The 54216-nt window shown below is 61.5% G+C and carries 60 protein-coding genes (2 of these 60 running past the window's edge); 36 read left to right on the top strand and 24 right to left on the bottom strand.

Annotated features, from left to right (window positions below; genetic code table 11):
* The 7 genes from dnaN to ACVTFQ_RS19535 form a co-directional block, all read left to right on the top strand.
* On the top strand, positions 1–414 hold the 3' portion of the coding sequence (gene dnaN / locus ACVTFQ_RS19565; protein ID WP_026283155.1) for a DNA polymerase III subunit beta. The gene continues 705 nt to the left of window position 1, outside the view; 414 of the gene's 1119 nt are visible here — the last part of the coding sequence; its start codon lies off the left edge, out of view; it ends in the stop codon at positions 412–414.
* 109 nt (positions 415–523) lie between these two features.
* Positions 524–1120, top strand: coding sequence for a phospholipid N-methyltransferase PmtA (pmtA, locus tag ACVTFQ_RS19560; protein ID WP_018899329.1), 597 nt, complete (start codon positions 524–526; stop codon positions 1118–1120).
* 1 nt (position 1121) lies between these two features.
* Positions 1122–1709: a histidine phosphatase family protein gene (locus tag ACVTFQ_RS19555; protein WP_111563200.1), complete on the top strand. Its 588-nt coding sequence runs from the start codon at positions 1122–1124 to the stop codon at positions 1707–1709.
* Between the two features lies 1 nt (position 1710).
* Positions 1711–2418 (top strand): orotidine-5'-phosphate decarboxylase, encoded by a 708-nt coding sequence (gene pyrF, locus ACVTFQ_RS19550; protein WP_111563199.1) that lies wholly within the window; start codon positions 1711–1713, stop codon positions 2416–2418.
* A 30-nt stretch (positions 2419–2448) separates the two neighbouring features.
* On the top strand, positions 2449–2736 hold the full coding sequence (locus tag ACVTFQ_RS19545) for a DUF1330 domain-containing protein (protein WP_012482361.1): 288 nt from the start codon (positions 2449–2451) through the stop codon (positions 2734–2736).
* A 109-nt stretch (positions 2737–2845) separates the two neighbouring features.
* Positions 2846–3826 (top strand): complex I NDUFA9 subunit family protein, encoded by a 981-nt coding sequence (locus tag ACVTFQ_RS19540; RefSeq protein WP_111563198.1) that lies wholly within the window; start codon positions 2846–2848, stop codon positions 3824–3826.
* Positions 3827–4110: 284 nt separating this feature from the next.
* Positions 4111–4260 carry a hypothetical protein gene (locus tag ACVTFQ_RS19535; RefSeq protein WP_018899325.1) on the top strand — a complete coding sequence of 50 codons (150 nt, stop codon included), beginning with the start codon at positions 4111–4113 and terminating at the stop codon, positions 4258–4260.
* 61 nt (positions 4261–4321) lie between these two features.
* Here the strand turns inward: ACVTFQ_RS19535 and ACVTFQ_RS19530 are convergent, their stop codons facing one another.
* Positions 4322–5119: an undecaprenyl-diphosphate phosphatase gene (locus ACVTFQ_RS19530; RefSeq protein ID WP_047506892.1), complete on the bottom strand. Its 798-nt coding sequence runs from the start codon at positions 5117–5119 to the stop codon at positions 4322–4324.
* A 282-nt stretch (positions 5120–5401) separates the two neighbouring features.
* Between ACVTFQ_RS19530 and ACVTFQ_RS19525 the strand changes: the two genes are divergently transcribed.
* The 5 genes from ACVTFQ_RS19525 to ACVTFQ_RS19505 all read left to right on the top strand — a co-directional run bounded on the left by ACVTFQ_RS19525 (position 5402) and on the right by ACVTFQ_RS19505 (position 10359).
* Positions 5402–6094, top strand: a complete 693-nt coding sequence (locus ACVTFQ_RS19525) for a glutathione S-transferase family protein (RefSeq protein WP_018899323.1) — start codon at positions 5402–5404, stop codon at positions 6092–6094.
* A gap of 11 nt (positions 6095–6105) precedes the next feature.
* Positions 6106–7266 carry a tRNA epoxyqueuosine(34) reductase QueG gene (gene queG / locus ACVTFQ_RS19520; RefSeq protein WP_111563197.1) on the top strand — a complete coding sequence of 387 codons (1161 nt, stop codon included), beginning with the start codon at positions 6106–6108 and terminating at the stop codon, positions 7264–7266.
* Positions 7266–8138 carry an SDR family oxidoreductase gene (locus tag ACVTFQ_RS19515; RefSeq protein ID WP_111563196.1) on the top strand — a complete coding sequence of 291 codons (873 nt, stop codon included), beginning with the start codon at positions 7266–7268 and terminating at the stop codon, positions 8136–8138. Before queG ends, ACVTFQ_RS19515 begins: the two co-directional genes overlap by 1 nt.
* Before the next feature lie 406 nt (positions 8139–8544).
* Complete coding sequence (locus ACVTFQ_RS19510) at positions 8545–8907, top strand: septal ring lytic transglycosylase RlpA family protein (protein ID WP_026283154.1); 363 nt, start codon at positions 8545–8547, stop codon at positions 8905–8907.
* 162 nt (positions 8908–9069) lie between these two features.
* Positions 9070–10359: an RsmB/NOP family class I SAM-dependent RNA methyltransferase gene (locus ACVTFQ_RS19505; RefSeq protein WP_111563195.1), complete on the top strand. Its 1290-nt coding sequence runs from the start codon at positions 9070–9072 to the stop codon at positions 10357–10359.
* Between the two features lie 24 nt (positions 10360–10383).
* Here ACVTFQ_RS19505 and ACVTFQ_RS19500 read toward each other — a convergent pair whose 3' ends face one another.
* A complete protein-coding gene (locus tag ACVTFQ_RS19500; RefSeq protein ID WP_111563194.1) occupies positions 10384–10890 on the bottom strand; it encodes an HPP family protein in 507 nt (168 codons plus the stop codon).
* Positions 10891–11103: 213 nt separating this feature from the next.
* On the opposite strand from ACVTFQ_RS19500, the gene ACVTFQ_RS19495 reads away from it, so the two are divergent.
* From ACVTFQ_RS19495 to ACVTFQ_RS19480, 4 genes are read left to right on the top strand one after another with little or no spacing between them, the layout of a single operon-like run.
* Positions 11104–12384, top strand: coding sequence for an imelysin family protein (locus ACVTFQ_RS19495; protein WP_018899317.1), 1281 nt, complete (start codon positions 11104–11106; stop codon positions 12382–12384).
* Between the two features lie 46 nt (positions 12385–12430).
* The gene (locus ACVTFQ_RS19490; protein ID WP_111563193.1) at positions 12431–13966 is read left to right on the top strand and encodes a di-heme oxidoreductase family protein; all 1536 of its coding nucleotides are present in this window, start codon (positions 12431–12433) and stop codon (positions 13964–13966) included.
* Positions 13966–15081: an imelysin family protein gene (locus ACVTFQ_RS19485; RefSeq protein WP_111563192.1), complete on the top strand. Its 1116-nt coding sequence runs from the start codon at positions 13966–13968 to the stop codon at positions 15079–15081. The genes ACVTFQ_RS19490 and ACVTFQ_RS19485 overlap by 1 nt, the downstream gene beginning before the upstream one ends.
* Positions 15082–15085: 4 nt before the next feature.
* Positions 15086–16183 (top strand): DUF1513 domain-containing protein, encoded by a 1098-nt coding sequence (locus tag ACVTFQ_RS19480; protein ID WP_111563191.1) that lies wholly within the window; start codon positions 15086–15088, stop codon positions 16181–16183.
* Here the strand turns inward: ACVTFQ_RS19480 and ACVTFQ_RS19475 are convergent.
* Positions 16169–17245 (bottom strand): DUF2252 family protein, encoded by a 1077-nt coding sequence (locus tag ACVTFQ_RS19475; protein ID WP_111563190.1) that lies wholly within the window; start codon positions 17243–17245, stop codon positions 16169–16171. The genes ACVTFQ_RS19480 and ACVTFQ_RS19475 overlap by 15 nt on opposite strands.
* A 137-nt stretch (positions 17246–17382) precedes the next feature.
* Between ACVTFQ_RS19475 and ACVTFQ_RS19470 the strand changes: the two genes are divergently transcribed.
* The gene (locus ACVTFQ_RS19470; RefSeq protein WP_047507513.1) at positions 17383–17835 is read left to right on the top strand and encodes a TspO/MBR family protein; all 453 of its coding nucleotides are present in this window, start codon (positions 17383–17385) and stop codon (positions 17833–17835) included.
* A gap of 11 nt (positions 17836–17846) precedes the next feature.
* Positions 17847–18479 carry a nucleotidyltransferase domain-containing protein gene (locus ACVTFQ_RS19465; RefSeq protein WP_111563189.1) on the top strand — a complete coding sequence of 211 codons (633 nt, stop codon included), beginning with the start codon at positions 17847–17849 and terminating at the stop codon, positions 18477–18479.
* Here ACVTFQ_RS19465 and ACVTFQ_RS19460 read toward each other — a convergent pair.
* Positions 18476–18937, bottom strand: a complete 462-nt coding sequence (locus tag ACVTFQ_RS19460; protein WP_111563188.1) for a GNAT family N-acetyltransferase — start codon at positions 18935–18937, stop codon at positions 18476–18478. The two genes, ACVTFQ_RS19465 and ACVTFQ_RS19460, sit on opposite strands and share 4 nt — an antisense overlap.
* Positions 18938–19085: 148 nt before the next feature.
* Between ACVTFQ_RS19460 and ACVTFQ_RS19455 the strand changes: the two genes are divergently transcribed.
* From ACVTFQ_RS19455 to ACVTFQ_RS19420, 8 genes are all read left to right on the top strand, one after another.
* Positions 19086–19535, top strand: coding sequence for a PaaI family thioesterase (locus tag ACVTFQ_RS19455; protein ID WP_026283151.1), 450 nt, complete (start codon positions 19086–19088; stop codon positions 19533–19535).
* Positions 19532–20170, top strand: coding sequence for a 5'-methylthioadenosine/S-adenosylhomocysteine nucleosidase (locus tag ACVTFQ_RS19450; RefSeq protein WP_111563187.1), 639 nt, complete (start codon positions 19532–19534; stop codon positions 20168–20170). Before ACVTFQ_RS19455 ends, ACVTFQ_RS19450 begins: the two co-directional genes overlap by 4 nt.
* A gap of 122 nt (positions 20171–20292) precedes the next feature.
* The gene (gene guaA, locus ACVTFQ_RS19445; RefSeq protein ID WP_037188201.1) at positions 20293–21855 is read left to right on the top strand and encodes a glutamine-hydrolyzing GMP synthase; all 1563 of its coding nucleotides are present in this window, start codon (positions 20293–20295) and stop codon (positions 21853–21855) included.
* Positions 21856–22172: 317 nt separating this feature from the next.
* A complete protein-coding gene (locus ACVTFQ_RS19440) occupies positions 22173–23429 on the top strand; it encodes a tyrosine-type recombinase/integrase (protein ID WP_354556027.1) in 1257 nt (418 codons plus the stop codon).
* 98 nt (positions 23430–23527) lie between these two features.
* Positions 23528–23905, top strand: coding sequence for a helix-turn-helix domain-containing protein (locus ACVTFQ_RS19435; protein WP_354556028.1), 378 nt, complete (start codon positions 23528–23530; stop codon positions 23903–23905).
* Between the two features lie 202 nt (positions 23906–24107).
* Positions 24108–25361 (top strand): ImmA/IrrE family metallo-endopeptidase, encoded by a 1254-nt coding sequence (locus ACVTFQ_RS19430; protein WP_354556029.1) that lies wholly within the window; start codon positions 24108–24110, stop codon positions 25359–25361.
* On the top strand, positions 25358–25849 hold the full coding sequence (locus tag ACVTFQ_RS19425) for a DUF4411 family protein (RefSeq protein WP_470423966.1): 492 nt from the start codon (positions 25358–25360) through the stop codon (positions 25847–25849). Before ACVTFQ_RS19430 ends, ACVTFQ_RS19425 begins: the two co-directional genes overlap by 4 nt.
* Positions 25850–26114: 265 nt before the next feature.
* Positions 26115–26732: a type IV toxin-antitoxin system AbiEi family antitoxin domain-containing protein gene (locus tag ACVTFQ_RS19420; protein ID WP_354556031.1), complete on the top strand. Its 618-nt coding sequence runs from the start codon at positions 26115–26117 to the stop codon at positions 26730–26732.
* Between the two features lie 26 nt (positions 26733–26758).
* On the opposite strand, the gene ACVTFQ_RS19415 is transcribed toward ACVTFQ_RS19420, so the two are convergent.
* Complete coding sequence (locus tag ACVTFQ_RS19415; protein WP_435532395.1) at positions 26759–27037, bottom strand: helix-turn-helix transcriptional regulator; 279 nt, start codon at positions 27035–27037, stop codon at positions 26759–26761.
* A 235-nt stretch (positions 27038–27272) separates the two neighbouring features.
* Here ACVTFQ_RS19415 and ACVTFQ_RS19410 point away from each other — a divergent pair, with 235 nt between their 5' ends.
* A complete protein-coding gene (locus ACVTFQ_RS19410) occupies positions 27273–28193 on the top strand; it encodes a LysR family transcriptional regulator (RefSeq protein ID WP_354556032.1) in 921 nt (306 codons plus the stop codon).
* On the opposite strand, the gene ACVTFQ_RS19405 is transcribed toward ACVTFQ_RS19410, so the two are convergent.
* The 11 genes from ACVTFQ_RS19405 to trbB all read right to left on the bottom strand — a co-directional run bounded on the left by ACVTFQ_RS19405 (position 28177) and on the right by trbB (position 37928).
* Complete coding sequence (locus tag ACVTFQ_RS19405) at positions 28177–28416, bottom strand: DUF2274 domain-containing protein (RefSeq protein WP_470423965.1); 240 nt, start codon at positions 28414–28416, stop codon at positions 28177–28179. The two genes, ACVTFQ_RS19410 and ACVTFQ_RS19405, sit on opposite strands and share 17 nt — an antisense overlap.
* Position 28417: 1 nt before the next feature.
* On the bottom strand, positions 28418–29671 hold the full coding sequence (locus ACVTFQ_RS19400) for a TraB/TrbI/VirB10 family type IV secretion system protein (protein ID WP_470423964.1): 1254 nt from the start codon (positions 29669–29671) through the stop codon (positions 28418–28420).
* Positions 29668–30723: a P-type conjugative transfer protein TrbG gene (gene trbG / locus ACVTFQ_RS19395; RefSeq protein WP_470423963.1), complete on the bottom strand. Its 1056-nt coding sequence runs from the start codon at positions 30721–30723 to the stop codon at positions 29668–29670. The genes ACVTFQ_RS19400 and trbG overlap by 4 nt, the downstream gene beginning before the upstream one ends.
* Complete coding sequence (gene trbF / locus ACVTFQ_RS19390; RefSeq protein WP_470423962.1) at positions 30720–31403, bottom strand: conjugal transfer protein TrbF; 684 nt, start codon at positions 31401–31403, stop codon at positions 30720–30722. The genes trbG and trbF overlap by 4 nt, the downstream gene beginning before the upstream one ends.
* 2 nt (positions 31404–31405) lie before the next feature.
* A complete protein-coding gene (gene trbL, locus ACVTFQ_RS19385; RefSeq protein WP_470423961.1) occupies positions 31406–32761 on the bottom strand; it encodes a P-type conjugative transfer protein TrbL in 1356 nt (451 codons plus the stop codon).
* Between the two features lie 2 nt (positions 32762–32763).
* Positions 32764–33069, bottom strand: a complete 306-nt coding sequence (gene trbK-alt / locus ACVTFQ_RS19380) for a putative entry exclusion protein TrbK-alt (RefSeq protein ID WP_149746892.1) — start codon at positions 33067–33069, stop codon at positions 32764–32766.
* 10 nt (positions 33070–33079) lie between these two features.
* Positions 33080–33847 carry a P-type conjugative transfer protein TrbJ gene (gene trbJ, locus ACVTFQ_RS19375; RefSeq protein ID WP_470423960.1) on the bottom strand — a complete coding sequence of 256 codons (768 nt, stop codon included), beginning with the start codon at positions 33845–33847 and terminating at the stop codon, positions 33080–33082.
* A complete protein-coding gene (trbE, locus tag ACVTFQ_RS19370; RefSeq protein WP_470423959.1) occupies positions 33844–36297 on the bottom strand; it encodes a conjugal transfer protein TrbE in 2454 nt (817 codons plus the stop codon). The genes trbJ and trbE overlap by 4 nt, the downstream gene beginning before the upstream one ends.
* Before the next feature lie 13 nt (positions 36298–36310).
* Positions 36311–36583 carry a VirB3 family type IV secretion system protein gene (locus tag ACVTFQ_RS19365; RefSeq protein WP_470423958.1) on the bottom strand — a complete coding sequence of 91 codons (273 nt, stop codon included), beginning with the start codon at positions 36581–36583 and terminating at the stop codon, positions 36311–36313.
* Positions 36583–36876, bottom strand: coding sequence for a TrbC/VirB2 family type IV secretion system protein (locus tag ACVTFQ_RS19360; protein WP_112796505.1), 294 nt, complete (start codon positions 36874–36876; stop codon positions 36583–36585). The genes ACVTFQ_RS19365 and ACVTFQ_RS19360 overlap by 1 nt, the downstream gene beginning before the upstream one ends.
* 62 nt (positions 36877–36938) lie before the next feature.
* Positions 36939–37928 (bottom strand): P-type conjugative transfer ATPase TrbB, encoded by a 990-nt coding sequence (gene trbB, locus ACVTFQ_RS19355; RefSeq protein WP_470423957.1) that lies wholly within the window; start codon positions 37926–37928, stop codon positions 36939–36941.
* 434 nt (positions 37929–38362) lie between these two features.
* On the opposite strand from trbB, the gene ACVTFQ_RS19350 reads away from it, so the two are divergent.
* Together ACVTFQ_RS19350 and ACVTFQ_RS19345 are read left to right on the top strand one after the other, a co-directional pair.
* The gene (locus ACVTFQ_RS19350; protein WP_470423956.1) at positions 38363–38644 is read left to right on the top strand and encodes a helix-turn-helix transcriptional regulator; all 282 of its coding nucleotides are present in this window, start codon (positions 38363–38365) and stop codon (positions 38642–38644) included.
* A complete protein-coding gene (locus ACVTFQ_RS19345) occupies positions 38634–39923 on the top strand; it encodes a type II toxin-antitoxin system HipA family toxin (protein WP_470423955.1) in 1290 nt (429 codons plus the stop codon). Before ACVTFQ_RS19350 ends, ACVTFQ_RS19345 begins: the two co-directional genes overlap by 11 nt.
* Before the next feature lie 125 nt (positions 39924–40048).
* Here ACVTFQ_RS19345 and ACVTFQ_RS19340 read toward each other — a convergent pair whose 3' ends face one another.
* Positions 40049–40540, bottom strand: a complete 492-nt coding sequence (locus tag ACVTFQ_RS19340; protein ID WP_470423954.1) for a PIN domain-containing protein — start codon at positions 40538–40540, stop codon at positions 40049–40051.
* A gap of 3 nt (positions 40541–40543) precedes the next feature.
* Positions 40544–41608 carry a helix-turn-helix domain-containing protein gene (locus tag ACVTFQ_RS19335; RefSeq protein ID WP_470423952.1) on the bottom strand — a complete coding sequence of 355 codons (1065 nt, stop codon included), beginning with the start codon at positions 41606–41608 and terminating at the stop codon, positions 40544–40546.
* 201 nt (positions 41609–41809) lie between these two features.
* Here ACVTFQ_RS19335 and ACVTFQ_RS19330 point away from each other — a divergent pair, with 201 nt between their 5' ends.
* The 7 genes from ACVTFQ_RS19330 to ACVTFQ_RS19300 are packed head-to-tail and all read left to right on the top strand — an operon-like array spanning position 41810 to position 48047.
* On the top strand, positions 41810–42754 hold the full coding sequence (locus tag ACVTFQ_RS19330) for a CBASS oligonucleotide cyclase (RefSeq protein WP_470423951.1): 945 nt from the start codon (positions 41810–41812) through the stop codon (positions 42752–42754).
* Between the two features lies 1 nt (position 42755).
* Positions 42756–43250: an HORMA-1 domain-containing protein gene (locus ACVTFQ_RS19325; RefSeq protein ID WP_470423950.1), complete on the top strand. Its 495-nt coding sequence runs from the start codon at positions 42756–42758 to the stop codon at positions 43248–43250.
* Positions 43247–44143, top strand: a complete 897-nt coding sequence (locus ACVTFQ_RS19320; protein ID WP_187786113.1) for an AAA family ATPase — start codon at positions 43247–43249, stop codon at positions 44141–44143. Before ACVTFQ_RS19325 ends, ACVTFQ_RS19320 begins: the two co-directional genes overlap by 4 nt.
* Positions 44143–45309, top strand: a complete 1167-nt coding sequence (locus tag ACVTFQ_RS19315; RefSeq protein ID WP_470423949.1) for a hypothetical protein — start codon at positions 44143–44145, stop codon at positions 45307–45309. Before ACVTFQ_RS19320 ends, ACVTFQ_RS19315 begins: the two co-directional genes overlap by 1 nt.
* Positions 45306–45860: a 3'-5' exonuclease gene (locus ACVTFQ_RS19310; RefSeq protein WP_470423948.1), complete on the top strand. Its 555-nt coding sequence runs from the start codon at positions 45306–45308 to the stop codon at positions 45858–45860. Before ACVTFQ_RS19315 ends, ACVTFQ_RS19310 begins: the two co-directional genes overlap by 4 nt.
* Positions 45861–45891: 31 nt before the next feature.
* Positions 45892–46068 (top strand): hypothetical protein, encoded by a 177-nt coding sequence (locus ACVTFQ_RS19305; RefSeq protein WP_470423947.1) that lies wholly within the window; start codon positions 45892–45894, stop codon positions 46066–46068.
* Positions 46069–46070: 2 nt separating this feature from the next.
* Positions 46071–48047 (top strand): tetratricopeptide repeat protein, encoded by a 1977-nt coding sequence (locus ACVTFQ_RS19300; RefSeq protein WP_470423946.1) that lies wholly within the window; start codon positions 46071–46073, stop codon positions 48045–48047.
* Between the two features lie 108 nt (positions 48048–48155).
* Here ACVTFQ_RS19300 and ACVTFQ_RS19295 read toward each other — a convergent pair whose 3' ends face one another.
* The 6 genes from ACVTFQ_RS19295 to ACVTFQ_RS19270 form a co-directional block, all read right to left on the bottom strand.
* Positions 48156–48587, bottom strand: a complete 432-nt coding sequence (locus ACVTFQ_RS19295) for a CopG family transcriptional regulator (protein WP_470423945.1) — start codon at positions 48585–48587, stop codon at positions 48156–48158.
* 7 nt (positions 48588–48594) lie between these two features.
* Positions 48595–50583: a conjugal transfer protein TraG gene (locus ACVTFQ_RS19290; protein ID WP_470423944.1), complete on the bottom strand. Its 1989-nt coding sequence runs from the start codon at positions 50581–50583 to the stop codon at positions 48595–48597.
* Positions 50584–50606: 23 nt separating this feature from the next.
* Positions 50607–52346 carry a relaxase/mobilization nuclease domain-containing protein gene (locus tag ACVTFQ_RS19285; protein ID WP_470423943.1) on the bottom strand — a complete coding sequence of 580 codons (1740 nt, stop codon included), beginning with the start codon at positions 52344–52346 and terminating at the stop codon, positions 50607–50609.
* A 244-nt stretch (positions 52347–52590) separates the two neighbouring features.
* A complete protein-coding gene (locus ACVTFQ_RS19280) occupies positions 52591–53304 on the bottom strand; it encodes a lytic transglycosylase domain-containing protein (RefSeq protein ID WP_470423942.1) in 714 nt (237 codons plus the stop codon).
* 4 nt (positions 53305–53308) lie between these two features.
* Positions 53309–53644 (bottom strand): DUF736 domain-containing protein, encoded by a 336-nt coding sequence (locus ACVTFQ_RS19275; RefSeq protein WP_470423941.1) that lies wholly within the window; start codon positions 53642–53644, stop codon positions 53309–53311.
* A 44-nt stretch (positions 53645–53688) separates the two neighbouring features.
* A protein-coding gene (locus ACVTFQ_RS19270) for a S26 family signal peptidase (protein ID WP_470423939.1) crosses the window boundary here: on the bottom strand, positions 53689–54216 show its 3' portion. It continues 18 nt past the right edge of the window; only the last 528 of its 546 coding nucleotides appear in the window; the start codon falls outside the window, past its right edge; the stop codon is at positions 53689–53691.

Below are 54216 nucleotides of genomic sequence, written 5' to 3'. Positions count from 1 at the left end.
ATCGTCATGACCTCGAAGCTGATCGACGGCACCTTCCCCGATTATCAGCGCGTCATCCCGACCGGCAACGACAAGGAAATGCGCGTCGATTGCACGAGTTTCGCCCAGGCCGTCGACCGCGTCTCGACCATTTCTTCGGAACGCGGCCGCGCCGTGAAGCTGGCGCTTTCGGACGGACAGCTGCTGCTCACCGTCAACAACCCGGATTCGGGCAGCGCCACGGAAGAAGTGGCCGTCGGCTACGACACCGACGCCATGGAAATCGGCTTCAACGCCAAGTACCTGCTCGATATCACCGCGCAGCTCTCCGGCGACCAGGCCATCTTCCTGCTGGCCGATGCCGGTTCTCCGACGCTCATTCGCGACACGGCCGGCGACGATGCCCTTTACGTGCTGATGCCGATGCGCGTGTAGCGCGTCGCATTTGCCGTTCAAACTTTGTCAATTGCGACGCTTGGCCTTGTTTTAGCGCCGTATTGCCTGCACATAAGCATGCAGCATGTGCTGCACGAAGGAGAACGGCATGGGTGGCTTGCGCCTCAAGGAACGGCTGGGCAAGAAATTCGACGAGGAGATCCGGTTTTTCAAGGGGATGATGCAGGGGCCGAAGACCGTCGGCTCGATCGTGCCGACGTCGTCGATCACGGCGCGCAAGATGGCAAGCGTCATCAACCCGAACTCCGGCCTTCCGGTTCTTGAGCTCGGCCCCGGCACGGGCGCCATCACCAAGGCCATCCTGCAGCGTGGCGTAAAGCCTGAAAACCTAGTCGCCATCGAATATTCGACCGACTTCTACGAACATCTGGTGCGGCTCTATCCCGGCGTGAACGTCATCAATGGCGACGCCTTCAATCTCGACAAGACGCTGGCCCACATGGATGGGCAGAAATTCGACAGCGTCGTTTCCGCCGTGCCGCTTTTGAACTTCCCGATGCAGGCGCGCATCGCCATGCTGGAAAGCGTGCTGGACCGCCTGCCGGCAGGTCGCCCCTTCGTGCAGATTTCCTACGGCCCGGTTTCGCCGATCATCGCCCGGCCCGAGCGCTACCACATCCAGCACTTCGACTTCATCGTCCGCAACATTCCGCCGGCGCAGCTCTGGATCTACCGCCGAGGCTGACGTGTTCGGTCTCTATATCACCCACCCGCAAGTGAAGATCGACGCCGCCGTTCCGGTGCCCAAATGGGGCTTGTCGGATGTCGGCGCCGCACGCGCGCGGCTGGCGGCGGACAATCCCTGGGCGTCGCAATTGCGACGTATCGTCAGCAGCGACGAGACCAAGGCGATCGAGACCGCCGCGATCCTGGCCGCGCCCTCGGGCGTTTCCGTCGAGATCGTCGAGGACATGCACGAGAACGACCGCTCCGCGACCGGCTTCCTGCCTCCATCAGAATTCGAGAAGGCGGCGGACTGGTTCTTCGCCAATCCCGAGCAGAGCTTCAACGGATGGGAGCGAGCGATCGATGCGCAGCGGCGGATCGTCGCTAACGTCGAGCGCATTCTCGCCACGCATGATAACAGCCTGCCGATCGCATTCGTCGGCCATGGCGGCGTGGGCACGCTTCTGAAATGTCACCTTGAGGGCCGGCCGATCGGGCGGGACCGCGACCAGCCCGGTGGCGGCGGCAATCTCTATTGTTTCCGTCTTGCGGATCGGCGCCTATCATGCGACTGGACGCCTATCGAAGACTGGCACGGATGGATGTGAGATGGACGCGCGCGAACGGTTGATCGTCGGACTGGATGTTCCAACACTCGGTGAAGCCGAGAAGATGGTCGCGACGCTCGGCGACACCGTCTCCTTCTACAAGATCGGCTACCAGCTGGTGTTTGCCGGCGGCCTGGAATTCGCCCGCGACCTTGCCAAGGACGGCAAGAAAGTCTTCCTCGACATGAAGCTGCTCGACATCGACAACACGGTCGCCTCGGGCGTCGAAAACATCGCCAAGATGGGCATGTCGATGCTGACGCTGCACGCCTATCCGAAGGCGATGCGCGCCGCCGTCGAGGCCGCCAAGGGCTCGGGCCTCTGCCTGCTCGGCGTCACCGTGCTGACCTCGATGGACGAAGCCGACCTCACCGAGGCCGGCTATAGCGGCGATCCGCGTTCGCTGGTGCTGCGCCGCGCCGAACAGGCGCGCGAAGCCGGTATGGGCGGCATCGTCTGCTCGGCCGAGGAATCGTCTGTTGTGCGCGAGGTCGTCGGCCCCGACATGGCGATCGTTACCCCCGGCATTCGCCCGAGCGGCAGCGAGCGCGGCGACCAGAAGCGGGTGATGACGCCCTATGACGCACTGCGTGCCGGCTCGACGCACCTCGTCGTCGGCCGCCCTATCGTCAAGGCGCCGGAACCTGAGCAGGCGGCCAAGGCCATTCTCGACGAGATGGTGCTTGCGCTCTGGCCGGCGAACCGCTGATTTTTACGACATAACCCAGGAGGAGACACCATGGCCAAGGGATACTGGATCGCTCGCGTGGATGTGCGCGATGCCGAGCGCTACAAGGATTATGTCGCCGCCGCCAAGCCGGCCTTCGAGAAATACGGCGCCAATTTCCTCGCCCGCGGTGGTGCACTGACCGAGCTCGAGGGCAAGGCGCGGGCGCGCAATGTCGTCATCGAGTTCCCCTCGATGCAGCACGCGGTGGATTGCTACAACTCGCCGGAATACCAGATCGCCGCCAAGATCCGCCAGGAAGTGGCCGACGCGGAAATGGTTGTCGTCGAAGGCGTTTGAGGCAGATCAAAGTCGTCGCAAGCGTGGTGCGATAGGTCTTTTCGTCGCACCCCGATTGGGCTAAGACGAGATCACCCGCCAATCACATCAGCCTTCCGAGGAACCTGCCATGACCCTTGCCAACCTGCCACCACTCGTCACCGTGTTCGGAGGCTCCGGCTTCGTTGGCAGGCACGTCGTACGCGCGCTGGCCAAGCGCGGCTACCGCATCCGGGTTGCCGTGCGCCGCCCGGATCTCGCCGGCTTCCTGCAGCCGCTCGGCAATGTCGGCCAGATCTCCTTCGTTCAAGCCAACCTGCGTTACCGCCAGTCGGTCGACCGTGCCGTCGAAGGTGCGTCCTACGTCGTCAACTGCGTCGGCATCCTGTTTGAAAGCGGCCGCAACTCGTTTGAGGCCGTCCAGGAATTCGGCGGTCGCGCCGTGGCGGAAGCCGCGCGCGGCGCCGGCGCCAAGCTCGTCCACATCTCGGCGATCGGCGCCAACGCCAACTCCGATTCCTCCTACGCCCGCACCAAGGGCCGCGCCGAAGCCGCGATCCACTCGGTCGCGCCTGATGCCATCATCTACCGTCCGTCGATCGTGTTCGGTCCGGAAGACGGCTTCTTCAACAAGTTCGCCGGCATGGCGCGCTCGGCGCCGTTTCTGCCGCTGATCGGTGGCGGCAAGACGAAGCTGCAGCCGGTCTATGTCATGGATGTCGCCGAGGCTGTGGCCAAGGCTGTCGAAGGCAAGGTTGCCGGCGGCAAGATCTATGAACTCGGCGGCCCCGAAGTGCTGACCTTCCGCCAGTGTCTCGAAGCGGTGCTGAAGTCGACGGCGCGCACCAACCCGCTGGTCTCGCTTCCCTTCGGCGTTGCCTCGCTGATCGGCAGCGTCGCCTCCATGATCCCGCTGATCGCCCCGCCGATCACCGCCGACCAGGTAAAGCTCCTGAAGAAGGACAACGTGGTTTCCAAGGAAGCGGAGACCGAGGGACGGACGCTGCGGGACCTCGGCATTGCGCCGACGATGGTAAGCTCCGTCATCGACAGCTACCTCGTGCAGTTCCGCCCGCAGGGCCAGTATACGAATAGCGGCAAGGCCGCCTGATCCACGCCGATTTTCTTAACGACAACGCCGCTCGCGGACCCCGCGGGCGGCGTTGCGCGTTTTGAGGCAGGGGTTAAAAAACAGGCTGAATGCCCGGCTTTCGCGGGGTTGTGCACCGCCGGGCGTTGCATAAAAGTCGCATGAAAAGTTTAGCGGAATTAACAGGAAATTTAGCAGGAACATTTATTGCTATTTCCCATTCCTCTGACTACACACCCCGCGCGTCTGTGCTTGGACTCAGCGCCTCAAACAGGCGCGCTCAAACGACTTGAAAGGTTACTTCGATGGGTAGGTCAATTGCGCTGCTTTTTGCTTCCGCGGCGCTGGTGATTCTGGCTGGTTCTTTCGTGGCGCCCGGTTCGGTCGCTGCCGTGAAGGGCGAATGCTCGCCGGCCTACGGCGTCGATCCCTGCGAAACCGCAGCTCTCAGGTAAAAGAAAAACCGGCGCCCCAAGACGCCGGTTTCTTTTTTTGGTTGGGGAGTTTGCTTCCCGATCAGGCGATCATACCGACCGATGCCATGCCCAGAAGGATGGCGCCGAGAATGATGCGGTAGATCGCGAAGGCCGTGAACTTGTTGCTCTGGATATAGGAGAGCAGCCACTTGACGGCGACGAAGGCAACGATCGTCGACACGACGAAGGCGATGCCGAGAGCGGTCCAGTCTTCATTGGCCGCGCCACCATCCTTGAACGTCTTCAGCAATTCATAGGCGCTTGCCGCATACATCGTCGGGATACCGACCAGGAACGCGAATTCCGTGGCGGCCGCGCGGTTGCCGGTGCCGGCGAGCATGGCGACGAAGATCGTCGACGCCGACCGCGAGGTGCCCGGAAACACGCCGGCAACGACCTGCGCGATACCGACAAGGATGGCGACCAACCAGGTGATCTCCTTGTGCGGCGGACGGCGGGCGGCCAGCCATTCTGCAACCATCATCCAGATACCGCCGATGATCAGCGCCCAGGCGATCGGGGTGGCGGTGCTCGGGAGCTCGAAGCCGAGCTTCTTGACGATCAGGCCGAGGACGGCGGTGATCAGGAAGGCAAGGATGAGCTTGAAGAGATAGGAGCGGTTCTCGGGATCCTGCCAGCCAAGCAGAAGCGTCATGATACGGCGCCAGTAGATGATGGTGACGGCGAGGATGGCGCCCGCCTGAATGACGATGTTGAAAAGATCAGACCGGTGGCCGAGCCATTGCTCCGCAATGATGAGGTGGCCGGTGCTTGAAATCGGTAGAAACTCGGTAATGCCTTCGACTATGCCTAGGATTATCGCGTTTATGTAATCCATCAATTGTCTCCGTTTCGGGGTTCGGTCAGACGGGAATTGTGCTGTGTCGCTGGGGGAACGACACCAATTTTCACCAGACGAGGATGCGACGAGAACCTCTGATCGGTTGTCGGCGATTTTTGGGCGAGGTCGATTTCCTTCGTCAGGGTTTCGGGCGGCCCGACTCGCTTGTGTTGGAGGGGCCAAACTTCTATAGCTTCAACGAATGAGTCATGACTAGGGCGCTATAATCATCGCGTCCATGCGACGTGCACCCCCAGCCATCCAAAAATCCGAGTCTCGATGCCCACGCTCTATCATCACCCCATGTCATCCGCATCACGCTTCGTCCGGTTGATCCTGACGGAGTACGGCTATCAGGCAGACCTGATCGAAGAGCAGACCTGGGAGAAGCGCCGGGATTTCCTGGCGCTCAACCCGGCCGGCACCCTGCCCGTCTATGTCGACGACAGCATGCGCGCGCTCTGTGGGGCCACCGTGATCTCCGAATATCTCGACGAGACCCACGGCGTGCTGAAGCGCGACCGCCGACTGCTCGCCGAGGACCCCTTCCAGCGCGCCGAGATCCGGCGGCTGACGGAGTGGTTCATGGTCAAGATGGAAACCGACGTCACCCGGCCGCTCGCCCGCGAGCGCGTCTACAAGCTGCAGATGACGGCGGACCAGGGCGGCGGCGCACCGGATTCGAAGATCCTGCGCACGGCGCGCGCCAATATTCGCCAGCACATGAAGTATCTGACCTGGCTCTCCGGCTCGCGCCAGTGGCTGGCCGGCGACCGGATGAGCTATGCCGATCTGGCGGCCGCATCTTCCGTCTCCATTCTCGACTATCTCGGCGAGATCGACTGGACGGAATCGCCGCTCGTCAAGGAATGGTACCAGCGCATCAAGTCGCGCCCGTCCTTCCGCCCGCTGCTCACCGAGCGCGTGCGCGGCCTGACCCCCGTTTCGCACTACGCCGACCTGGATTTCTGACGGGGCCTCTCATGCCCGAACGATCCGCACTGACCAAGGAAGACAAACGCCTGCAGACGCTGACCGCCTTCGTCAAGGCGGAAGCGCAGGCGCTCGGCTTCGACCTCTGTCGGATCACACGGCCGGACAGCATTCCCGAAGCGAAGGAACGCCTCGGCCAGTTCATCGATGCCGGCAGGCACGGGACGATGGAGTGGATGGCCGAGACGCGCGAGCGGCGCGGCGATCCACGCACGCTGTGGAGCGACGTGAAATCGGTCGTCGTCTTCGCGATGAATTACGGGCCCGAGGAAGACCCGCGCGGCATTCTTGAAAAACCGGACAAGGCGGCGATCTCGGTCTATGCGCGCAACCGCGATTATCACGACATCATCAAGGGCCGGTTGAAGGAGATCGCCACGCGGTTCGCCGCGCGCGCCGGCGAAGACGTGAAGGTGTTCGTCGATACCGCCCCCGTCATGGAAAAGCCGCTGGCGGCCGCGGCCGGGCTCGGCTGGCAGGGCAAGCACACCAATCTCGTCAGCCGCGCGCATGGCTCCTGGCTATTTCTCGGCTCGATGTTCACCACGGCCGACCTCTTGATCGACGCGCCCGAGATCGATCATTGCGGCTCGTGCCGGGCCTGTCTCGACGCCTGCCCGACGGCAGCCTTTCCTGATCCCTACCAGATCGACGCGCGGCGCTGCATTTCCTATCTGACGATCGAGCACAAGGGGCCGATCGATCCCGCCATCCGGCCGCTGATCGGCAACCGCATCTATGGCTGCGACGACTGTCTCGCCGCCTGTCCGTGGAACAAGTTCGCAAGTGCTGCTTCCGAAATCAAGCTGAAGGCGCGCGAGGATCTGCAGGAGCCGGATATTTCCGCGCTACTTGCGCTCGACGATCCCAGTTTCCGCAGCTTCTTCAGCGGCTCCCCGGTCAAGCGCATCGGCCGCGACCGTTTCGTGCGCAATGTGCTGATCGCGGCCGGCAACTCCGGCGACCGCCAGTTCCTCGATGCCTGTCTTTCGCTGTCCGCCGATGCCTCGCCTGTCGTGCGGGCCATGGCGATATGGGCGCTCTCGCGGCTGATGGAGGCTGGCGAATTCCAGCGCTTTGCGGCACAAAGGCCTCAGGATGAGTCGGACAGCGATGTGCTGAACGAATGGAGACTGGCGGGAGCGGCGTGATGCATCTTGTGATTTTCGGTTGCGGCTTCTCCGGCACGGCCATTGCCAAGGCGTTCATGGCCGAGGGTTTTCGCGTTTCCGGCACGACGCGCTCGGAAGAGAAGGCAGCCGCGCTGAGAGCCGAGGGTATCGAGGCCTTCGTCTTCGATGGCGAGACGCTCGATGATGCCCTGCTCGGTGCCATCAACTCGGCCACGCATCTGGTGCAATCGATCGCGCCGCGCGAGGCGGGCGATCCGCTGCTGAAGCTTGCGGGCGAGCGCATCGAAACGCTCATGCCCGAACTCTCCTGGATTGGCTATCTCTCGACGGTCGGCGTCTACGGCGACCACAAGGGCAATTGGGTGAGCGAGGAGACGCCGTGCGTTCCGGTTTCGGGACGCTCCAAGGAGCGCTTGGAGGCGGAGGTGGCGTGGATTGCGATCGGCGAGCGGATCGGCATTCCCGCGGCGGTGCTGCGCCTATCGGGCATCTACGGGCCGGGCCGCAATGCCTTCGTCAATCTGGCGCGCGGCACGGCGAGAAGGCTGATCAAGAAGGATCAGGTGTTCAACCGCATCCGCGTCGAGGATATCGGCACCAGCGCGCGGTTCCTCTCGGATCGCAAACTTGGTGGCATCTATAATGTCACTGACGACCGCCCCGGCCCGCCGCAGGATGTCATAGTAGAAGCCGCCCGCCTCATGGGCGTCGAGCCGCCGCCGGAACAGGCCTTCGAGACCGCCGAACTGACGCCGATGGCGCGCTCCTTTTATGGCGAGAACAAGCGCGTTTCGAACGCCAAGCTGAAGGCCGCCGGCTTCACCTTCGCCTTCCCCACCTACCCGCAATCACTCGCGCAGTTGTTGCAAAACGAGCGCTGGCGCGGCTGACTTAAACGCCGCTGATATCGCCATATCGCACCATATGAATTGGTAGGAAATTCCTACTCCAGGCATATTTCGTTAAAATTTGGCGCAAAATTTGGGCGTAAGCCTTGGAAATTGCCCAAATGGGGCGGGAATTATGACGCCCGCGCAAAATTATTTTCGTGATTTTTGTGATCGCGGGAGTCGTGAAGGGCTTTCGGCAAAAAAAGTTCTAATTTTACTTGATTCAATTGCGCTTTTTTCATTCGAAACCGCTTGACGACGGTTCGAATCATTTTGCCGGCTCATCACATATATTTCAATATGTAACATTCCGTGATCACTCGGGGCACTTTTCTGCCACTTTTCGACCGGTTTAAGCCCCCGCCGCCCACAAGGCGTAGGTTTAACAGTTGAGGGACACCCCGTTTTGAAGAAAATTTGTCGTTCTATTATCGCCGTCACAACTATAGCAGCCTGTTCTACGATCCTTCCGATGGAAGGTTTTGCTGCAAATGGTTGCGGTGGCGCGTCGTGGTACGCACTTCACTCCAAAACCGCTTCCGGCGAACGCATGAACCCGACCATCAATACTGCCGCGCACCGCTCGCTCGCCTTCGGCACCAAGGTCAAGGTCACCAACCGCAACAACGGCCGCAGCGTCGTCGTCCGCATCAACGATCGTGGTCCTTTCATCCGCGGCCGCGTTCTCGATCTTTCCCGTGCAGCCGCCAGCAACATCGGCATGGTCAGCACCGGCACCGCCAAGGTCTGCTACGAAGTCATCGGCTAACGCCTGATATAAGGCACCGCTTGCTCTTGCCGCCAATCGCGGATACCACGCGGTTGAGACTTGTGTACCATCCGCTGCGTCTGTCGCGCTTCCTGCGGATCGTTCACAAGCCGCCGGTCCTTGAAGGGTCCGGCATTGATCCAGGCAATAGGAGCGTTGTGAATGCGATTGGGCGGTAGGCTCGAAGGGGCGATTTCGGTTCTTGAAGACATCGATGCCCGCAGACGGCCTGTCGCCGATGCCCTCAAGGATTGGGGGCTCGCGCATCGCTTCGCCGGCTCCGGCGACCGCGCTGCAATCGGCAACATCGTCTACGACGCGCTTCGCATGCGCCTCTCGCACGCCTGGCTGATGGATGACGACAGCGCATCGGCGATTGCCCATGCCGTCATGTTCCGCCAGTGGGGCTTTACGCCCGAGACGCTTGCCGCCGAGCTTGCAGATGACAAGTTCGCGCCGGCAGCCCTTTCCGAGCCAGCGCTTTCGGCCTTTCACTCCCGTGATCTCAAGGATGCTCCTTCCCATATCCAGGGCGATATCCCGGAATGGATACAGCCCACCTTCGAAAAATCCTTCGGCGACACCTGGCTGAGAGAAGCACAGGCGCTCGCCGAGCGGCCGACGCTCGATCTGCGTGCGAACATCCTGAAGGCCACCCGCGAAAAGGCCGTCAAGGCGCTCGAAAGATCAGGCGCGCAGGAGGCCAGCATCGCGCGTTACGGCATCCGGATTGCCGCGGGCGAAGGAGCCTCCCGTCTTCCCAACGTGACAGCGGAGCTTTCGTTCCAAAAAGGCTGGTTCGAGGTTCAGGACGAGGGATCGCAGATCGTCGCCGATCTCGTGCTGCCGCAGGACGGCGAGCAGGTGCTCGACTATTGCGCCGGCGGCGGCGGCAAGACGCTCGCCATGTCGGCCGCGATGCACAACAAGGGCCAGGTTCACGCCTATGACGCCGACCGCAAGCGGCTGGCGCCGATCATCGAGCGGCTGAAGCGCGCAGGCACCCGGAACGTTCAGGTGCACGACAATCCGAAGGCGCTGAAGAACCTTGAGGATCGTTGCGACAAGGTGCTGGTCGACGCGCCCTGCACCGGAACCGGCACATGGCGCCGACGCCCGGATACGAAATGGCGCCTGACGCCCAAGAACCTCGACGAGCGCACCGCGCAGCAGCAGGACGCGCTGAGCCAAGCGAGCGCCTATGTGCGCCCCGGCGGCGAGTTGATCTACGTGACCTGCTCGGTGCTGCCGCAGGAAAACGAGCAGCAGGTGCGCGCGTTTACCGCCGCCAATCCCGCGTTCGAGATTTCGGGCGCGCTTGAGGGCTGGGATCAGCTGTTCGGCAAGGATAGCCCGCATCCGCGCTCGTCGGATGGACAGACCATCACGCTGACGCCCGCGTCGACAGACACGGACGGGTTCTTCTTCTGCCGGATGAAGCGCAAGAGCTGATGGAGGGCTCCAGAGGAGCCTGGATCAGTGCGGGGCCCGCAGCGGATATTGATGCCGCGGCGGGATGAAGTGATGCAGCACGGCGATCGCGATCAGCAGCGCACTGCCGAAACCGACGATCAGAAACAGCATCGGTCCGCCCATATGCGAGCCGAACGCCACCAGCGGCACGGCGCCGGCCGGCGGATGGGTGACGCGCAGCATCAGCATGCCGGCAATCGTCAACCCGACGGCAATCGCGCCGACCCACCAGAGACCCGGAAACAGGAAGACCGCCAGGCCGCCGATCAGCGCCGCCAGAAGGTAGCCGCCGATGACATTGGCCGGCTGCGCGAGCGGGCTCTTCGGCTGGCCGAAGATCAGCACCGCCGTGGCGCCGAAGGGCGCGATCAGCAGCGGAATACCGGTGAAAACGGTGAGCGCACCGACCGAGGCCATGCCGATCATGGCGCCGATGCCGGATTTCAGATGGAGATGAACGGTACCCTTCGGCTCATGGCGATGGGTGAAATGCTTGAGATGTCGGCGCATACGCGATCAATCCGGACAATGTTTATGCAATTGCACAGTGATTACTCATATATCGCCCATTTTCCAAGCAATTCGATTTCGATTTCATGGCCTTTCAGCGGAATTCGTTTCCTTAAAACCATTCCAAACTAGAGTGTTTGACACCAGTTTGCTTTTGCGCGAAGACATTTTCGTCGGGCCTTATAAAGCTCGCCCGTCACAGGAGAGGATCCCATGAAACTCAACAAAAATTTCTGCGCAGCCCTGGCGCTGGCGGTGGCCCCAACCGCTCTGTCCGCCATCCCCGCTTACGCGGCCCCGGATGCTGCTGCCGTTGTGAAATATTACACCGAAGTCGGCCACGCGAAGTATGAAGACGCGCTGACCACGGCGAAGGCGCTGGACGCGGCGATCGACGCCTTCTTGAAGGAGCCGACGGACAAGACGCTGGAAGCTGCGCGCGCCGCCTGGATCAAGGCCCGCGTTCCCTACCAGCAGACGGAAGTCTATCGCTTCGGCAACCCGATCGTCGATGACTGGGAAGGCAAGGTCAACGCCTGGCCGCTCGACGAAGGCCTGATCGACTATGTCGACGCCTCCTACGGCACCGAGAGCGACGAGAACTCGCTTTACGTCGCCAACGTGATCGCCAACAAGACGATCAAGATCGACGGCAAGGATGTCGACGCTTCGAAGCTGACGCCCGAATTCCTCTCCGGTACGCTGGCGGAAGCCGGCGGCGTGGAAGCCAATGTGGCGACCGGCTATCACGCCATCGAATTCCTGCTCTGGGGCCAGGACCTGAACGGCACCGGCCCAGGCGCCGGCAACCGCCCTGCCACCGATTACGACCTGAAGAATTGCACGCACGGCAATTGCGACCGCCGGGCCGAATATCTGAAGTCGGCATCGACGCTTCTGGTCTCCGACCTGCAGGAAATGACCGACAACTGGAAGCCGGATGGCGAAGCGACCAAGCATGTGGAAGCCGATCCGAAGGCCGGCCTCGTCGCCATCCTGACCGGCATGGGCTCGCTCTCCTACGGCGAACTCGCCGGTGAGCGCATGAAGCTCGGCCTCATCCTGCACGATCCGGAAGAAGAGCATGATTGCTTCTCCGACAACACCTACAACTCGCACCTCAACGACGCTGTCGGCATCGCTGCCGCCTATACGGGCAACTACACCCGCGTCGACGGTACGAAGATGAAGGGTCCGTCGCTGCACGATCTCGTCGCCGCCAAGGACAAGAAGCTCGACAAGGAAATGCAGGGCAAGCTCGACGCGACGCTGAAGGCGATGGCGATCATGGCCAAGCGCGGCCAGAACGTCGAGAAGTACGACCAGATGATCGCCGAGGGCAACAAGAAGGGCAACGCCGTTGTCCAGGCTGCCATCGACGGCCTCGTCGACCAGACGAAATCGGTGCAGCGCGTGATCGCAGCCCTCGATCTCGGCACGGTCAAGCTTGAAGGTTCCGACAGCTTGGATAATCCTACTGCCGTCTTCAAATAAGTGAAAAGGCGGGCCGCTTCGCTGTCGAGGCGGCCCGAACTCCGAAATGTCGCCTTTCCCGGCCCGTCGTCTTCTCTTCAGCGCAACCATATGCGCCACGATCGCCGGCCTTTCCGCCGCCCTTGCGGATAATTTCGACCTTCCCACCAAGCGCACCGATCTCACCGAAGCTGACGCCAAGCGCGTCGCCGATGTGACGCGACCGACCACCGACTTCTCCAAGGCCGAGCAATACGAGGCCATGCAGGCGGGTGGCGCGACGTCGATCGATCCGGTGACGCGCAATTCCTTCTCGCATATCTCCGCGACCATTCCTTTCGAGGAGGAGCAGCCGTTCAAGCTCGGCAATGCGCTCTTCAAGAAACTCTGGGTTTCCGCCCCTTCCTCGACGCAGGCCTCCGACGGGCTGGGGCCGCTGTTCAACGCGCGCTCCTGCATGAACTGCCATCTCAATGACGGACGCGGCAAGCCGGAGCCCGACGCCAGCACCAGCTCGATGTTTCTCAGACTGGCGCGGACGGCCAAGACGCCCGACGAGGAGCGCGCCGTCGCCAATGCAGAGACCATCAACTTCCCCGATCCCGTCTACGGCCACCAGCTGCAGGACCGCGCGGTACCCGGCCTTCCCGCCGAGGGGAAGATGGCGGTCAGCTACACCGAAGAGCCGGTGACGCTTGCCGGTGGCGAGACCGTGTCCCTGCGGCGGCCGCTCTACGCAATCGATAATCTCGGATACGGGCCGCTCGACCCGTCAACGACGATCTCGCCGCGCGTGGCGCCGGCGATGATCGGGCTGGGCTTGATCGAGGCCATTCCCGAGGCCGATATCCTCGCGCATGCCGACCCGGACGACAAGGACGGCGATGGCATCCACGGCAAGGCGGCGATCGTGCGCGATCACCGCACCGGAAAACCCGCGCTCGGGCGCTTCGGCTGGAAGGCGCAGAACGCAAGCGTGCGCGACCAGAGCGCCGATGCGTTCCTGAACGACATCGGCATCTCCACCCCTGACCAGCCCGACCCGCATGGCGATTGCACGCAGGCGCAGGCCAAGTGCAAGGCGATGCCAACGGGCGTACAGAAGCGGCTTGGGAACGAGGAAGCACCGGGGCCGATCCTCGACCTCGTGACCTTCTATTCCGCCAATCTGGCCGTGCCGGCGCGGCGCAAGGCGAGCTTTCCGGAGACGCTGAAGGGCAAGCAGGCTTTCTACGAAAGCGGCTGCACGGCCTGCCATGTTCCGAAGTATGTGACGCGGCGCGACAGCCTCGACAAGGCGCAGTCCTTCCAGCTGATCTGGCCCTATTCCGACTTCCTGCTGCACGACATGGGCGACGGGCTGGCGGACGGACAACAGGTTGGACTTGCAAGCGGACGTGAATGGCGCACGCCGCCGCTATGGGGTATAGGTCTCACCAAGACTGTCAGCGGACATAGCTTTTTCCTTCATGACGGCCGGGCCAGAAACCTCACCGAGGCCATTCTCTGGCACGGCGGCGAAGCACAAAAGTCGCGCGACGCATTTGCCTCCCTGCCTGCGGATAACAGGCAGGCACTGATTACGTTTTTGGAGTCTCTTTGATGCGCCTTTGGTACCCTCTGGTTCTCTCGCTTGCCCTTGCCTCCAATGCCGTGGCGCAGACGGCCGCTCCGCAGGCGGGGCAGGCTGCCGCACCGGCCGGATTGAACGAGGATGCCGTGCCTGCCGTGATGCAGCGCGCGGTCGACGAGGTGATCCGCCCGGGATACCGCAATGCCCAGCAGTCCGCGGCGCGGCTGACCACGGCGATGAAGGATCTCTGCGACAAGGGCACGCCCGCCAGCCTCGACAAGGCGAAATCGGCCTTCGACGATATTATCCGCTACTGGTCGGCGATCGAAATGGTGCAGGTCGGCCCCGTCATCCAGGACAATCTCTTCGAGCACATCCTGTTCTATCCGGATCGCAAGGGCGTGGGCCTGAGGCAGGTGCAGACGCTGATCGCCAAGGCCGATCCCAAGGATACGACGGTCGACGCGATCGCCTCCAAGAGCGTTGCCCTGCAGGGTCTGACGGCGCTTGAATACGTGCTCTACGGCACGGGATCGGAAGACCTCACCAACCAGAAGAGCGGTTTCCGCTGCCTCTATGGCGCGGCCGTGGCCGGCAACATCCAGCGCGAGGCGGCCGAAGTGGTCGCCGCCTGGGAAAAGCCTGATGGCATCCAGGCGAGCTGGAAGCATCCGGGTCCGCAGAGTGCCGATTTCATGGACAACAAGGAAGCGGTGACCGCGCTTCTTGGCACTCTCGTGCACGGCGCCGAGAATGTCCGCGACCAGCGCCTCGAGCAATTCTACAAGGGCAAGGACACGACACCGCGCCCGAAGATGGCGATCTACTGGCGCTCCAAAAACACCTGGAAGTCGATGACCTCCAATCTGGAGGGGCTGCGCAACCTCTGGCAGAAGGCCGAAATGGCCGACCTCTTGCCTGCGGACAAGAAGCCGATTGCTGACGCGATCGACGCCAAATTGAAGTCGCTGCTTGAGACAGTGCCGAAGCTCAACCCCGATATCGAAGTCGCCACCAGCGACGCCGAAAAGGCAAAGCTCGATCAGCTGCTGGTCGATACGCGCGACCTCGTGACCATGATCAGCGACAATTACGGCGCCGCGATCGGCCTTTCGGCCGGCTTCTCCTTCTCCGACGGCGATTGAGTCGATGATCAGGAGTGCCGCGATCGACCGGCGCAGCTTCGTCAAGGCGGCCGGGCTGACCTTCCTTGCGGCCTTGCAGCCGCGCGCGCTGATGGCGCTGGAGCGCGCAGACGCCGTCTATGCCTCGGGGCTGCGGCAGGCCAATGGGTCCTTCGCGGTGGCGACCGTTTCCGAGCGCGGCGAGATCATCGACCAGGTGGCGCTGCCGGCGCGCTCGCACGGCATGGCCTTCAGCGCCGCCACGGGCAAGACCGTCGCCTTCGCGCGGCGGCCCGGCACTTATGCGATGATCTTCGACCCACACGGAAAAACCAAGCCGATCGTGATCACCGCCGCCGAGAACCGGCATTTCTACGGCCACGGCGCGTTTTCGCCCGATGGGCGCATCCTTTACGCCAGCGAGAACGATTTCGACGGCAATCGCGGCATGGTCGGGCTCTACGACGCCACCCATCGCTTCGAGCGGATCGGCGAATTCGAGACCTATGGCGTCGGCCCGCACGACATGACCGTCAGCGACGACGGGCACATGCTCATCATTGCCAATGGCGGGATCGAGACGCATCCGGATTTCGGCCGCACCAAACTCAACCTCGGCAACATGCAGCCGTCGTTGACGCTCGTGGACGCCGCAACCGGCGCCCTGATCGAGAAGCATACGCTGCCCGCCGAGTGGGCGCAGGTCTCGACGCGCCATGTCGATGTCGACGACAGCGGCCGCATCTGGTTCGCCTGCCAGTATGAAGGCCGCCGCAACGATCTGCCGCCGCTGGTCGGCTCCTTCGCCAAGGGCGAGGACCTGCGCTTCGTCGATCTGCCTGAGGAGACCACGCGCCGGCTCGCCAACTATGTCGGCGCCATCGCCGTCAACCGCAAGGACGGGCTGGTGGGCGTGACGTCTCCAAAGGGCGGGGCTTCGGTGACGATCGATGCCATAAGCGGCCGGGTACTGCGCGAGGAAATCGTGCCCGAGGCGGCCGGCATCGCGCCCGCGAGCACCGGCTTTGCCGTTTCCTCCTATGACGGCGATTTCCTTGGTAAGCGCAGCAGCGTGGCCTGGGACCAGCACATCGTCAGGATCGCGCCCTCACGACGCGTGTGACCATGTTTTCTGCTCGGCGCCGATCTGTGCTGCCGCAGCCTTCGCGTCTTCCATCAGCCAGCCCGGCTTGCGCGCCTTGAGGTCGCGCAGGATCGCATCGGCTGCCGAGGGATCGTTGGCGTGGCAGTTGCCGATCTCGAAGCCCATCAGATCCAGCATATCCGGCGACAGCAACAGATCGGAATTGCCGTCTATCTCGATCTTGGTGCTGCTCGGCGACAGCCGCCGCACCAGAACCGAGCCGATCAGCCGGTAGTGCGGATCGGGAGAGCGCATGTGACCTGTCGCGATCTCGACGGCGTGGATGGCGCGATCATCGGGTGCGTGGGCGAGAGACCATGCCGATTGCAGCATGGCCTTGGCCTCGCGCAACACCGGCCCGCCCCGCCAATCCGTGTACGCGATGAAGCGCGGACGCCCGAGGCTGCCGGTGCCCGCCGTGCGCGGCTTCGGAACGTAAGCGGCATGGCCCGGCGGCAAGGACGCGTCGAGCGCTCCGGCATAGGCTGACGGCGCCGGCTTTTCGCCCGGCGCCAGGCTCGCGAATTTATCCCAGAAGGCGCGGCGCTCGCTATCGGGAAGGGTCAGCGCCTTGCGCAGCCATTTGTGATCGCGCTCGAGAATGACGGGCGCAGGCGTCTGCAGCGCCCTCAGATAGCCCGTCAGCACCGAGGCCGCGATCGTCTGCGCCGGCGGGCCGCCCTCAGTGACCGCCAGGAGCGTGCTTGCCGTCAGCCGGATGAGATCGAGCGCATAGGGCATGACGGCAGCGTCGTCGAAATCATTGGCGCCCCAGACGAGGCGTCCCTCGACATCGCGCCAGGTGCCAAAGTTTTCCAGATGCGTATCTCCGATCGCCAGAACCTTTGGCGCGGCGGCAGCGTCAGGACAGATATCGAGGATGGTTTCCGAGAAGCGCCAATAGGTGGCGCGCAGGAAGGAGAAGCTGCTTGATCGCATCTTCATGTGCTTGCGCAGGAGGTCGCCTTCGACCAGATCGGCCCCGAGTTGGCCGCGAAGCCAGCTTTCGTAGGCCTGTGTGGACTGCACGATGCCGGCCATTTCGAAGCACTCCAATTTCCTGCTTCGCCAAGCATATCCCGAAGCGCATGGCGGGCAATCGGGATCATTGCACGATCATTTGAATCGTATGCGATATGGCTCTGGCGAGGCGAACGCCGCGCCCTATCTCCGCCCACATGAGCAAAGCCCTGACCTACATCATCTTCGTTGCGATCGTGCTTGGCGGCGGTCTTGTGATCGGCGTCAACAATCTTCCGGGCGAATGGTATCAATCGCTCGCCAAGCCGCCCTTCAATCCGCCGAACTGGGTGTTCGGTCCTGCCTGGACCATTCTCTACGTGCTGATCGGGCTTGCCGGCGCGCGCACCTGGATGCGCGGGCATCTCTCCGTGGGGATGCTGATCTGGGCGGGACAGATGGTGGCGAATTTTCTCTGGTCGCCGTTTTTCTTCGGCCTGCAGGTCCCGACGGTGGCGCTGGTCGTGATTCTCGCCCTCCTGGCGTTGATCATCGCCTTCATCCTCAACCGCTGGAATGCCGACCGGATCGCGGCCCTGCTCTTCCTGCCATACCTCGCCTGGGTTTCCTTCGCGACGCTGCTCAACGCCTCGATCGTCTATCTCAACTGAGATTGCCCTTGATGCCGCTCCCCGCTAACACGGGCCGCATGGAGACACGACCGATCCCCGATCACGGCGCATGGGACGCTTGGCAGCCTGCCGAACTCGCCTTGCGGCTCAGCGGCATTGCGAAGCCATGGTGCGTGGTTGGCGGCTGGGCGCTCGATCTCTGGCACGGCGAGAAGACACGCGATCACGAGGACCTGGAGTTCACCGTGCTGCGCGGCGACGTCGCGATGTTTCGCGCGGCGCTCGGCGACATGGATTTTTACGCCGTCGGGAGCGGCGTGGTCTCTCCCCTGCCGTCTGATGCAACGCCGCCCGCCGGGATCGCCCAGATATGGTGCCATGATCGCGCCGCCGGCTGCTGGCGCGTCGACATGATGATCGAGGAGGGAACGGCCGATCGCTGGGTCTACAAGCGCGATCCTTCGATTGCGTTTCCCCGCGCCGAGATGATCGCGACCACCGCCGACGGCATACCCTATCTCAGGCCGGCGGGCGTGCTGTTGTTCAAGGCCAAATACCTGCGCGACAAGGACGAGATCGACTTTGCCAATGCGCTGCCGAAGCTTGCTCCTTCCGAGCGCGACTGGTTGAGGGCCATGCTGGGACAAGCGCACCCCGGCCATGCCTGGCAGGAGCGGCTCTAGAGAAATTTCTCCATGCGGAAGTTGGTGAGGCGCTGGCCACGTTTCTCGACGCTCTGGCGGGCGATGACGCTGAAGCCGCGACGCTCGAAGAAGGGCCGCGCGGTGAGGCTTGCCTCGGTGAAGATGCGGCCGATGCCCTGTTTTCTCGCCTCCTCCTCGACCGTCTCGAGCAGCAGACTGGCGACGCCGATGCCTTGATTAGCGGGATGGACGAACATCATGTCGAGATGGCCGTCGGGTTCCAGATCGGAAAAACCGATCACGCGTCCCGCGTGTTCGGCGACGAAGGTTGGCCGGCTGGAGCGGCGCTCCGCCCAGGCTGCGCGATCCTCCACTTTCGCCCAGGCTTCGATTTCGGCCGGGCTGTAATCGCGGGACGCCACCTCGCGGATCGCCGCCAGAAAGATCGCGATCGTGTCGTCGCAATCATCCGCCGTGTAACGCCTCACCTGCAGCACGCCGGTCCCTCCTCGTCTCCGCACTCGCCTGCCCGCTCTAGCACGTCCCGCCATCGCCGTTGAGTGCACAATCGTACCGGCTGCGATCCATTGCGCTTGTGTGGCGCGGCGACGCATGGCACTTTCCGGCTCGCACGAGGGCAGACAGATGACCAATACCGATAGCGGCGATTTCCGCGATCGCATCCAGACCAACTTTTCGCGCCAGGCGGCGCTGCACACGATCGGCGCCGAACTCACCCGCGTGGAGCGGGCGATGGTGGAGATCGAGCTGCCGTTCGACGTGAAGCTGACACAGCAGCACGGCATCCTGCATGCCGGCATCATTTCGGCGGTGCTGGATTCGGCCTGCGGCTTTGCCGCCTACAGCGTCATCGACCCCGACGCTTCGGTGCTGACGATCGAGTTCAAGGTGAACCTGCTTTCGCCCGGGCGCGGCGAGCGCTTCCTGTTTCGCGGCGAGATCACCAAGCCCGGCACCAATATCATCGTCGCCGACGGGCGCGGCTACGCGATCAGCGACGGCCCGGCCAAGCTGATCGCCTCGATGACCAGCACCATGATGATCATACGCGGCAGAGAGGGCATTACTGGATGACGTTCGAACTGAAATCGGTCGCGGGAAAATCCATCCTGTTCGTGATGGCAGCCGAGGCCGAGTACGGCCCCTTCCTGCGCTCGCGCTTCGAGCCGCTGATGACGGGCGTCGGCCCGGTCGAGGCCGCCGTGGTGCTGACGCGCACGCTTTCGGCACTCGAGCACCAGGGCGAGCTGCCGCAGCTCGTGGTCTCTCTCGGTTCGGCTGGTTCCGCCAAGCTTGAGCAGACGGCGGTCTATCAGGTGACGTCGGTTTCCTATCGCGACATGGACGCGTCGCCGCTCGGTTTCGAGAAGGGGCGCACGCCGTTTCTCGACCTGCCTGCCGTGATCGACCTGCCGCTCCGCATCCCCGGTGTCGCGGAAGCAACCCTGTCGACCGGTGGCAACGTCGTCTCGGGCGCGGCCTATGCCGGCATCGATGCCGATATGGTGGACATGGAGACCTTCGCCATCCTGCGCGCCTGCCAGGCCTACAATCTGCCGCTGATCGGCCTGCGCGGGATTTCCGACGGCGTCGAGGAGCTGCAGCACATCTCCGGCTGGACCGAATATCTGCATGTGATCGACCGCAAGCTATCGGATGCCACCGACAGCCTGTTCACCGCGCTGGAAGATGGGGTATTCTGGTTCTAGCGCTTTCGACGCCCAAGAAACGCCTCCAGGCCCTGCGAAAGCGGGACAATCGATGCAATAAAATCCCGCGGCGGCGGATTTCCCGCATTGCAAGACCGGGTGCTTTTCATTAAAGGCTCGCCATGACCCAGACAGCACATCCCGACAGCGTTCTCATCGTCGATTTCGGCAGCCAGGTAACCCAGCTGATCGCGCGCCGCGTGCGCGAAGCGGGCGTCTACTGCGAGATCGTTCCCTTCCAGTCCGCCGAAGAAGGCTTCAAGAGCCTGAAGCCGAAGGCCGTGATCCTGTCCGGCAGCCCGGCCTCGACGGTCGATGAGGGATCGCCCCGCGCGCCGCAGATCATCTTCGACAGCGGCCTTCCCGTTTTCGGCATCTGCTACGGCCAGCAGACGATGTGCATGCAGCTCGGCGGCAAGGTCGAGAGTGGCCATCACCGCGAATTCGGCCGCGCCTTCCTCGAAGTCGACGAAGACAGCGCGTTGTTCGAAGGCCTCTGGTCCAGGGGTTCGCGCCACCAGGTCTGGATGAGCCATGGCGACCGCGTCACCGCTCTTCCCGAAGGCTTCAAGGTCGTCGCCACCTCGCCGAACGCACCCTATGCCTTCATCGCCGACGAGAAGCGCAAGTATTACGGCGTGCAGTTCCACCCGGAAGTTGTGCACACGCCCGATGGCGCCAAGCTGATCGGCAACTTCATTCACAACATCGCCGGCATCAAGGGCGACTGGTCGATGTCGGCCTATCGCCAGAAGGCGGTCGAAGAAATCCGCAAGCAGGTCGGCGACAAGCGCGTGCTTTGCGCTCTTTCCGGCGGCGTCGACAGCTCGGTTGCGGCTTTGCTGATCCACGAGGCGATCGGCGACAAGCTCACCTGCGTGCTCGTCGACCACGGCCTGATGCGCAAGGACGAGGCGGCCAATGTCGTCGCCATGTTCCGCGAACACTACAATCTGCACCTGATCCACGTCGATGCAGCCGACAAGTTCATCGGCGAGCTCGAGGGCGTTTCCGACCCGGAGACCAAGCGCAAGATCATCGGCCGCCTGTTCATCGAGACCTTCGAGGAAGAGGCCAAGAAGCTCGGCGGCGCCGATTTCCTCGGCCAGGGTACGCTTTATCCCGACGTGATCGAAAGCGTTTCCTTCACCGGCGGCCCGTCGGTGACGATCAAGTCGCACCACAATGTCGGCGGCCTGCCCGAACGTATGAACATGCAGCTCGTCGAGCCGCTGCGCGAGCTCTTCAAGGACGAAGTGCGCGTGCTCGGCAAGGAGCTCGGCCTGCCTGACTCGTTCATCGGCCGCCACCCCTTCCCGGGCCCAGGCCTCGCGATCCGCTGCCCGGGTGGCATCACCCGCGAGAAGCTGGAGATCCTGCGCGAAGCAGACGCCATCTATCTCGACGAAATCCGCAAGGCCGGTCTCTACGACGCGATCTGGCAGGCTTTCGCCGTGCTGCTCCCAGTCCAGACCGTCGGCGTCATGGGCGACGGCCGCACCTACGAATTCGTCTGCGCCCTGCGCGCCGTGACCTCCGTCGACGGCATGACGGCGGATTTCTACCATTACGACATGGAATTCCTCGGCCGCGCCGCCACCCGCATCATCAACGAAGTGCGCGGGATCAATCGCGTGGTCTATGACGTGACCAGCAAGCCGCCGGGCACGATCGAGTGGGAATGATTCAGAGCCACTCAAACATACTCTACGATACGCCAGAATATCATGTAAGTCAATGATATAAAACGAAATTTCCGTCATAGACTTTCGCGGGCTATCGAGGGGTAAGCGTCGCGAGTGACGGACTTTTCGACGGATCGCCTGCGCTTGATCAATTGACCTTTTGAAAGTACCGTCAGCGGAATGGAAGCCGCTGACGGTCTTTTTTTGAGCTTATGCCATTGAAAATAAATACAAAATTTTCAAGAAAATGGCTCAAAAATCGCTGACGGACTTTTTGGTGGTTTTCCTCCCTATTTTACCGGATTCAGGAGGCCGCAATGCTGACCGACGCAGCGATCAAGTCATTGAAACCAAGAGATAAAAGCTATAAGGTGACGGACCGGGATGGAATGTACCTGCTCGTGCAGCCGTCGGGGGTGCTGACATTCCGTTTCGACTACCGTCTGAATGGTCGCCGCGAAACGGTCGTCATAGGGCGATACGGGCCGACAGGCGTGTCACTGGCGCGAGCTCGAGAAAAACTGCTGGAAGCCAAAAAAGCGGTTCAGGAAGGACGCTCTCCGGCAATCGAGAAGCAGAGCGCAAAACGGAAGCTGAAGGAGGCCAAGAGCTTCGGCGAATTTGGCGAGCGCTGGCTCCAGGAGGGCCGGATGGCCGATAGCACCAAAGCCATGCGGCGCGCCATCTACGAACGCGACATCTTGCCGAAGTTTCGCAAACGCCTTCTGACGGAGATTACCGCCGAGGATTTGCGGGCGCTTTGCACGAAAGTGAAGGAACGCGGCGCCCCCGCTGTAGCAATTCATGTCCGCGACATCATCAAACAGATTTATGCCTTCGCGATCCTTCACGGCGAGAAAGTCCATAATCCCGCCGATGACGTCGGTCCTGCATCGATTGCCCAATTTGTCGCCCGTGATCGTTCGCTGTCGCCATCGGAAATCCGGGTCATGTTCGGCCAGCTCGAGCATGTCCCGACCCTCCCGACCATCCGCCTCGGCATGAAGCTGCTTCTCTTGACGATGGTCCGTAAAAGCGAATTGCAGGACGCTGTCTGGGATGAGGTCGATTTCGAGAATGCCGTTTGGTCTATCCCGAAGGAAAGGATGAAGCGGTCTCGTCCGCACAACATCTATTTGTCACAGCAGGCGTTAGACATTCTGATCGCACTGAAAACCTGCTCGGGCAATTCGCGCTACCTGTTGCCGTCTCGCTACGATGCCGACGCACCGATGTCGCGCGCCACCTTCAACCGGATTACGACTGCCGTCGTGGTTAGGGCCAAGAAGGAAGGCCTGTCGCTTGAGCCGTTCACAGTGCATGATCTACGGCGAACCGGCTCGACACTCTTGAACGAGTTGGGATTCAACAGCGACTGGATCGAAAAGTGCCTGGCCCATGAAGACGGCCGCTCGTCGCGGGGCGTCTACAACAAAGCGGAATACGAGCACCAGCGCCGACACATGATGCAGGAATGGGCCAACATCGTCGATGCCTGGATCGCAGGGCAAAAATACGCGCCGACGATCTTTCCGCCCACGATGGACCTGTTGTCGCCAGGGACGGACGATTGACCGCATAGACGGTCACTTGTTTAGGCGGTTGATGAATTGAGTAATAAGTCATATATGAGGAGTTATAAGGCAAAACTGTTTAAATCTGGATTGTTGACATGGGTTCGCCGAAGTCGCGACAGGCTCTGGAAAGACTGGGGCAGGATATTCGCAAAGCGCGCCTGTTGCGCGGTAGCACCGTGGCGGATCTGGCGGTACGTGCAGGTACGTCGTCAAGCTCTATTGCACGCCTTGAAAAGGGCGACCACGGAGTGGCGATTGGTATGCTTGCCGATGTTCTCGTCGTCCTTGGCCTCATCGACAGGCTGAGCGATTTGATCGACATCCGCAAAGATGAACTGGGATTGGCATTGGCATTAGATCGATTGCCCAAGCGAGGGCGGCGAGTGGCCACCAATTCGCGAGACCAGAAGACCGTGATGGAGCAAGGGCAATATGATGGGAAGACGATTGATCCTGAAGGAGTTGCCTTCTAATGCCCAATCTCTTGATTGAGTTGCGGCTTTCTGACGTATTGGCTGATACTTGAGGTGTTGTCGGCTGTCGAGCAGTTGACTACTGGTGTGGAAAGCTGATCGATATGGTTAAAAGGCGCTGCCGCCATTTTGAGGTCGAAACTCTGTGGTAAGAAATACGAAATAATCTACCGCTGGTGGTGAGGGGTGAAAAGACGGTTACATGTCCAAGTCGGCGAACATCAATCCGGCGATTCTTGTCTGGGCGCGCGAGCACGCCGGCCTGACTGTGGCCGACGCCGCGCACCAGCTTGGGTTCAAGGATTCTGAGAAAAAGACCGCCTCTGACAAACTCGCGGAGTTCGAGTCTGGAGAGAAGCTTCCGACCTATCCGCAGCTTGACAAGCTTGCAAAACTTTATCGTCGGCCGCTGATTACCTTCTATATGACCAAGCCGCCTGCGCCTGCCAAAACTGGTGAGGACTTCCGCCGCCCCACCGCAGAGGTGACGCGGCGCGACAACGCCATTCTTGAGACGCTGGTTCGAGATGTACGCGCCCGCCAAGAGCTGATCCGAGACGTCCTCGAGGATGATCCTGATCGCCTCGCCGTGAGCATCGTCGGTTCCGCATCAATACGGGAAGGCGTGCCGGCGTTTGTTGCCAAGATTTCCCGTGTACTCGATTTTGATCCTTCGGATCGCAGCAAACGTCGGGGCAATGCGGAAGATCTGTTCCGAACGCTCCGAACTGCCGCGGAGATGGCGGGTATATTCGTCATCGTCGCTGGCGATCTGGGTTCGCATCACTCCGCCGTTAGTACAGAGGTCTTTCGAGGGTTTGCGCTCTCTGACGACCTCGCACCATTCGTCGTCATCAATGACCAAGACTCCAAGGCTGGCCAGAGCTTCACACTCGTTCATGAGCTGGCGCACATTCTAATGGGGCAGTCGGGCGTAAGCGGCCCGCCTGATGCAGACGATGTGGTCAGCGAGCATGACCTTATCGAACGGTTCTGCAATGACGTCGCTGGGCAGTTTCTGCTGCCAGATGCGGCGCTAACAAACCGCCCGACATCGGACGCTGACATCGACCTGATACGGAACATGATATCAGGGACGGCAGAGCTGTGGTCGGTCAGTGAATCAATGGTGGCATATCGCTGGCGTCGACTTGGCTGGATCGGGCACCGCGTCTACACGGCCCTTCTGACTGGTTATAGGGCGAGATGGCTGGCCTACCGAGAACAGCGCCGCGCGGATCGTTCGCCTCAATCTGGCGGGCCGAGTTATTATGTCGTTCGACAGTCCAAACTTGGGAATGCGCTGCTAGGAGTGGTTTATCGCAGTCTATATGACAATGCGCTGAGCCATACCAAGGCAGCGAAAGTCCTTGGTGTCAATCTGAGCAATGTCGAACCTCTGCTTCGGCAGTTTGAAAAGACTCGTCTCGCCGGTGTCGCAGCGGGGCGTCCGTGATCTATCTGCTTGATGCCAATGTCCTAATACGCGCCCATGAAGACTACTATCCCCTGGATGGAGTCCCGCAGTTCTGGGACTGGCTTTTGGTCACGGCGGCGGCGGGTCAAATCAAGATGCCGACTGAGATCCATGCGGAAATCGAGATTTCCACCGGGGAACTGGGCAAGTGGGCCTCTGACCAGACTGTCATCGACGCCCTTGTGCTTCAGGAGGACGTTGATCCCGTCTTGCTCAATCAGGTTCTCGAGCAAGGATACGGTCCCGACCTGACGGAAGCCGACATTGAAAAAATCGGTCGCGATGGCTTTCTGGTCGCCTATGCATTGGCTGCGCCCGATAATCGCACGGTGATTACCAAAGAGAACAGTAAGCCGTCAGCGCAAAGGGGCAACCGCAAGGTTCCGGATGTCTGCGATGCGGTCGGCGTTCAATGGAGGCGTGATTTCCCGGTTTTCAAGGAGCTTGGGTTCAAGATTGGCAAATAGTTGCAATCGCCCGAAGTGTAGCTTGTGTTTGGCCCAAACAGCTTTGGTATTTCGCATGCTCGAGCATTGTCCATTTGATCATCAAATAATTTTGCGGAGGCTACCTGATATAGAAGCGTGTACTATCCTGGAGGCTCGCGATGTTCAATTTCCGTGACAGGCTCGCACTAGTTTAGCCGCCAATTTTCTCGGCGCTCTTTTCTCATTTTGATTTTGATGATACAAACTCTCGGATAATATCATCTATTTTATATGATAATGTATCATGTCTGACGCCGGGTCACAGCGCCAAATCGCCCACACCGTATTGACGGAACGCGGGATCGCACGCCTCTCCGAGCTTCGGGCGGCGGGCGTAACTGCGGCCACTATGAGCCGTATGGAGCGAACCGGTGAGGTTATCCGTCTTGCAAGGGGGCTTTATCAACTTCCTGATGCCCCTCTCGAAGTTCACCATAGTCTCGCAGAGGCTGCAAAGCGCCTTCCGAAAGGGGTTGTCTGTCTCGTCTCGGCGCTCGCGTTTCATGAACTCACCGATCAAATGCCGCGGCATGTCTGGATGGCCATCGGTCAAAAGGACTGGGCATCGCAGGCGAAGGGATTGTCGATAAGGTCGGTCCGCTTCACCGAACGCCTGCTTGCCGAGGCTGTCGAGTTCCATAGCATCGAGGGAGTGCCTGTGAAGGTGTTTGGCGTCGCCAAGACAATCGCAGACTGTTTTCGATATCGGAACAAGATCGGGCTGTCGGTGGCCATAGAGGGCCTACACGAAGCTCTGCGTCAACGTAAGGCAACGCCGGACGAGATTGCTAGGCAAGCCGAGCGCGGTGCCGTCGCGACGGTCATACGTCCATATCTCGTTGCACTCACCGCCGTTTGGTAGAGAAAAAATATTACAGCGTTTGCACGTCACTTCTGCCTTACCGGCCTATTTTTCCGCAGTTGCACGTCCGGCATTGGCGCGCGGGTGATCGCCTTTTGTTTGGATGCACGCTTACGCGCCTCAAGCCAGGCTTCGACCTCGGCCAAATCCCATACGACGCAACGGGACGTCAGATAAAAGCGCGATGGGAACTCGCCCCGCCGCTCCATTTCATAGATCGTGGTATCTGCCAGCGGCACGATTTCCTTGAGTTGTTCACGGCGGATCGTTCTGGTTTGCCCTGTTGATGTTGATCGCATTTTCATGGCCCTCGCTTTTCAAACGAAAGCAATAGAAGCCGATAAGCACGGAACTTCGAAGTCAAAAATGTTGTCGGCGTAGATGCGGATAGCATGGCGTGCAAAGCGGATGGTTGTTTGTCGTCAATACAAAAACTCCGGTTGCCAAATTTTCGCCGGGTGCTCGCCGCAATGTGCTGCAACCTTTGATCTGAACTTGACGCCCCTGTCTGCAAGGCGGAATTGTTCTGAAGGAGTACGCGTGCCGGGATCGAGTATCGAACTTCGCCACATCAGTTACGTTGTCGCCGCTTCCGAACACGGTAGTTTTCGTCGGGCGGCGGCAGCGCTTGGAGTGCAGGAATCGGCGATCAGCCGACGGGTGCGCGATCTGGAAATCCGACTTGGAACGGCTTTATTCGTCCGCTCACACTCTGGTGTTACCCTGACCCTCGCGGGTAAGCAGTTCGTAGACCGGGGACGAAAGGCGCTGTCCGAGATTGGTCTTGCGCGAACGGAAGTTGCCGCTATCGGGAGGGTGGGCGATGGAGAGTTGCGGATCGGCATTCTATCGTCATTGGGTTCCAGCTTTCTTGCCGACCTCATCCAGAAATTCTCCGAAAGATACGCGGCCATCCAAATGTCATTTGCGGATGGCGACCAGGCAGAGCATGTCGCTGCGATCCGTCAGCGTCAGCTTGATGTGGCGTTTCTGACGGGAACTCTTGAATGGGAAGGCTGCGAATGCCGCCATCTCTGGTCAGAGCAGGTATTCGTGGCCATGCCGGAACAGCACATGCTCGCTGAAGCGGCGCAATTGGATTGGGTCGACGTCATCGGTGAGCGCTTCATCGTCAGTGACGCAGCCCCAGGACAGGAGATTTACAACTACCTGGTCCAGAGGCTTGCCGGTCTGGGCCGCCAGCCCGAGATCCTTCCGCACAGTGTCGGGCGGCATAACCTTCTTTCGCTTGTGGCGCTCGGCCAGGGACTGACGCTGGCAAGCGAAGGTGTCACGGCGACGCAGGTTCCGGGCGTTGCGTTCCGTCCCATCGGCAACGAGACCTTGCCCTACAGCATGGTCTGGTCGGCCCAGAACGACAATCCGGCTTTGCTGCGGTTTCTGGACATCGCGGCCTCTTTGGAGACCCAAAACGTTTCGCTTGTCACGTCGAGGGCATAGTATGGGACACAGATTTCTTGGCCTTGGCAAAGCCTCGGTCCGTGGCGATGAACCGCTCCAGCATGGGCACGATCAGGCGGACGGGATCGGCGGGCGACTGGCCTGCCTCGCGGGCGAGGATGTCGGCATAGGCGACGAGATCGCGGTGCAGGCAGGCCGGCAGTTCCAGAGTGACCTTGACGGGCTTGTCATCGACGATCACCGAGAGTTTCAACTTCGCCATATTAACCTCCATACGGTTCGAGGACAAGATCGCGCGTGACGATCACACGGACCGGGAGTCCGGACCGGATGGTCAGCGTTGGCGCGATGTTGAGTTGGCGGCTGACGACCTGTTGGCCGGTCTGGTTGATGCTCTGTGACGCGCCTTGACGCAGAGCCTGCACGATATCGCTGTCGTTTCCGGACGAACCGGCCTGTGCGCCGACGCTGAGCAGCGTGGACAAGGCCGCCGCCTTGAACAACTCGCCCCAATGGTAATCGACACCATCCTCAAGACCGGCATAGCCTTCGGCGTCCGCGCCGGGCTGGCGCTCCAGAACGATCGAGCGGCCATTGGGAAAGATCAGCCGGTTCCAGACGAGGAGCACGCGACGCTGACCGAAGCCGACGCCATTATCGTATTGGCCTATGACGCGGGTACCCTGCGGGATGAGCAGGATCTTGCCGGTCGGGCTGTCATAGACATTCTCCGTCACCTGCGCGGTGATCTGACCGGGAAGATCGGAGCGGATGCCGGTGATGAGCGCGGCGGCAATCACCGCCCCAGCCTGAAGGATGTTCGGCGATGCCGGGGCGGCGACGCGATCAGTCGAAACCGTGCGCTTGTCGGGCATCTGGTTGAGGAAGGCAAGCTGGCGGTCCTGTGCAGAGGGCGTTGAGGGCTGCGGTGCGAGGCCGAGACTGGCGAGGTCGGGCTGCGGGGGCATCGCCGCCGCCGTAGTCTGCGCTGGATCGGTCGTGCCCGTATTGGTGGAACGTGCATCGGTCGGCGCAAACAGCCGGGCGGTGCGGGCGGCCTCAATCTCCTGCGCGCGACGCTGCTCTTCCGGGCTTGGGCCGGATGGAGCAGATGCGACAACGCCGGGCGTTGCAACCGGCTGACCGCCGTTCTGAGCGTTCAGGATCGGTCGCCCAAGATCGCCGGGCAGCGGGGGACCGAGTTTCGGCACACCGCTATAGTCCTTGGGCAGTCCTGCCAGGCCATCCGGCGTGGTGCGATTGTCGGTCGAATAGAGTTCCTGCCCCTGATTGCCGCCATTCCTTGTCTGAAGGGCATAGATCAGGGCGCCGCCAACGCCGAGGCCAGCGGCGAGCCCCAGACCGGCCAGGACCTTGCGTGAAAGCCGCGTGACACGTGGCGGATCGGGGCGAAGACGCATGGACGGCACCGGCTCGCCTGTCAGCGACCGGGCCTCGTCCTCGGCCCCATCGGGCTTCCGACCGTCCTCCTTTTCGGGATCGAATTCGGTGTTCACGATGCAGGCCTCCCGTCGGTTCGGGAGATGCGGACACGTTTCTGGTCCTTGCCAGCACCGAAGCGCAATTCGGCGGCGGCAAACAGGCGGTCGACGATCATGTAATTGCCGCGCACGCGGTAGTTTACGAGTTCGGAGGTGTCGCCTTCGGGGCCGACGATGAAGAGTGGCGGCATTTCCCCCTGACTGATGCCGCGCGGAAATTCGATGAACACCTGCCGCCCGTCATCAAAGGCCCGCAGGGGCCGCCAGGGCGCGCGGTCTCCGGTCACGTCGTAGCGGAAATTGACCCTGGCCAGATCGACGCCGCTGGCGACCGGCTGGGCCGCCTCGGCCTGTTGGTTCTGGCGGCGCAGTGCGATGAGCTGGTCCTGAGGATACTGCCAGGAGACCGAGGCCATATAGGTCTTCTCGGTCGAACGCAGCTCCATGTGATAGGTACGCCGGTCGGTGTTGATGACCAGGTTCGTCGTCAGATCGGGTCGCGTCGGCTTGATGAGGATATGGACCTGCTTGGTGGCGCCTGAGCCGCTCTCGGTATCGCCGATGATCCAGCGCACCGTGTCACCGGCGGCGACCGGGCCGGAGCCGACAAGCTGTTCGCCGGGTTGCAGGCCGATATCGGTAATCTGTCCCGGCGAGGTATAGACCTGATAAAGCGCGCCATCGACGAAAGGATAGACCTGCATCGAGTTGATGAAGCCGTTCCTGACCGGCTGCATCCGGGCGGCGGCGTTGGCTTCGCTCACCCGTGCGGCCGGGTCCGCGAGTTCCGGCGCCGGCTTGCCATCCTTGCCGACCGGCTTCAATTGGCCAGGCAGTGGCAGGACCTTCGGCAATTCGACCACTTGAATGGGCTTCGGCGGATCGGCCGCCAGAACGGCGGGTGCGGCATCGTCATAGGAGATTTCCGGGGGCTTCTGCGGTGTTGCGCATCCGGCAAGCGCCGAGGCGTAAAGCAACAGAAGCGGCAAGGCGGACTTACGGAAAGGCGGAAATGCGTGGTTACGCGCCGCCGGATGCCCGGCGGTCAGATGAGACGGCCGGATCATGATCCAAGCTCCTTCGACCAGTTGATGGCGTTGATATAGATCCCGAGGGGATTTTTCCTGAGCGTGTCGGCGTCACGCGGCGGCTGAACGGCAACCGTCAGGATGGCGGACCAGCGCTCGGTCGCGGCCAATGACCCATCCTGATAGCGGCGTTCGATCCAGGCGACGCGGAAACTCGAAGGCGAGGCGCGGATCACGCTGGAAACCTCGACGGCAATCTGCTGCTTGCCGACCTTGGCGAAGGGATCATTGGCGCGCGCATAATCGTTGAGCGCCAGCGCGCCGCCCTGCGTCGTAAAATCATAGGCGCGCAGCCAATTCTGCCGGACGATGATCGGATCGGCGGGAATGCTCCTGACCTGTTCAATGAAACGGGCAAGGTAGAAGGCAATCTGAGCGTCGTTGGGCTGGTAGTCGGCGGTCGCCGGCGCAATGGCTTGCGCCTGTCCGAATTTGTCGACCTGCACCACCCAGGGAACGACCGAACCATTCATCGACTGCCAGACCAGCGCGCCTGACAATCCTGCTGACAAGGCAAGTGAACCGAAGGCCATCAGCCGCCAGTTCTTTGCCTGAACGCGGGCAGAGCCGATGCGGTCATCCCAGACCTGGGCCGCGCGTTGATAGGGCGTCTCGGGTTCGGGAGATTTGCCGTAATGGGTGGAGGGTCGCTTGAACATGATCAATTGCCTTCGGAGAGATTGACCGACGATCCGCCACCATGGGCATCGCCGGATTTGACGGCGTGCGCCGCCGCCTGAACGCCGTGCGTCATGGTCTGGGAGCGCTTCATGCGTTTCGCCCAGGCGGGCGGGCTTTCGGATGCAGAGGAAGAGCCTGACGCGGCTTCCGGGCCACCGCCGCCCACGGTGCCAGCCGTCGATGACCCGCCACTGGCTTCGAAGGCGGCACGAGCGCCGGACTGGTAGCTGGATTTCAGGCTATCGGACGCGCGGCCAGTGGCTTTCTTCAGGGGCGAAACGGCAGCCTTGGCTCCCGTCGAGGCGACATTGCCAAGACCGGAGGCAACAGCGGAAGCGCCGGTCTCTCCGGCGGCACCGAGGCTGTAGGCGGTTGACGCGCCACTGGCCAGAGCTGCGCCACCACGCGCGGCAGCCGCAGCCCCGCCAAGGAGAGATGCACCGCCAGAAGCGACGGCGCCGACCGTTGCCGCACCTGCTGCAACCATGCCACCGGCGGCGAGACCGGTGCCGATCGCGGCGCCTGCGCCAAGCTGCGGCCCGCCCGACACGAGGCCGCTGGCGATACCGGGACCGAAAATACCAAGACCGAGCAGCGACAGCGCCGCAAGAACGATGGCCATGGCTTCGTCGATGGTCGGCGTCGCGCCGCCGAAACCGGCCGTGAACTCGGAAAACAGCGTCGAGCCGATGCCGATGATGACGGCCAGCACCAACACCTTGATGCCGGAAGAAATGACATTGCCGAGGACGCGCTCGGCCATGAAGGCGGATTTTCCGAAGAGGCCGAAGGGGATCAACACGAACCCGGTAAGCGTCGTCAGTTTGAACTCGATCAGGGTGACGAAGAGCTGGATGGCGAGGACGAAGAAGGCGAGCAGCACCAGCGCCCAGGCGAACAACATGCAGGCGATCTGGATGAAATTCTCGAAGAAGGCCCAATAGCCCATCAGGTTCGAGATGGAATCGAGGAGGGGGCGGCCCGCATCGAGGCCGGTCTGCGCCACCTTGCCGGGGCGCAGAAGATCGCTCACGGTAAAGCCGGTGCCGGAGGCCTTCAGGCCGAGACCGGCGAAGCTTTCGAAGACGATACGGGCAAGGTTGTTCCAATTGCCGATAATATAGGCGAAGACGCCGACGAAGAGCGTCTTCTTGACGAGGCGGGCAATGATGTCCTCGTCGGCGCCCCACGACCAGAACAGGGCTGCTAGCGTGACGTCGATCACGATCAAGGTAGTGGCGATGAAGGCCACCTCGGGCCGGAGCAGTCCGAAACCGCCGTCGATATAGCGGGTGAAGACTTCGAGAAAATGATCGATGACGCCGGTATTGCCCATGCTCAGCGCGCTCCATTCTCAGGAGATGATGGCTGCGGGCTTGAGGCTGCCGAGGCGGGCTGGCCGAGGAAGCGGCGTCGGTTCTCCGCCCATGCCTTCAGGCAAGCAGGATCGCGGCTTCCGGCTTCGCCACTCCCGCTGCACCGGGCAAGTTCCGCATCGAGCGGATCCGGCCTTGGGGTGGAGAGTGGAAAGGTCGCGGAGGCATCTTGAGATACGTCACGACGGTTCATCTCGATCGCTGTCGCGACAATGGCGACGGCCACGAAAATCACGGCCGCGAGACGCGCGAGGGTCTTGCCGTCCATGGTGTCACCCTCAATTGCCGTAGAACATCTGGGCGCTGCCAGCCTGATAGCCCGAACCCGGCGTCAGGAAGCGGCGGCGTTGTTCGCGGCCCTGTTCGGCAGCGGCTGCCTGTTCGGCCGATTGCAAAGCCTGAGCCCGCCCATTGGCGGCAACGACCGCCGTGAGATCGCTTAGTTGCTGGGCTTGAAGGGCGAGGAGCTGGTTTCCGGCCTGGGTCGCTTGCAAAGCGCCAGTGGCGGACTGACTGGCGCCGACGAGAGATGACATCTCGGTGCGGTTGGTGTCGATATTGCCGACGACAGTGGCCTGTACGCGCATGGCGTCCTGAAGGCCGCCAACCGTGTTCTGCCAACGGGTCTTGGCATCTGAAACGAGTTGCGCATCAGAGGCCGACATGGAGACATTGGCGTATTGGGTCTGGAAGGCCTGATCGATCGCTTGCACATTGTAAGCGATGTTCTGGGCCTGGCTTAGAAGCTGCTGGGTGCGGCTCACCGATTGCTGGAGCTGTTGCAGCGACGAGTATGGCAGGCTTGCTAGATTGCGTGCCTGATTGATCAGCATCTGAGCCTCGTTCTGGAGCGAGGTAATCTGATTGTTGATCTGCTGGAGCGCGCGCGTCGCGGAAAGCAGGTTCTGCGCATAATTGGTCGGATCGTAGACGATCCATTGCGCGGACGCCGGTGTCGTCAGCAGTGGCGACGCCGAGAGCGGGGCGGCAAGAGCGGCGGCGATCATCACCGCGCGGGTGCGGCCAGAGAAATGACGAAGCGTCATGGCAGTGTCTCCAGGTTGGTGAGGTTGGGGATGAGGTCGGCAGCCCAATCGACGCCGCGATGGCGCAGCCAGGCGTCGAGGAAACCGTCTACGCCATGCTTGGCGATGATCTTCGCGATGGCGGCCTGATCGGTCTTGGAAGATGCCGCGCACAGCGCCAGCGCCACTTCCGACAAACCCAGCTCGAACAGCCGGTTGCCGCGCCGTGACTGGCAGTAATAGTCGCGCTTGGGCATGGCGCGGGCGAGGATCTCAATCTGGCGGTCGTTGAGGCCGAAGCGGCGATAGATCGCGGTGATCTGCGGCTCGATCGCCCGTTCGTTGGGCAGCAGAAGCCGCGTCTGGCAGCTTTCGATGATGGCCGGTGCAATTGAACTACCGTCGATGTCTGACAGGGACTGCGTGGCGAAGATCACGCTGGCGTTCTTCTTCCTGAGCGTCTTCAGCCATTCGCGAAGCTGGCTGGCGAAACCTTCGTCGTCGAGCGCAAGCCAGCCTTCATCGACAATGATGAGCGTCGGCGATCCGTCGAGCCGATCCTCGATGCGGTGAAACAGATAGGCGAGCACGGCGGGTGCGGCGTCCGTGCCGATCAGCCCCTCGGTCTCGAAGGCTTGGACCGTCGCAGTGCCAAGATGTTCGGCTTCGGCGTCGAGCAATCGGCCCCAGGCACCGCCGATGCAATAGGGGCGGAGCGCCTGCTTCAGGTCGTTCGACTGCAAGAGGACACAGAGGCCGGTGATCGTGCGTTCCTCGATTGGCGCGGAGGACAGAGAGGTCAGCGCCGTCCAGAGATGCTCCTTCACCTCCGGGGTAATTGCGACGCTTTCACGCAACAGAATCGCGGCTATCCAGTCGGCAGCCCAGGCGCGTTCGGCGGCATCATCGACACGGGCGAGCGGCTGAAGACTGACAGAGGTAGCCGATCCATCGGTCAGGCCGCCGCCGAGATCATGCCAATCACCGCGCATGGCGAGCGCCGCCGCGCGGATCGAGCCGCCGAAATCGAAGGCAAAGACCTGTGACCGCTGGTAACGCCGAAATTGCAGCGCCATCAGCGCCAACAGGACGGATTTGCCGGCGCCGGTCGGGCCGACGATCAGGGTGTGGCCGACATCGCCGACATGGAGGGAAAACCGGAACGGGGTCGAGCCTTCGGTCTTGCCGAACAGCAATGGGGGCGCTGCAAAGTGCCCATCACTGCTAGGACCTCCCCGTTCCGGCCCCGCCCACACGGCACTAAGGGGGATCATGTGGGCAAGGTTCAAGGTGCTGATCGGAGGCTGGCGCACATTGGCGTAGACATGGCCTGGCAAGGAGCCGAGCCAAGCATCCACCGCATTGATGGTCTCAGGCATAGCCGTGAAGTCGCGGCCCTGGATGACTTTCTCGACCAGCCGCAGCTTTTCGTCGGCGATACGCGGATCGGCATCCCAGACCGTCACGGTGGCGGTGACGTAGGCGATGCCGGCATAGTCAGCGCCGAGTTCCTGAAGCGCGAGATCGGCATCCGCCGCCTTGTTCGACGCGTCGGTATCCACCAGTACCGATTGTTCGTTGGTCATCACCTCCTTCAGGATCGCTGCAATCGACTTGCGCTTGGCGAACCACTGGCGGCGGATTTTGGTCAGAAGTTTCACTGCATCAGTCTTGTCGAGCAGGATGGCGCGTGTGGACCAGCGATAAGGAAAAGCCAACCGGTTTAACTCGTCGAGCAGGCCGGGTGTCGTCGCGGTCGGGAAGCCGGTGATGGTGAGGACGCGCAAATGCAACGATCCCAGGCGCGGCTCCAGCCCGCCGGTGAGCGGCTGATCGGCGAGTAGCGCGTCGAGATAGACCGGCGTCTCGGGGACGCGGACGCGGTGCCGGTTCGTGGAAACGCAGCCATGCAGATAGGTGAGGGTCTCTGCATCATCGAGCCAGCGGCATTCGGGCATGAAGGCTTCAATCAGGCGCAGCAGCCGGTCGGTGCGATCGGCGAAACCGGTCATCGCCTCATGGGGGTCGATGCCGCTCTTCTCGCGGCCCTCATAGAGCCAGGTTTCGGCACGGGCGGCGTCTTCGGCGGACGGCAAATAGGTGAAGGTCAGGAAATAGCTGGACTCGAAATGGCTGCCTGCTTCTTCAAAGTCTGCTTTCCGCTCGGCATCGACCAGTGCCGACGCAGAATCCGGGAACACGCTATCCGGATAATGCTGCGCCGCATGCCGAACGGCATCGACGAAGATCGCCCAGCCGGAGCCGAGACGGCGGAAGGCGTTGTTCAACCGTCCGGCGACGGCGACCATTTCGGCGGGCACAGCCGAATCCAGATCGGGACCGCGAAACCGCGCGGTGCGCTGGAAGCTGCCGTCCTTGTTGAGCACGATGCCGGCGCCGACCAGCGCCACCCAGGGCAGGAAGTCAGCGAGCCGGGCGTTTTTGTTGCGATATTCGGCGAGGTTCATCATGGGCGCGCTTCCCTCAGACCGAAAGGTGTGCGGGGATGCGCAGATGGCGGCGACCGGCCTCGACGAAGAGCGGGTCGCGCTTTGCCGCCCACACCGCAGCGAAATGCCCGATTGCCCAGATGAGGATGCCGACTAGCCAGAGGCGCAGGCCGAGGCCCACCGCGCCGGCGAGCGTGCCGTTCAGAATCGCGATGGCGCGTGGCGCGCCGCCGAGCAGGATCGGCTCGCTGAGCGCACGGTGGACCGGCACGGTGAAGCCCGGAACCTCGTCACCAGCGGTCATCATCAGACCAGCGCTCCACCGCCAAACGAGAAGAAGGACAGGAAGAAACTCGATGCCGCGAAAGCGATCGACAGGCCGAACACAATCTGAATGAGACGACGGAACCCGCCTGAAGTGTCACCGAAGGCCAGCGTCAGGCCCGTGGTGATAATGATGATGACGGCGATGATCTTGGCGACCGGTCCTTCGATCGATTGCAGGATCTGCTGCAGCGGCTGCTCCCATGGCATGGATGAGCCGGATGCGTAAGCGGGCGCGGCCATCACCACAGAGAGTGCGGCGACCGAAACGGTCATGGCGAGGCGCTGGCGCGGCAGGCGCAGGCCCACGGGGCGGGAAGGCTGAACAACAGGCATCATTAGGAGGCTCCTTCTTCTGGCTGGTGGAAAATCGTGGCGGAGACGATGCGGTAGTCGCCATCCGGGCCGAGGCCCTCGACGCGGGCGAGTTCGGTCAGCCGCCGTGCGGCACCACGACCGGAGAGCACGGCGACGAGATCAATCGTCTCGGCGATCAGCGCGCGTGGGACTGTGACGACGGCTTCCTGAATGAGCTGTTCCATCCGTCTCAGTGCGCCGATGGCAGACCCGGCGTGGATCGTGCCGACACCGCCGGGATGGCCAGTGCCCCAGGCCTTCAAGAGGTCGAGGGCTTCGGCACCGCGCACTTCGCCGACCGGAATGCGGTCGGGGCGCAGGCGAAGCGACGAGCGGACGAGATCGGAGAGCGAGGCGACACCATCCTTCGTCCGCATGGCGACGAGGTTGGGCGCAGCGCATTGCAGTTCGCGTGTGTCTTCGATGATGACCACGCGATCAGAGGTCTTGGCGACTTCCGCCAGCAGAGCGTTGGCCAGTGTCGTCTTGCCGGTCGAGGTGCCACCGGCGACGAGGATGTTGGCGCGAGAGGTCACGCCTTCGCGTAGCGTCTCTGCCTGTGCCGCCGACATAATCCCGGCCGCGACGTAGTCTTCGAGCGTGAACACAGCGACGGCGGGCTTGCGGATGGCGAAGGCAGGGGCTGCGACAACGGGCGGCAACAATCCCTCGAACCGTTCGCCTGTCTCGGGCAGTTCGGCCGAAACGCGCGGGGCGCCGGAATGGACCTCGGCGCCGACATGGTGCGCGACCAGGCGCACAATGCGCTCCCCATCGGCGGGCGACAGGCGTTCCCCCGTATCTGATAACCCTTCAGAGAGTCGGTCGATCCAGATGCGTCCATCAGGGTTCAGCATCACCTCGACGACAGAGCCATCTTCCAGAAACCGGGCGATGGCCGAGCCAAGCGCCGTGCGCAGCATCCGTGCGCCGCGCGCGAGGCCTTCCGAATTGTGATGTGAAGCGGCCATTCGATCCCCATTTCTGCCGCGAGCGAACAAACGCTTTGGGCACGGGGATGATTAAGAGAGCCAGATTTTGGGCGGGCTCAACAGATTTTCGTCGTCGTAGGGATGTGGCGTGCAAATACAGGAAAACGGCGGACCTGTGTGCCTCTTGTTTTCGGAAGGCACCTCATCAAGGATGGGCTATGGTCGCCTTCGTCTACCTTGTCATCGCTATCGAGAGCCTTGCGTAGGCCGTACGTACATAAATGTGCCCGATATAAACTTCATAAAGGCGTTTTGTGACGCCCATAGCGGTCATTCATTGAAAATTCGAAGATTATGTGTTATGTGCCTTTTATATCAGGCATGAAGGATATTCATGACCGGCATAAGAGGCAATATTGATGGTTTCCACCATTCGAACCTATTCGCGTGCAACGCAGGAGGCGCTCGTCCTCATGGGCGGGCAGATCAAGCTTGCCCGTAAACAGCGCAAGATGTCGGAAGCCGATCTTGCGGAGCGCATCGGGATTGCCCGCAGCACCTTGCAGATGATTGAGAAGGGAAGCGCCAAGGCGGAAATCGGACTGGTGTTCGAAGCGGCTCATCTGGTTGGAGTGCCGTTGTTTGTCAGTGAGCCATCGGCCCTTGCCACCCAGATTGCCCGCGTCGAGGACAAGCTGGCGCTGCTGCCTCAGTCGATCCGCCGCCCGCGCACGGAGGTGAAGGATGACTTCTGAGCGCAAGACAGGCGATCGGCAGAGTTCAAGAGCGCTGCCGCGTGAGGCCTATGTGTGGATCTGGTTGCCGGGAAGCACGGAACCTGTCGTCGCCGGACGTCTTGCCCGCGATGGCGACCTTCATGTTTTCAACTACGGCCAATCCTATCTGGAACGTCCCGACGCGATCCCGATCTATCTGCCGGAATTGCCGTTGCAGCGCGGCGCGCTCGTCCCGCAGGCGCCGCTCGACATGTCCGGCGCCTTGCGCGATGGATCGCCCGATGCCTGGGGGCGACGGGTCATCATCAATCGACTGACGGGTCTGAAGGGCGTTGACGCACAAGCGGTCGAATTCGATGAACTGACCTACATGCTGAATTCTGGCTCCGACCGCATCGGAGCCCTGGATTTTCAGGCGTCGCCCGATCGTTATGAGCCACGTGAAGCCGAAAATGCAACTCTTGAAGAGTTGCTGGAAGCGGCCGAGCGCGTCGACCGAGGTGAGCCTATTCCGCCACCACTCGACAAGGCTCTATTTCATGGCAGCTCCATCGGCGGTGCCCGGCCAAAGGCGTTGATCACCGATGGCGAGGACAAGTTCATCGCCAAATTCTCGGCGACGAATGACACCTATGCCATTGTCAAGGCGGAATACGTGGCGATGCGGCTGGCCGATGTGGCCGCAGGGCTCGACGTCGCGCCTGTCAGGCTCGTCAAGGCCAATGGCAAGGACGTGCTGCTGGTCAAGCGCTTCGATCGCACACGCACAGACAAGGGCTGGGCGCGGAGAGCGATGGTCTCGGCGCTGACCATGTTCGGCTTGTCCGAAATGCAGGCACGATATGCCAGCTATCGCGATCTTGCCGAGATTATCCGCGCGCGTTTTACCGAGCCGAAGGAAACGCTGAGGGAGTTGTATGGGCGTATGGTGTTCAATGTTCTATCGGGCAACACCGACGATCATGCTCGCAACCACGCAGCCTTCTGGGACGGCGCATCGCTGTCGCTTACGCCCGCCTACGACATCTGCCCCCAGCCGCGCACCGGTCGCGAGGCCAATCAGGCCATGCTGATCGGGGAGGACGATCGGCGCAGCCGCCTGGAAACCTGCCGCGCCGCGGCGTCCGCCTTCTTGTTGGGAGCCGCGGATGCGGATGCAATCATAGACGCACAGGTCGAAGGTATCCGGGCAGCGTGGGGCGACATTTGCGATGAGGCGGAACTCAGCGCTGTCGACCGGGCGTTTCTTTGGGAACGGCAGTTCCTGAACAAATATGCTTTTGATGGATTAATGTAGAAGGCTTTTATTCCGTCGAGAATTTATAGCGCGAAAATAAATCTAAATAATATCAATGTGATCCTTTTCTGTTCTCATGTGCATATGCAAATGGCCTGTGGTGCTGGGTGCGCCTACGAACTCGGCTACCCAGCAAAGCGAGCCAGCCGCCGCCGCACCTCACTTACGGGCAAGCGGCATCTGGGGTGCGCGAAAAGATTGCTCAGGCCAGCATGCAGCCGATCAAAATCGACATGGTCACCGTCCGCAAGTTGGTCGAACAGCCAAAGGACTCCGAGCATATCGACCTGTTCGGTGATGGCGAGCCCGCGTAGCGTACCATCACCTGTCAGTAGCCCCCATCTGCGCGACTCGGCGATGGCGAACGCAAATGTGTCCGGAACCGAAAGCTGGGTGTACTGCCGGTTTACGGCAGTGGCGCGTCGGAGTTCGACGGACGTGAGCTCCTCAATGCGCAGGCCAAGCTGAAGCAGCATGTCGCCGAGTTCACCAGCAAGCTCTCTCTCGAACAAAAGGTCCGGTACGGCAAACTCGAACGGCAAAAGGAACATTTCCTCAAGCAAGTTTGCCCTTTCGAGGTCAATCAGTACCGATGTATCGGAGACGAGGATTGGCACAGGTCAAACTGCCACCTGATCGAGCCGTTTGTCGAGTTCGCGCACGGAAATTCCCAGAAGTTCGGCGGCCCGTGATTCACCGATCACGCCTTCCGCAAGGGCGCGGTAGCAAAGACGCTCGAAGCGATGAGGCTCTTCCACCTCCGGTGCGAGACTCTCGGGCTCCTCATAGGGAGCCGTCCGCCATCCCCGTTCGGCGAATATCTTGAACAGCCGCGCACATGCTGACGAGTTGATGATACCGAGATCCTTGCAGCGATAGGCGAGCGCCTGAATGCTCACGCCAAAGCGTTTCTTCACGGCGACCAGTTCACCGATGCTAATCGACGAGCGATGGGCACCTATTTCCGCACGCAGAACGTCCGCCGGCATCAGGAAAGCACCTGCGAACCGATGCGCGGCCTTCTCCTCATCGACGCCATTCGACGGGGCGATGACCATGTGGCCGAGTTCATGTGCCAGATTGAACCTCTTTCGCTCGGACCATGTACTCCGCTTGACGACAATCACACGCGCAGCATCGCGTTCTTTACGGCGCACCTTGGCGGCAAGACCGTCGACATTGTCGAGATCAAGCGAAAGCACCTTGATACCGCGCTCTTCCAGAAGCTCGGCAAGCTGTGGAATCGGATCATTGCCAAGGCCCCAATCCTCGCGAACCGAGCGGGCCGCGTCTTCCGCATCGCGTATCTCCGCAACCGGGTGAGGCGCGCTGCGCGGCTGCTCCCATTCAACGCTTCGCATATGAAGCATGTCTTCTACTGCGAGGTAGCGCTCCAGCATATGGATGGCACGAGCCTCAAGCGCCGCTTCTTCTCTGGACGACGTTCCGACCTTTTTGCGGAAATCCACGCCTTCGAGCGAAAGCTCGTCCTCGCTCAGAAGATATTCCTCCGAGACGTTGAGCGCCTTTGCCAGCGCGATCAGCACTCGCGAACTCGGCATATCCTCGTTGCGCTCATATTTTCCGATCGCTTGGGCGGACACGAGGCCGTCCATCGCATCCGCGAGCGCGCGCAGCGAGAGGCCCGACGCCGATCGAGCGACCTTGAGCTTGTTTCCGATCATGGCGGCCTCCTTGCGTGATGCGGTTTCCATATCTAGAATATGGGGCCATTTTTGTAAACCAAAACCTCTTGAAACACGGTTAATGATCCCCCATCTGAGTTTCATGGTCGGATATCCGACACTTTTGTAAACCGTTTTGCGTCGATGCGGGGCCGGCCTGTCCCGATCGCTTCGATCAGTGTCAGGCCCACAGGAACAATCATGGCTCTCACGAACACCGAGCTTCGCTATTATGACAGCAATGTGCTCCGCCTTCCGGCGGACAGACGCAAGGAATATCACGCACAGGTCGATCGGCTGATCGAGGAACTACGCAAGAGCGTCAAGGACAAGACCGAGATAAAGATCACCAAGGTCGTGAAGGCCGGCTCCTTTGCCAAGTTCACGATCCTGCGCAAGACGACGTATGATCCCGTCGACGTCGATGTCGTGTTTTACATTTCCGGCCGTGACGCGAGCAAGGAAACCCTCGATAGCCTGAGCACCACGATCTACGACCTGCTGATCAAGATCTACCCGAACAAGTCGGTCGAGGATTTCGAGATCCAGCGCAAGGCGGCGACCGTTACCTTCGTCGGCACAGGATTGAGCGTCGATATCGTGCCGGTAATCGAAGACGAGAGCCGTGCCGGCTATGGCTGGCAGTTCGATATCCACGACGGTTCAAAGATCCAGACCTGCGCGCCGTGCCAAATCCAGTTCGTGCGCGACCGCAAGAACCAGGACGGCGATTTCCGCACACTGGTGCGGATGGCGAAGAAATGGCGCAACTATGCAGAGATCAAACCGCTCAAATCTTTCGCCATCGAACTGATCATGGCGCATGTACTCGCCTCACAAGGCAAAGATGGCAGCATCGAGCAGCGCTTCCGCAATTTTCTGCTCTACATCGCCCAATCCGGCCTCAAGGATCAGATCAGCTTTCCCGAAAACACGCTGCCGCTGGGGACCTTCTCCGATCCGGTGGTGATCTACGATCCAGTTTACAGCTTCAACAACGTCACCAGCCGAATTTCCGAGGCTGAGCGAAAGGAGATCGTTGCAGCGGCTCAGGAGGCTTGGGAGACGGTGAATTTCGCATCGGTCGAGGACGACGATGCAGTCTGGAAAGAGGTCTTCGGGCCGGGCTTCAAGGTGGAGGACTGACATGAGCCAGACGAGAACGGCTTCGGCCACCTACACGACAACCGATATCGAAAACGTCGTCCGGCGCGTGAAGGCAGATCTGGCCATGATCGCCGACAGCACCGGCGGATGGACGCCTCAGAAGGCCGCGGATTACGCCCATGATGTCGAGGTGCTCGCCAAGGCGGGCTATCTCGCCTGGGTGGATGTAACCCTGCTGCAAAACGGCGTCGAGCTGAAGGCCGTTCGCTTCAATGTCGATACCGACGCGGGAACGCTGAGCACCAGCCGTCCCGGCGGTGTGCTGTGGCCGCGTGTCACCGGCGCCGAACTGCGGGTCGTAATCAGTTACACCGATGCCTACACGAGCGCGGCCCGCGAGGCGACGCGGAGCAAGCTCAAGATCGGCTGGACTACCTCCCATGCCGACACCAGCCACTCCAGCCTCAGTTCGTCCGGTGGCCGCAACTATGTCAGCAGCACCTACGGGATGCAGAGGAAGGATTGGGCCGCATGAGCCAGCCAGGTATTTTTGACAGCGAAATTGCGCTTCCGAGCGATACCCTGGCCAAGCGCGAGAAGAGCCTGCTTGGCTTCGATCAGCGCTATGTCCGCGTTCACGACCAGCTTCGTCTCTTGCTGAATGTCGGCGCACTGGGCGAATGGAACAGGAAACACCACGGCGGGAAGCTTTCGCTATGCGATCTGGTCGCCGAGCAATATCCGCTGGTGATCTTCCACGGTGATGTCGGTACCGGCAAGACGGCCATGGCGGAATGCATCGCAAACCGCCTTGTGGCCGAGGCGCGCAGTTCGGATTCGATGCTGTTCAAGCTGTCGAACCGGGTGCGCGGCAACGGCATGGTCGGCGAAATGGGCACCTTGATCGCCGAAGCCTTCCGAAAGGTCACGCAGTCGGCCGGCAAAACCCGGCGCGCGATCCTGATCATCGATGAAGGCGACAGCCTGGCGGCGTCCCGCGCACAGGATCACAGCCATCATGAGGACAAGGTGGCGGTGAACACCCTGATTCAGGGTATTGACGATCTCAGGCAATATGGCGGGCGGATCGTGGTGATCCTCTGCACCAACCGCCTATCGGTACTCGATCCCGCCCTGCGCCGGCGTGCGGCCATTATCGAGACGTTTGCCCGCCCCAGCGATGCCGAGCGCCAGCAGCTTTTCCAGATGGACCTTGCCGGTCTCGGGCTCGCTCAGCCTCAACTCGCTGAGTTGACGCGGCTGACGGGCGCGCGGGATCGCCATCCGGCCTGGACATATTCGGATATTCGGACACGGCTCTATCCTGCGGCCCTCGCCAAGGCCTATCCCGACCGGCCCTTAAGCTTCGCGGACCTGACGGCGGTCGCGTCCACCCTTCATGCGTCTCCGGTCATGGAGGACAAATAATGGCTCGATCTCCCCTGTTCGGACGCCGCATCCACATTTCCGGCAGCGTCGTCAACGATCTGACGCTCGCTCCGACGGCCGACGTTGAGGCAGCGCGCGAACTGGTCGCCCTGCTGGTCAAGGAACTGGTCAAGCGTGGTGCCAACTTCGTCATTCCCGTCGACGCTGAGCCCAAGCGGAACGTTGATGGGCTGCCTGTGTGTTTCGACTGGCTGGTCTGGAAGGCGGTGAAAGACAATCTCATCCACCGCCCCCAGAACGTGCCGGGGCCTTTCATCGTCGCCGTGCAACACCACAAAACCGAGGAGCAGATACCCGACGAGTATCTCGACCTTTGGGACGAGCTTCGTGCGTCCCAACTGATCAAGATCGAGAGCGCCGCCTATTGGAACATGAACAGCAAGCGCATGGAGGCGCAGGCGCGTTTCGGCGATGTGCTGATTGCACTCGGGGGCGATGAAGGGGTTCTGTATCTCGCGAACCTCTATCACGATGCCGGCAAGCCGATCGTCCCCCTGAACCTTCCGATTGGCGCCGAAACGAAGGGTGCGCGCCGGCTTTACGCCTTTGGCCTCGCCAGTGCCCAGACGCGCCGCCTGTTCCAGATTGCCGATGACGGCGATGCGCATGACTGGATCAACCGCATCGGGTTTCCGAAACGGCAGGGGATTCCCGATCGCGTTTCCGCCGTGATCGACCTGCTCGAATCTATCGACCGCCCGAAGGCGTTCGCCGTGCGCCTGCTGAACCCCGACCATGAAGATTACGCGAGCGTGCAGGATTTCTTCGACGTTGTGGCAAAGCCGGTGCTCGAAGATGAACTTGGCTATCGTTTGATCGTTATCGACGGACGGCAGTCCTATGATCATGCGCGGATCGATCAGGAAATCTTTGCCAAGCTCCATCGCAGTAGCGTCGTGCTGGCCGATATCACTGGCGCTCGGCCGAACTGCTTTCTCGAACTGGGCTACGCTCTGGGTCGCGGCCTGCCCACCATGGTCACGGCGCGGGAGGGGGCCTCCCTGCCGTTCGATATCACCACATTCGCTGGTCACCATTGGAAGGCGAGCGGCAGTGCCGACGAACGCCGGCGCGCGTTCAAAGAACACTGGAACGCGATCCGCAACCGCCCAACCCTTGTTCCTACGGAGCCATTGATATCATGACCGAAGCACGGGAAATATTCGTCTCGGTTGATGTCGAGACATCAGGTCCAATCCCAGGCGAGTACAGCCTGTTATCGATTGGTGCCTGCTCCGCCTTTGATCCTGACAACGGCTTCACCTGTGAGGTTAAGCCGATCACAGACAAATTCGATCCAAAGGCTTTGGAAGTGACTGGGCTTTCCATGAAAGAGCTCAAGAACCGGGGCCTTGAACCCAAAATGGCGATGGATTCATTCTCGGTCTGGCTGTCAAGCCTGGCTGGGCCTGACGATACGGTCATATTCGTTGGCTTTAATGCGCCATTCGACTGGTCCTTCATCAACTACTATTTTCATCGCTTCGCCGGAAGAAATCCGTTCGGCTTCACAGCTTTGGACATCAAGGCGCTCTATATGGGGGCAACAGGGTGTTCGTGGCGTGATACTCGATCCAGCGAAATCGCGTTACATCTTAAACCCAAGCTCTCCGGGACGCATGACCCTTTGGAAGATGCTCGATACCAAGCAGAGATTTTTCGCTTGCTAAGGCGTCAGATTATGAGACGTGACTAGGATGCGAGGAAATTACGATTACCCATCGGACTTGACTCGATTTCTCAATTTCTTGGGGTCGACCGCGCATGTCCGGATCGCCTACTGCGCTCCGGTGGCCGCCACGGCGCTTGAGCGTGCCAACCTGCCCGACTTCAACGAGACCTGGCTGAAGTGGTCGGCAAAAGCAGGCGCAACTGACTTCGCCTTCGTTACGCGCAAGGGGTAGGGATGGCCGACGATCTAGACCACCTCGACGACTTGCCGAAGCGTGACGCCAATCATGTCGTGGAAGAGAAGGCGGAAACGGCCTTCCAGGGGCGCCTCACGGCGAGCGGTCGCTTCATCCTCCAGCGCGCAGATCGAAAGGACTATGGTACGGACTGCGAGCTCGAAGTCGTCGACCAGGAGCAAGCGACCAACGTCAGGATTCACGTGCAGCTCAAAGGGACAGAGCGCCCGCTCAACGCTGATGGCTCTCTCAGCATTGAGGTAAGCCGCTCAAACCTGAATTACCTGCTGATGCACCCGCACAGCTTCTACTCCGCTTACCACATCCCGACGTCGTCGCTGCGCATCTGCCCAGCGGAGACAGTTCTCCACCAATACGAGCACGCAGGAAAAAACTGGACCCACCAGCAATCGCTCACCGTAAAATTTACCGACGAACTGACGAACATGCGGCTGGACCGGCTTGCCACTTTAGCTCGATCCGCGGCGCGGACGGCGCGCGATCGTCGGATCGAGCAGACTCGCGCAGCGTCTGGCGATGTCGCTGGCCTCGTTCGGCGCTATGTTCCGGATATCCATGTTCCGGACGATCCGGCCCTAGCCGGCCAACTCCTTGCACATCTCTACAACCAGGACGCTGACGTGGTGATCAGCGCGGCGTTCGATCGGTTCGTGGCGGTGCTCGGGGTGGGCAGCGAAGCCATCGGCCCCGCCTACATGGCTGAGGTCAACCTAGGGATGGCTGGGATAAGTCGGTCGCGCGTCCGGATCGAAGCCGCCGTGACTTTTTTCAGGAATCAGCTCGACCTGGGTCGCTACGAGCGGGGTAGCCTTTACTACACGGTCGGCAATGCCTTCTCTGCGCTCGGCCAGGAGGTCGACGCCAAGGCCGCCTATGAGTCGGCTCTCGCCGACCCCGTGTTCGCCAATTCGCCGGACCTAGCATCCCAAGGCCACAAGAACCTCGGGACGAGCTTTGAGCGGCTCGGAGATGAGGAGCGAGCAGTCGAGAACTATCGCGAAGCCTTGCGGCTGAACCCACACCTTCCTGAAGCGCACAATGCCTTGGCCCTGTCCTACGTGCGTCAGGGCGAGTGGAGGCATGCCCTCACGCATTTGGATCAGGCCGTCTTTACCGATCCTACGCGCGTCAAGGCAGCCGGCGTTGCGGGGTGGCGAGCCAACGTGCTCTTTAACATGGGAGAGGGGAGCGCGGCGTTCCGTGAGATCAATGGCCTCCTTGCGCAAGCTGATTGTGAACCATGGATCTGGCCATTTTTAGCACGGCTGGTGGCGAGCTTCGGTCGGGCGACGACGGAGAATGCGCGCCAAGCGCTTGGCTTCTGGCACCGCTATGTCGGTGCCCACCCCGAGAGCTCCGGAGGCCGTCGCGAGCTGCTGTTGTCGACTTTGTACTTGAGAGCGGAGGGACAGGATGTTGGCCGGAATTACGCGGAATTCCGTGCAGAGTTCATCCGCCAAATCGAGCACATAGACGACAAGGATCAAAGCGCCTTCTTATGGGATCGACTTGGGCACTGGGCGCAAGATGATGCGAACTGGATCGAGGCAGAGTCCTGCTTTCGGAAGGCCTACGATCTGGCAGGCGGTCACTATGGTTACTGTCTCGGAACGGCCCTTAACTTTCTTGGTCGGTTTGAAGAGAGCCTGCCAATCCTGCGCGAACAGGCCGAGGGCATCCAGCCTGATGCCATGAGCTGGTTTCAGCTTGGAGCGGCCTACGGCGACCTTGGGCATTCTGCGCAAGCCATCGACGCTTATGAGAAGGCCCTTGTGCTGGATCCCGACTACGATCTGGCGATGTTTAATCTCGGCGGTGCTTACTGGAACATGGGTGAGAAGATTCAGGCGTTAGCTATTTGGACGATGGCCATTGAGCGCTTTCCGGATCATGAACTTGCTCATAAACTCCGGCGTGAGATACCTGCTGTTTTTTGGCCAGAACGAGACCAATAATTCCGGTCTATGACGGCGCCGGAATTCCGGAATTCGAGGAAAGCTTCTACCCTTGTTCATTTTTAGAAAGATGTCGCTGACTTGAGTCTTCTGCTCGAACCTATTTTGTCATGTTGAATCCACGCCACCCACATCTTCCGAAATCTCCTGCCGGAGCTGCGGCCCCTTGGCGAGCCGCCGTCCGAGTGCGGTGACAAAGGCTTCGTAACGTTCGCCGGTCTTGGCTCTGGCCGCCTGCGCAGCGGGTTCGGGCAGGGCCGGGGTCGTCGACAACCAGAAGCGCACGAACACTGCCAGGGTCTCGACCGAAATCCCGACATCGCGTTCGAGGCGTGCGATGCGACGATCGATCTGATCGAGGCGCTTGGCGAAGGCTGCTTCCTGTCGCTCGGCTGCATCAGGTGAGAGGAAGGATTCGATCGCGGCTTCGGCGATGAGCGACCTCGACTGGTCCCGCCGCGCCGCATGTTCGACGAGACGTTTCATGACGGCGGGTTCGAGATAGACGGAAAGGCGTTGCTTGCGGGGTGATTTCGTCATGTGCGCCTCACAGGTCCATGGCGTCATCGGGATCGAGCGAGACCTGACGCGCCACGCCCTGCATGACACGGGACAGGCGGCTACTGCGGACGGCGTCTTCATCCGTCTCGTCCGGCAGGTCAATTTCGAATTCGTTGCTGATCGGGGCTTTCTTCTCGACCGGCGTGACGCGGTTGAGTTCCGGCTGATGTCGACGCTCGGATTCGGTTGGATCTTCGTCACCTTGATCGCTACCTGTCGGAAGAGGCGCGGAAACGTCCGGATTGGCCGGCACCGGCAAGCCTGTCCAGTCGTCGGGCCGCCCAACCGCTGAAGCGGCCAGCTTGGGCGGGGGCAGAAGGCGTTCTTTGAAACGGGCATCCTCGTAGTACCGGGCCTTTTTCGCGCGGATGGGCGCAAGGCCCGCCGCCATGACGATCTCGTCGGTCGGCGGCAGTTGCATGATTTCGCCGGGGGTAAGGAGGGGACGTGCCGTCTCAGAGCGTGAGACCATCAAATGTCCGAGCCAGGGCGAGAGCCGGTGCCCGGCATAGTTTTTCATGGCCTTCATTTCTGTGGCGGTGCCGAGCGCATCCGACACGCGCTTGGCGGTTCGCTCGTCATTGGTGGCGAAGCTGACACGGACATGGCAGTTGTCGAGGATCGAGTTGTTCGCGCCATAGGCCTTTTCGATTTGGTTCAGCGACTGGGCAATCAGAAAGCTCTTGAGGCCGTAGCCCGCCATGAAGGCCAGTGCGCTCTCGAAGAAATCGAGCCGCCCCAGCGCCGGAAACTCGTCGAGCATCAGGAGTAGGCGGTGCCGTCCGGCCTTGGCCTGCAAATCCTCGGTCAGACGGCGCCCGACCTGGTTTAGGATCAGACGGATGAGCGGCTTGGTCCGGGCGATGTCTGACGGCGGGACGACGAGATAGAGGGTTGCCGGATGTTTCGCGGCGACCAGATCCGTGATCCGCCAGTCGCAGCGGCGAGTGACCTCAGCAACGACCGGATCGCGGTAGAGCCCGAGAAACGACATGGCGGTGGAGAGCACGCCCGAGCGCTCATTGTCGGACTTGTTGAGGAGTTCGCGTGCCGCGCTGGCAATGACGGGGTGCGGACCGGCTTCTCCCAGATGTGCGGTTTTCATCATGGTTGCGAGCGTCGACTCGATCGGACGGCGGGGATCGGACAGGAAGGCGGCGACACCGGCCAGTGTCTTGTCAGGCTCGGCATAGAGGACATGCAGGATGGCCCCGACCAGCAAGGCGTGGCTGGTCTTTTCCCAATGGTTACGCTTTTCAAGGGAGCCTTCGGGGTCAACAAGGATGTCCGCGATATTCTGAACGTCACGCACCTCCCATTCCCCGCGGCGTACCTCGAGCAGCGGATTATAGGCTGAGGATTTGGCGTTGGTCGGATCGAAGAGCAGAACGCGGCCATGCCGGGCGCGGAAGCCGGCTGTGAGCTGCCAGTTTTCGCCCTTGATGTCATGGACGATGGCCGAGCCGGGCCAGGTCAGCAGGGACGGGACGACGAGGCCGACCCCCTTGCCGGATCGGGTCGGGGCAAAACAGAGGATGTGTTCGGGGCCGTCGTGGCGCAGATAGTGCTCGTAATAGCAGCCGAGCACGACGCCATCGTGCCCCAAAAGACCGGCCGCCTTCACCTCTTCGGGTTCGGCCCATCGGGCGGAGCCGTAGGTCTCGACCTTCTTGGCCTCGCGCGCCCGCCAAACCGACATGCCAATGGCGACGGCTGCCGCGATCAGGCCGCCGGACGCGGCGATGTAGGCGCCTTCGACAAAGATCGGCGGCGCGTAGGCGTCATAGGCATACCACCACCAGAAGAAGGCAGGCGGCAGGTAAAAGGGAAAGCCGAAGAGCTTGAACCATGGCTCGCCGAGTTCCGGTTGGAAGGCCAGCCGCCACGCCACCCATTCGGTTGCGCCCCAAACGCAGAAAAGGACAATCGAGAGAACGGTGAGGATCTGGCCCCAGAGAATTTTGGTTGCGGACATCGGTTTTGTCTTTCCTCAGAAGGTCAAAGGCCAATCCCGCGCTTGCGGGCAAAGCTCCAGTCGATACCGCCATCGGCGCGAGTGATGCCCGAGACATGGCGGTCGAGATGTTTTTCGAGTGAGGGCGTCCAGGGCACGAGCTGGAAGCCGAGACCGTCATCGATCATGGCGAAGCGGCCGGAGGCGAGCGTGAGCCGGCGGCGATAATCGCCGGTCACATAGTCGCCGGTCCCCGAAGCTTTGAACGGTCGGCCCGTCTCGATTGCGAGCGCTCGACCTGCCTGTTCGAGTTCCTGGCTTCGCAGGGTTTCGATCAGACCTTGCGTAAACATCACCTGGCTGTCGCGACGCTCCGCAAGGCCTTGTGCGACGAGATGATCGGCGCGGGCCTGCAGGGCCTGACGTACCTCCGCGCCGAAGCCGCTGTCGGAGAGCGCATGCGGATCACGGGCTATGTTCTGACGATCGAGCCAGGTTGCACCGGACGCGGTGATTTGCCGATCAATGTCGTAGTCCGATCGCACCGCGAGTGCCGCACGACGCTGGCCGTTGGCGTCGTCGAATTTGCGCAGCTCGACGATCGAACCGGGTGCGCTATCCCCAGCGGCATCGAGGTTGGAAAGCTTGATGTGATGGGTGCGTCCGTCAACACCATCGACCACGGCATAGGCGGTGCCCTTCAGCTCGTCATTGAGCCCGCGGGCGACGAGCCGCCCGACAATCGTGTCATCAAGACTTTCACCGGCGAGGACGAAACTCGCTGACCCACGTTCAATGCCGTGATCTGTCAGCGCTCGGTGCATGCGCTTGATGATGTCGCCGCGCTCACCAAGCGCCCGCAAGGTGGCTTCTGCCTTGTCATCGATGATCCATTGACCGGCGCCGACCTCTTGGGCGAGGCCGAGTGTTTCGAGTTTGCGCAGCCGGCCGATTTTCTGGGGGTGGAATTCGTCGGGCCGCTCGGCACTGGCGGGCGCCATATCGATGATGCCATGGGCGTCACGATCACGGGACAGCTGGCGATCGAGCTGGGTCCAATGTTCGGCGTCAATCTGGGCGATCAGGTTGCGGCGGATGTCGAGGTCTGTACGCGGCCCCAGCTCCTGAGTGACGAGATCGGCCGCGCGGGCGCGCATGCCATCTTTGATATAGTCGCGGGCGATAACGAGGTCCTGGCCATCGTCAGCGCATCCACGCAGGATGACATGCACATGCGGATTGTCGGTGTTCCAGTGATCGACGGCTGCCCAGTCGAGCTTGGTGCCGAGATCCTTTTCCATCTCGCCCATCAGGTCGCGGGTGAAGGATCGCAGATCGGCCATGTCCGTCGCGTCCTCCGGAGAGACGATGAAGCGGAAATGATGACGGTCGCCATCTGCCCGCTCGGCAAAGGCCTGCCCATCCACCTCTGTCTCGCCCGGACCGAAGAGATGCGCCTTTTCCCCGTCTCGGGTCACACCATCGCGGCGTAGATAATTAAGGTGGGTGGTGAGCGGTGTGGCGCGGGCGCTGTGGCGGACCACACGGGTCTTGATGACAACGACGCGGGAACGGCCGGTCAGAAGGTTATTGGCGCGCACGCTCGCGGTCCGGCCGCGGCCAAAGGTCGAGCGGGTGCCGGCGCTGATGCGGCCAGAGCGGGACACATGGCCGCCAGCCTTCTGGGCCGCTGCCAGGGCCTGAGCGATGAAGGGCCGTGTGGCTTGCGTGCCGGAACTGCGCACGCGGCCAGGACGGATACGGAAGTCCTCGTCTCCACTCATCGCAAAACTCCAGCACATCGCGACAAGGTGTTGATTTTACGAAAGAAATGGAGGTTCTGCGAGGTGCTAAACTTCATCGCACCTCGCAAAAGTGATGCGTAACCCACTGAAAACAAACGACCGACAAAGCCCGCACATCGCGGCCTTTTATCTCGCCATCCTTCGGTCGTGTTGCCAGGCTTCGACCTCAGCGCACGCTTCTCTACGCCGGTGTCCGCTATCGTGCGATCAGGAACCCGTGTGCTCATGGTGTGCTTCCTGCACTAGCGCGGGCGACAAACAGGCCATCAGACTGCGGCTCGATGGCGGAAACATCGTGCACATCCGTTGTCGCCTGAGCCTGCGAAGACGGACGCTTTTCCGGTATGGGAATGGCGGTCTGGTGGGGGGCGTTCTGCGCGATGAACAGCGGCGCCTGTGTCCAGGTGACGGCATTCGAGGGGGCCGCCAAGGTGCTGTCCGATGGTCCGTTGGCATCGAGCGATTGCGCTACGAGTGCGACATAGGCGCGGGTTTCGCTCGGCAGTATTTGGCCCTTGAGCGAGGCTTCATAGCGTCCGGGGCCAGCATTATAGGCGGCGATCCAGCCGGGCGAGCCGTAACGGTCGAACAGTTCCCGGATATAGGCTGTGCCTGCGATGATATTGTCATGCGGATCGTAAGGATCGGCGCCCAATCTGTGCCTTGCACGCAGTTCCTCCCATGTCGCGGGCATGATCTGCATCGGGCCCATCGCGCCCTTGGGCGAGCGCGCTCGGCGGTCGCCAGCGCTTTCCGCCTCCAGTACGGCGCTTATCCAGCTCGCGGGAAGCTCAAACCGGGCAGCGGCCTCGGCAATATGATCGGCATAGGAACCGCCGGGCGATTGAGCGATCGATGGCGGCGGATCGGCAAGCGCAGGGCTTGGCGGTGGGCTCAGAAGAACGATGCCGGAAAGGAGAAGAGGGAGCAGGCGCATGGAGTCAGTCCCGTCCTTCGCGCTTTTGCGGGCGGTTCCAATGCAGCGACCAGGCGTGACCGGCGTCATCGTCGCGGAAGAGATTGGCGCGGATCGGCTGCGGCAGCAGCGGGTCATCGAGAGCCAAGGCGATGAATTCGCCCGCACGTTCGCCGGTACGTTTCCATCCAGCTCCGGCTTCCGGGCCGTCCTCGGTATCGAGGTGGACACGGTAGTCCGGCGCGCCTTCCGTGTCGGACGGGACAATGGCGACGATCACCAGCTCCGCGCTCAGCATGAGCGTGCGGATGTGGCCGGAAAACCCCGAAGGGGTGCGCGTAAACTGTCCGATCTGTGTCATGGAAACCTCCTGTGAATGTTGGAAGAAGACGGCAACGCGGGCGTTCAAGGCGCTGTTGAGCGCCAGATGAAGTCGCCCGTTCCGGTAGGATCGGTGTAGAGAGGCTGCGCCTTGCCGAGCACGTCCGTGACCGGCAGCGGGCCGAAATAGCGGCTATCGAGGCTGTCACGGGCGGCGGGGTTAAGCAGAAAAACCGCGTTCGGAGCGATGTGCTGGCAGCCCTGCCAGACCGGCAATTCACGACCGCGACTGTCGCGGTCGAGTGCCGCGGCGGCGAAACGTCCATCGATCATGATGTCGCGGCCGATCCGGCAGACCTGTTGCCCGGAAAGGGCCGCGATGTGTTTCAGAAGGGGGATGCCACGACCGATATAGCGGCGCTCGACCATGAAATCTTCGAGCGCCTCGTCTGGTCTGACGACCACCAGATCGCCGATCTGGAGCTTGCTGGCCGGGCCAACAGCATAGAGGCCGATGGGCGCACTGGCTGTGGCGTTCCAGAGGAGTTGCATCGGCATAGCGGAAAAGGTGGTGATGCCGAACGTTGCAAGGGCCGTGGCGGCCGCCAGAAG

Source organism: Rhizobium sp. O111 (assembly GCF_055616315.1).
This window is presented reverse-complemented; position numbering and strand designations above follow the sequence as displayed.

Excerpts from the sequence above, each read along its gene's own strand:
- ACVTFQ_RS19515 (WP_111563196.1), top strand. The coding sequence starts at position 7,266 with ATGCATCTTGTGATTTTCGGTTGCGGCTTCTCCGGCACGGCCATTGCC.
- ACVTFQ_RS19455 (WP_026283151.1), top strand. The coding sequence starts at position 19,086 with ATGACCAATACCGATAGCGGCGATTTCCGCGATCGCATCCAGACCAAC.
- ACVTFQ_RS19535 (WP_018899325.1), top strand. The coding sequence starts at position 4,111 with ATGGGTAGGTCAATTGCGCTGCTTTTTGCTTCCGCGGCGCTGGTGATT.
- ACVTFQ_RS19435 (WP_354556028.1), top strand. The coding sequence starts at position 23,528 with ATGGGTTCGCCGAAGTCGCGACAGGCTCTGGAAAGACTGGGGCAGGAT.
- ACVTFQ_RS19480 (WP_111563191.1), top strand. The coding sequence starts at position 15,086 with ATGATCAGGAGTGCCGCGATCGACCGGCGCAGCTTCGTCAAGGCGGCC.
- ACVTFQ_RS19315 (WP_470423949.1), top strand. The coding sequence starts at position 44,143 with ATGGCTCGATCTCCCCTGTTCGGACGCCGCATCCACATTTCCGGCAGC.
- ACVTFQ_RS19540 (WP_111563198.1), top strand. The coding sequence starts at position 2,846 with ATGACCCTTGCCAACCTGCCACCACTCGTCACCGTGTTCGGAGGCTCC.
- ACVTFQ_RS19485 (WP_111563192.1), top strand. The coding sequence starts at position 13,966 with ATGCGCCTTTGGTACCCTCTGGTTCTCTCGCTTGCCCTTGCCTCCAAT.
- ACVTFQ_RS19290 (WP_470423944.1), bottom strand. The coding sequence starts at position 50,583 with ATGTCCGCAACCAAAATTCTCTGGGGCCAGATCCTCACCGTTCTCTCG.
- ACVTFQ_RS19490 (WP_111563193.1), top strand. The coding sequence starts at position 12,431 with ATGTCGCCTTTCCCGGCCCGTCGTCTTCTCTTCAGCGCAACCATATGC.
- ACVTFQ_RS19365 (WP_470423958.1), bottom strand. The coding sequence starts at position 36,583 with ATGATGACCGCTGGTGACGAGGTTCCGGGCTTCACCGTGCCGGTCCAC.
- ACVTFQ_RS19335 (WP_470423952.1), bottom strand. The coding sequence starts at position 41,608 with ATGATCGGAAACAAGCTCAAGGTCGCTCGATCGGCGTCGGGCCTCTCG.
- ACVTFQ_RS19330 (WP_470423951.1), top strand. The coding sequence starts at position 41,810 with ATGGCTCTCACGAACACCGAGCTTCGCTATTATGACAGCAATGTGCTC.
- ACVTFQ_RS19530 (WP_047506892.1), bottom strand. The coding sequence starts at position 5,119 with ATGGATTACATAAACGCGATAATCCTAGGCATAGTCGAAGGCATTACC.
- ACVTFQ_RS19295 (WP_470423945.1), bottom strand. The coding sequence starts at position 48,587 with ATGACGAAATCACCCCGCAAGCAACGCCTTTCCGTCTATCTCGAACCC.
- trbJ (WP_470423960.1), bottom strand. The coding sequence starts at position 33,847 with ATGACGCTTCGTCATTTCTCTGGCCGCACCCGCGCGGTGATGATCGCC.
- ACVTFQ_RS19275 (WP_470423941.1), bottom strand. The coding sequence starts at position 53,644 with ATGACACAGATCGGACAGTTTACGCGCACCCCTTCGGGGTTTTCCGGC.
- ACVTFQ_RS19310 (WP_470423948.1), top strand. The coding sequence starts at position 45,306 with ATGACCGAAGCACGGGAAATATTCGTCTCGGTTGATGTCGAGACATCA.
- pmtA (WP_018899329.1), top strand. The coding sequence starts at position 524 with ATGGGTGGCTTGCGCCTCAAGGAACGGCTGGGCAAGAAATTCGACGAG.
- trbL (WP_470423961.1), bottom strand. The coding sequence starts at position 32,761 with ATGGGCAATACCGGCGTCATCGATCATTTTCTCGAAGTCTTCACCCGC.
- ACVTFQ_RS19360 (WP_112796505.1), bottom strand. The coding sequence starts at position 36,876 with ATGACCGTTTCGGTCGCCGCACTCTCTGTGGTGATGGCCGCGCCCGCT.
- ACVTFQ_RS19320 (WP_187786113.1), top strand. The coding sequence starts at position 43,247 with ATGAGCCAGCCAGGTATTTTTGACAGCGAAATTGCGCTTCCGAGCGAT.
- ACVTFQ_RS19405 (WP_470423965.1), bottom strand. The coding sequence starts at position 28,416 with ATGGCGAAGTTGAAACTCTCGGTGATCGTCGATGACAAGCCCGTCAAG.
- ACVTFQ_RS19280 (WP_470423942.1), bottom strand. The coding sequence starts at position 53,304 with ATGCGCCTGCTCCCTCTTCTCCTTTCCGGCATCGTTCTTCTGAGCCCA.
- trbE (WP_470423959.1), bottom strand. The coding sequence starts at position 36,297 with ATGATGAACCTCGCCGAATATCGCAACAAAAACGCCCGGCTCGCTGAC.
- ACVTFQ_RS19475 (WP_111563190.1), bottom strand. The coding sequence starts at position 17,245 with ATGGCCGGCATCGTGCAGTCCACACAGGCCTACGAAAGCTGGCTTCGC.
- ACVTFQ_RS19325 (WP_470423950.1), top strand. The coding sequence starts at position 42,756 with ATGAGCCAGACGAGAACGGCTTCGGCCACCTACACGACAACCGATATC.
- ACVTFQ_RS19495 (WP_018899317.1), top strand. The coding sequence starts at position 11,104 with ATGAAACTCAACAAAAATTTCTGCGCAGCCCTGGCGCTGGCGGTGGCC.
- ACVTFQ_RS19505 (WP_111563195.1), top strand. The coding sequence starts at position 9,070 with ATGCGATTGGGCGGTAGGCTCGAAGGGGCGATTTCGGTTCTTGAAGAC.
- trbB (WP_470423957.1), bottom strand. The coding sequence starts at position 37,928 with ATGGCCGCTTCACATCACAATTCGGAAGGCCTCGCGCGCGGCGCACGG.
- ACVTFQ_RS19500 (WP_111563194.1), bottom strand. The coding sequence starts at position 10,890 with ATGCGCCGACATCTCAAGCATTTCACCCATCGCCATGAGCCGAAGGGT.
- trbK-alt (WP_149746892.1), bottom strand. The coding sequence starts at position 33,069 with ATGGACGGCAAGACCCTCGCGCGTCTCGCGGCCGTGATTTTCGTGGCC.
- guaA (WP_037188201.1), top strand. The coding sequence starts at position 20,293 with ATGACCCAGACAGCACATCCCGACAGCGTTCTCATCGTCGATTTCGGC.
- trbG (WP_470423963.1), bottom strand. The coding sequence starts at position 30,723 with ATGATCCGGCCGTCTCATCTGACCGCCGGGCATCCGGCGGCGCGTAAC.
- trbF (WP_470423962.1), bottom strand. The coding sequence starts at position 31,403 with ATGTTCAAGCGACCCTCCACCCATTACGGCAAATCTCCCGAACCCGAG.
- ACVTFQ_RS19420 (WP_354556031.1), top strand. The coding sequence starts at position 26,115 with ATGTCTGACGCCGGGTCACAGCGCCAAATCGCCCACACCGTATTGACG.
- ACVTFQ_RS19525 (WP_018899323.1), top strand. The coding sequence starts at position 5,402 with ATGCCCACGCTCTATCATCACCCCATGTCATCCGCATCACGCTTCGTC.
- ACVTFQ_RS19300 (WP_470423946.1), top strand. The coding sequence starts at position 46,071 with ATGGCCGACGATCTAGACCACCTCGACGACTTGCCGAAGCGTGACGCC.
- ACVTFQ_RS19450 (WP_111563187.1), top strand. The coding sequence starts at position 19,532 with ATGACGTTCGAACTGAAATCGGTCGCGGGAAAATCCATCCTGTTCGTG.
- ACVTFQ_RS19415 (WP_435532395.1), bottom strand. The coding sequence starts at position 27,037 with ATGAAAATGCGATCAACATCAACAGGGCAAACCAGAACGATCCGCCGT.
- ACVTFQ_RS19440 (WP_354556027.1), top strand. The coding sequence starts at position 22,173 with ATGCTGACCGACGCAGCGATCAAGTCATTGAAACCAAGAGATAAAAGC.
- ACVTFQ_RS19345 (WP_470423955.1), top strand. The coding sequence starts at position 38,634 with ATGACTTCTGAGCGCAAGACAGGCGATCGGCAGAGTTCAAGAGCGCTG.
- ACVTFQ_RS19430 (WP_354556029.1), top strand. The coding sequence starts at position 24,108 with ATGTCCAAGTCGGCGAACATCAATCCGGCGATTCTTGTCTGGGCGCGC.
- queG (WP_111563197.1), top strand. The coding sequence starts at position 6,106 with ATGCCCGAACGATCCGCACTGACCAAGGAAGACAAACGCCTGCAGACG.
- ACVTFQ_RS19545 (WP_012482361.1), top strand. The coding sequence starts at position 2,449 with ATGGCCAAGGGATACTGGATCGCTCGCGTGGATGTGCGCGATGCCGAG.
- ACVTFQ_RS19470 (WP_047507513.1), top strand. The coding sequence starts at position 17,383 with ATGAGCAAAGCCCTGACCTACATCATCTTCGTTGCGATCGTGCTTGGC.
- ACVTFQ_RS19465 (WP_111563189.1), top strand. The coding sequence starts at position 17,847 with ATGCCGCTCCCCGCTAACACGGGCCGCATGGAGACACGACCGATCCCC.
- ACVTFQ_RS19350 (WP_470423956.1), top strand. The coding sequence starts at position 38,363 with ATGGGCGGGCAGATCAAGCTTGCCCGTAAACAGCGCAAGATGTCGGAA.
- pyrF (WP_111563199.1), top strand. The coding sequence starts at position 1,711 with ATGGACGCGCGCGAACGGTTGATCGTCGGACTGGATGTTCCAACACTC.
- ACVTFQ_RS19285 (WP_470423943.1), bottom strand. The coding sequence starts at position 52,346 with ATGAGTGGAGACGAGGACTTCCGTATCCGTCCTGGCCGCGTGCGCAGT.